Genomic DNA, 53,891 nt, shown 5'->3' on the forward strand with positions numbered 1-53,891 from the left:
CCCTGCACTGCCTCGCGAAGCACCTCGGCGCGGCGGGTACGCTACGGGGAATTCCGCGCCCGGGCGGGAACTCGGCGGGCTCGGCGATCGTCCTGAACGTCTGAAGTCCGGCCCCGAGTCCGTGGGGCCAGAAGCCCGTGGGCCCAAAGCCCGTGGGACCGAAGCCCGAGGGCCGCGAAGTCCGTGCAGCCCCGAGTCCGTCACGCCGAAGGAGGAGCAGCGCATGACCGTCGTCGCGATGCTGCTCGGGCTGCTCCGGGTGCTGACCGGGGAGCTGGTGACCGAGGGCGGGACGGTCGCGTCGGTGGCGGCGGTCGCCGCCGTGGCGCTGCTGGCCGGTGCGGTCGCGGGCACGCTGGCGGGGGCGCGGCTGCTGGGGGCGCGGGCGCCCACGGCGGTGCGCAGCGGGGTGTTGCGGCGGCGCGCGTTCCGTACGGCCTTCCTGCCGCAGCGCGATCCCGATGCCCGGGGCAGGCGACGCCCGAGGGCACCGGGTGCGGCCCCGGCGGCCGCGTAGCTTCGTCATCTTCCGCCGTTCCACGCGGCCGTCCTCCGTCGACCACTCGTTTTCCGAGACCCCCGGAGGGCTCGCTCCACCATGTCCGTTCTCGCTGTTCTCGACCCGGCCGTCGCCGTCGCCCATGCCGCCGTCGCCGCGCTGGCCCAGGTACTGCCGACCGCGCTGGCGATCGTCCTGTTCACCGTCGCCGTCCGGCTGGCGTTGCATCCCTTCGCGCGCGCGGCGGCGCGGGGGGAGAAGTCGCGGGCGCGGCTGGCGCCGAAGGTCGCCGAGGTGAACCGGCGGTTCAAGGACCGCCCGGAGAAGCTGCGGGAGGCGCTCGCCGAGCTGTACCGGGAGGAGCGGGCCTCGCCGTTCGCGGGGTGCCTGCCGATGCTGGTGCAGATTCCGTTCTTCTCGGTGATGTACCGCCTGTTCACCACCCCGAACGGCCTGCTGGACCACACCCTGTTCGGTGTGCCGCTCGGCCTGCACGTCGGGAGCGCGCACGGTGCCGGGCAGTTGGCGGTGTTCGGCCTGCTGTACGCCGGGCTGGCGGCGGTCGGGTACGTCAACTTCCGCCGGGCCAGGCGGGCGGCGGCCGCGCAGCCGACCCCTCAGCCGGGGGCGGGGCTGCTGCCTTACCTGTCCTTCGGGTCGGTGCTGTTCGCGATGCTGGTGCCGGTGGCCGCCGCGCTCCACCTGGTGACGACGAGCACGTGGACGGCCGCGGAGCGGGCCTGGTTGCACCGGGGCGGCGCACCGGCGCCGGCGACGGCGCTCGCGCTGTGAGCGCCGCCGCCGATCCCGCTGACCCCGGCGACCCCGGCGATCCTGCCGACCCCGCCGGTCCGTGTCAGAAGTGCCGCAGCAGCTCGGAGAAGGCCGCCAGTCGCAGGGTCGCCTCGTCGGGGCCGAGGTCCTGGTGTTCCAGGACCCAGGTGTGCTCGTGCGGGATGAAGACCGTGCGCAGGCCGGCCTGGCGGGCCGGGGCGATGTCGGACTTGGGCGAGTTGCCGATCATCCAGGTCCGGTCGGGGTCGAGGCCGAGCTCGGCACTGAGCCGCCGGTAGGTGTCCGCCGACTTCTCGGCCACGATGTGGACGCCGCGGAAGTGGTGGTCGATCGTGGAGGCCGTCACCTTGCGCTGCTGCTCCTCGAGGTCGCCCTTGGTGAGCAGCAGCAGGTGGTGGCGTCCGGCGAGGTCGGCGAGGGTGTCGGCGACGCCGGGGATCAGCTCGATCTCGCGGCTGCTGAGCGGAGTGAGGAGGCCGTCGATCCGGGCTTCTTCGGCCGGGGTGGGGGTGCGGTCGCCGTTCAGCCGCCGCAGGCAGTCGGTGAGGCTCTGCCGGAACACGGCGGCACCGTAGCCGAGGGCGGCGGAGTTGGCGGCTTCGATCTCGTCGAGGACGGCCCTGGCGGGCTCGCGGTCGGCCGGGGTGGCGGCCCAGTCCAGGAAGCCGTCGATGACGCGCTCGAAGAGGACGTTGTTCTCCCAGAGCGTGTCGTCGGCGTCGAAGATGAGGGTCTGGTCGGTGTGCATCCGGGTGTGCTCCAGCGGGGTTCGAAAGGTCAGGCGGGGGCGTCGAGCAGGCGGCCGGCCCGGTCGAGCGTTTCGCGGAGGTTCTCCTCGGTGGTCCGCTGCCGGGCCTCGGCGATGGTGAGCCACTCCAGCGGGGCGGCGGGGTTCTCCGGCCGCGCCCGCTCCGGGGTGGCGGTGGCCAGCAGGAAGCGCAGGTCGGCGTGTTCGTGGGCCGGTTCGACGGGCGAGGCCGGGACGGGCACGACGGCGAGGTGGACGAGGGCGGCGTCGGGCCACGGGGTGAGGTCGGCGAGTCCGGTCTCCTCCAGGCCTTCGCGCAGCGCGATGTCCAGCGGCAGGGTCTCCCCCGGGTCGCCGTGGCCGCCGACCTGGAGCCAGGCCTGCTGGCGCACGTGCCAGCGCAGGAGGACGCGCCGGGTCGGCGGGTGGACGATCAGCGCGGAGGCGGTGAAGTGCAGCGGCGTCCCGCGGTCCCAGGCGTCGGCGGCCCCGGTGAGGTGGCGGACGCGCTCGTGGTCGGCGGTCTCCGTCGGGCCCTGCGGCCGGTGCTCGGCCAGCAGTTCGGCCAGGCCCGGGCTATGCGCCGCGCCGCCTGTGGTCGCCATGATCAGCACTCCTCGTTGCGCTCCGGACCACGTCAACCGGCTTGCGGGGGCGGGTGATCGGGGCCGGGGCTTCCGGTTCCGACGAACCCGCGAAGCCTAGCCCGGGGCCTTCCGGCGGCCCAGCGGTTTTCCTCCCGGGGCGGCCCGGCAGGCGGCTCCCCCGCCTCCGGACGGCGACGAGGGACCGGTCGGGGCGGGGTCCGGGAGGCCGTAGCCTGTGGTGATCGTTTCGGGACAGGTGGAGGGATGTCGTCATGGTGGCTGCTCCGGCGCTCGCGGACTTGCGCGAGGTGTGCCAGCCGCAGGCCAAGCTGCAGAGCCGCAACGGTGAGCACTGGGCGGGACGGCTGTACATGCGCCGCATCTCGCTGCGCACGACCCGGCAGTTGGTACGCACCTCGGTGTCGCCGAACACCCTCACCTGGGTGATGGTGGTCTGCGGGGTCGGCGGCGGGGCGGCCCTGCTGATCCCCGGCCTGACCGGCGCCGTGCTGGCGGCGGTGCTGTTCCAGCTGTTCCTGCTCTTCGACTGCGTCGACGGCGAAGTGGCGCGCTGGAAGCGCCAGTTCAGCATGGCCGGGGTCTACGTGGACCGGCTCGGCGCCTATCTGGCGGACGCGGCGCTGATGATCGGCGCGGGCGTGCGGGCGGCCCGGGGCGGGTCGGAGCTGTGGGTGTCGGTGGGCCTGGCGGCCGCGCTGGGCGTGGTGCTGCTCAAGGCCTCGACGGACCTGGTGGACGTGGCCCGGGCCCGCAGCGGGCAGGCCCCGGCGGACGAGGAGTCCACCCAGCCGCGCTCGCAGGGCATCGCTACCGCGCGCCGGCTCGCCTCGGTGTTCAAGATCCACCGGGTGACGAACGGCATCGAGGCCTCCCTGGTGCTGCTGGCGGCGGCCGTGGTGGACGCGGCGCTCGGCAACCTGGACGCGACGCGGGCGGCGGTCGCGGGGATCGCGGTGATCACCTGGGGCATGGTGGTGGCGCACCTGGCGTCGATCCTGTCCTCCTCGCGCCTGCGCTGACGGGCGGCGGCGCCGCGCGCGGGCGGCTGCCTACGTGCGGGCTTCGGCCCGCGCGTGGGGCTCGGCCTGCACGTCAGCTTCGGCCTGTGCGTCGGCTTCGGCCCGTGTGTGGGCGGCGAGGATGGTGTCGAGGAGGCCGGGGAAGCGCTGCTCCAGGTCGACGGCGCGCAGGGCGGAGAACTTGCGGTTGGCCTCCTCGCGCTGGCGGATCAGGCCGGACTCGCGCAGCACCTTGAAGTGGTGGCTGAGGGTGGAGGGGGCGACGTCCACCGGGAAGGTGCCGCAGGCCCGCTCGGGTTCGGCGCGCAGGATGCGCACGATGGTCATCCGGGTGGGGTCGGAGAGCGCGTGCAGGACGTCGAGCAGGTCGATCTCCCCGGTCGCGGGGTGGGCGAGCGCCGGTCGGCGCCGGGTACTGCGGGGCATGATCCGACCTCCCTGATCTGCGGTTGATTCAAGCGCTTGATCTGCGCTTGATCTGCGATGTTCGACAATCATCGAAACTACGTGGTACCACTACCCCACGTCAATTTCGCCGTTCGTCGAAAATCGTAGTCGAGGGGGACCGACATGCGCGCATTGGTGATGACCGCACCCGGTGGGGCCGAGCACACGGAGATCCGGGAGGTCGAGGCCCCGAACCCCGGCCCCGGCCAGGTGGCGGTCGACGTCGCCTACGCCGGGCTGAACTTCGTCGACGTGATGGGCCGCCGGGGCGACGCCGGCTACGTCACCGCCTGGCCGTACCGGCCGGGCAAGGAGGTGGCCGGCACCGTCCGGGCGGTCGGCGAGGGCGTCACCGGACTGGCGGTGGGCGACCGGGTGGCGGCCGCGCCCGTCGGCGGCGGCCTGGCCGAGGTGGTGCTCGCCGAGGCCGCGCTCACCGTGCCCGTCCCGGACGGGCTGGCGCTGCGCGAGGCCGCCGCCGCCCCGCTGGGCCTGGCCACCGCCGTGCTGCTGCTCACCGACGCCGGCCGGCTCACCGCCGGGGACACCGTCCTGGTGCACTCGGCCGGCGGCGGGATCGGCCACGCCGTCGCCCAACTGGTCCCGCTGATCGGGGGCGGCGGTCGGCTGATCGGCACGGTGGGCCGCCCGGAGAAGGCGGCGTCCGCCGTCGCCTCCGGCTACCACCACGCCTTCGCCCGCGACGAGGCACTGCCCGAGGCCGTCCGGGCCGCGACCGGGGGCCGGGGCGTCGACCTCGTGCTGGACCCGCTGGGCACCGAGGCCCTGGAGCTCGACCTCGAACTCACCGCACCCGGCGGCCGGATCGTCCTCTTCGGCAACGCGGGCGGCGGCGCCGTCGCCGACCTGCCGCCGCTCGGCCGCCTGATGGCCGGGAACCTCACCATCACCGGCTTCAGCCACCGCGCCCTGGCCGCCACCGCCCCCGAACGGCTCGCCCGCGCCATCCGCACGGTCCTCGACCTGCTCGCCGCCGGTGACCTCACGCTGCCGGTCACCGAAGTCCCCGGCCTGGCCTCCGTCCCCGCCGCCCACGACGCCATGGCGGAGGGGCGGGCCACCGGCAAGTACGTGGTGCGCGTGGCTGGTTGAGGCCTGCTCGGGGCGGCGCCCCTTGCGCAGGAAGTCGGGTGGGCCGACTTCCTGCGCGGAGCGCGGAGCATTGGAGGCCGGGCGGGTCAGGGGTTGTAGAGACCGCCGGCCTCGCCGGGGTCGCCGGCGTAGTTGTGGTTCTGAGGACGGCCCTGGTTCCGCGTCCCGGGCCTGTTGGTCTCGACGAAGCGGCAGGCCGCGAAGTGCACGTCGCCCATGCCGGGCCGCAGGATGTCGCTCAGCAGCACGTCGCCGTCGAAGACGATCGAGCGGCCCGCGAGTTGGGGGTCGATCAGCGTGGCGACGTTGATGACGGTTGCGGCCGGCGTCCCCGGATCGAGTTCGACGTCGTACCCGCCGCCAACCGGGCTGGCGATCGCCGGGTTTCCCCGGATGGTGAGGCCGCTGGGGTAGGAGATGGTGTAGTTCTGCAGGCTCCGCCCGCCCACCACGGTGCGCGCGGCGCCACGCTCTTGCCCCTGTTCCACGCTGCCGCCCCGGTTGGCGCCGTTCTCCACCTGCCCGCCCAGGTCGTCGGGGAGGACCATCCCGTGCTGCGTGTAGAAGTGCACCCGCGTCCCCGCGGGCACCCGGAAGCTGCCGTTCGCGGCCTCCCAGGCGCCGTGACCGCTGAGGACGAGACCGTCCGTACGCGCGGGCGCGGTGTTGTCGGCCTCCCAGTCGTCGTCCGGGTTCTGGTGATTGATCATGGGCCGGTTCTGGTCGGACGCGCGCTGGATCCCGGTCGCGCGGAGCATCTGCACGACGGCCGCGTTGCCGTGGGTGCTCTGGAGACCGAGCAGCGACTGGGCGGCGGCCTGCGCCCGGTTCGGGTTCCTGGTCGTCGGCTCCGAAGTACGGGCCGGCGTGCGGGCCTTGCCGGCGGCGGCAGCCTTGGTCCTGTCGTGGGCGTGCATCGTCCCCCTCTCGACTCGAAAGCTCACTCTCCTGGATATCGGTGACGTCGACCCGGGCGCCAGGTCCCTACGGGCAGTGCCCGCTGCCTGAAGGCGCACCGCGCGGTGCCCCGGCGGCGCGACACCCCGGGCGGAGGTCAGGCCGCCGGTATGCCCGCCGCGTAGAGGCCGGCCCGGCTGCCGCGGTAGGCGACGCCGCCGAAGGCCGTCAGCGAGAGCCCGGTGTACTCGGTGCCGAACTTGGCCGGATCGTCCTGCCATTGAAGCCGGCCGGTGGCGAGGTCGAGGGCGTGCAGCCGACCGTCGTTCAGCGCCACGTAGACCCGGCCGTCGGCGACGGCCATGGTGCTCATGCCCCGGCCCAGGCCGTCCGGCACCGAGGACGTCCACCGGCTGCGGCCCGTACCCGCCTCGACGGCGATGACCCGGTCGTTGTCGAGGAGGCAGAGCGTCCCGTCGGCGACCGGGGCGGGCTGGACAACGGGGTGGCCGAGGTCGTCACGCTGCCAGAGCACCCGACCGGTCGCCGCGTCCAGGGCGGAGACGGTCGAGGCCGAGACGGTCGAGGCGGCGCCGGCGGAAGCCGACAGGTAGAGGACGCCCTCGTGGACCACGGGCCGGTCGACGAGCTTGCCGACGGCGGGTTGCTCCCAGCGCCGCTCACAGGTCTTCGCGTCGAGGGCGGAGACCCCACCGGCGGGGGCGGCGAGGTACACGGTGCCGCCCGCGACCGCCGGTACGCAGGCGGCCTCCAGCGGGCTGCTCCACCGGGCTTCGCCGGTGGCCGCGTCGTAGGAGTGGACGCGGCCGTCGTAGCTCGCGAACACGTCCCCGCCGACGATGGGGCCGTCCGTCCATCCGGACAGGTAGCCCACCGGCGCGGGCACGGCCCACCGGACGGCCCCGGACGCGGCGTCCAGGGCGTGGACGTGGGAGTCGGTGGTCACGCAGACCAGTCCGTCACCTGCGGCGATCGGCCAGCCGAAGTTACTGTCGGCGGGGTTGCGCGAGGCGACCTCGGCACTCCAGCGCGGGGTGCCGGTCCGCACGTCGAGGGCCCTGACCGTGCCGTCGAAGTCCGCGACGTAGAGGTCGGGCTGCGGGGTGGCCGACAGGGCGACCCGGCTGCCGGTACCGGTCCTGCTCCAGACGCGGTGGCCGGTGTCGGCGTCCCGCCGCGCCCACCAGCCGACGCCCCCCACGGTGGCGGCGGCCGCCGCCACGCCGGCGACGCCCAGCAGCATGCGCCTACGGCTGACGTGGGGGCGGACGGGATCGGTCTGCGATTCGTTCGAGGTCACACCGAAGGTGACCGTCTGCGCCTGCCGCCGGTTCCACCGCGCGGGCGAGCTTCCCAGAAGGCGCCGACAAGGGCGGCCAGGATGCGGCCGGGATTCTGAAGGTCGTGCGCAGGAAGTCGGCCGGGCCGACTTCCTGCGCGGGGGCTCAGGTCAGGTGCCTGGGGGTTCGCGGCTGGGTCATCCGATCAGGTTGCCGGGCTCGTCGAGCCACACGTGCTGTTCGCCGGTCGGCGTCATCGTCACGCCGAAGCGGGTGAGGTCCGGTTCGCCGTCGGCGAGCCATCGTCGGCGGGCGCGGACGATCTCGTCCCACAGGCGGCGGGGCCCGGCCTGCTGGACTGCGTCGGCGGCGCCCCAGTCGTGGTGGCGGACGGACGCCCAGGAGCCGGCGCCGTCGGAGAGTCGCATGCGATAGGTGCCGCCGGGGTCCGTGTCGTCCCAGGTGTGTTGATACCGAACGCCGGGCACCCGGAGGCCGATGGCGAACGCCACGTCCACGTTCTCCAGCGCCAGCTCCGGGTCGATCGGCGACGAGCCCCGGTGGATCGGCCGGTCGGTCGGTTCGGCCACCGGGTGGGGGCGCTGGCTGCGAACCCACATGAAGCTCACGTTGTCCACGAACCTGCCGTGGGAGGGCGCCCCCGGGGCACCGACCACCACGCGCAGGAGTCCCGCGTTGGCGTAGGGCGTGCCCCAGGGGGTGACGATCACGCCGCCGGGGCGGGTCTGTGCGAGCCAGGCACGCGGCAGTCGGCGAACCGCCGCCGTGGAATGGATGCGATCGTAAGGCGCCCGGAGGGGCTGGCCTTCGAGGCCGTCGCCGGTCGAGCAACTGGGGTGGAAGCCTGCTGCGGCGAGTCGTCGGGCCGCTGCGGCAGCGACCGCTCGATCGACCTCGACGGTGGTCACGTGGGCGTCGCCGAGCCTGGCGGAGAGGAGCGCGCTCGTCCATCCGGTGCCGGTGCCGATGTCGAGCACGGTGTTCCCGTCGACCACGTCCAGATGCCGGAGCATCCTCGCGACGAGGGACGGCATGGAGGCCGAGGAGGTGGCGATGCCCGGCCCGGTATCGAGGCCGTCATCGATCTGGGTGACCACCACCTCGTCGGCGTTCACCAGCGCCCACCAGGTGTCCGGGTGGTCGGCCCGGGTGATCCGGCCGTAGCCGGTCGGGCTGTCGCCGTCCGGCGCCCAGACGGAGTCCGGCACGAAGGAAGAGCGCGGGGCACGCTCGAACGCGCCCCGCCACCCCTCGCCCAGCGCCCCCGCCGATTCCAGCCGGGTCAGCAACTGTGCGTAGTCGTCCATCAGTTGGCGCTCACTTCTTCGGCGGCTTCACGGGCTTGGTCCACTGACCGTCGGACTCCTTCGGGGACTGCTTCTTGTCCCCGTCCTCGCCACCCTTGCCGTCTCCGTGCTCGCCCATTCCGGCTCCTCTCGATCGGTGCCGGTCATTCGGGTGCCGGCAAGGTCCTGTCCAGCACGGTAGAGGCCCAACCAAGCTGGCGTGAGCCGCATTTCTCCGCATTTCTCCTGTGCGCGGCGAGGCTTCCGCAGGTTTCTCAGGTGGCTGCCAGTGCCAGCGTCGAGCGCGCGCGGGCGATCAGCCGGTGTGCCGTAGGGCCGTACACCGCAGCTTCGTGCAGCTTTCCCCAGACCTTCCGGTACAGCGCGATGTCGGCGGGTTCGTCGAGCCGCAGCTCGGCGTTCCACGTCTCGACGATCGCGAGCCTGTCGTCGTAGATCCAGAAACCGTGCTTGGGAATGACTGCCACCGGAGCCCCGAGCGGAACGATCCCCAACTCAACCGTGTCGAGCCCCAGCAGGCCGCCCAGCCGGTCGAGTTGAGCAGCCAGGATGTCAGGCGAACAGATCTGCACGTACAGTGCGGCCTCGGACATGATGAAGCGGAAGCGCTTCCCTCGCTGGTAGAGGGACTCCTGACGCTTCAGCCGGGCACATACTCCTTCCTCGATGTCACGTGGCCCGTCATCCAGATCGGTTGCGTGAGTCAGGACGTGGCGGGCGTATTCGGCGATCTGGAAAATGTCCGGGATGATGGCAGGTTCGTAGCCGATGGTCACCGCCGTCCCCCGGCCGTGCCTGACTCCGGCTTCCTCGCGCACCCGGTGCCCGCCGGCCAGCACCCGCTTCCATCCCCGATAGCGGGACTCCAGGCCTTGCAGCCTGCCTTTCAAATCGACAGCGGCCTCCGGACGCCCCAACGCTTCGGCCCACGCCTGAAGATCCGCGGGAGTGGCCGTCTGCTTGCCGTTCTCCAGCTTCGAAATCTTCGACGCCGACCAGCCCAGTCGTCCGGCGAGGTCGCGGCCGTTCACGCCCGCCTCGGTGCGCAACTCCCGTAGCCGAACACCGAGGGACAGCCGGGCCTGCTGAAAATCGGTACTCACCACCCGGAGGCTACCTGCCGACTGAACTCGCACATCGGAACCGCGAAGTGCCTTGCGGCATCGCAGGCTTGGCATGAGGAAAGCACTGCGCGGGTGTCCTCGCGGCCCTGGAGGTGACGGGCGCGGGTTTCACAGAGGGCGCCGAGGAGGGAGGCCAGGAGGTTGAAGGTCAGGAGGCCTAGCATCGGCGGCGGTCCCGCTCGCGCTTGTACTCGCGGAGGAGGGCGAGGAGGTTGATGAGGGTGCTGGCCGGGATGTTGCCGAGGGAGACGAGGGCGCGGCCGTCGAGGTTGGTCTCGCCGGGCTGGGCGGAGGGCCAGAGGAGCCCGAATTCGCGGCCCTCGATCCGGAGTTCGACGATGAGTCCGGTGATCTGGCGGGCCGTGAGGTGGCGCAGCGCCGGATCGGCCGGGTGGATGGGGTGGTGGGCGATCACGCGACACCGTCCAGCTCGAACCAAACGATTTTGCCCAGCTTCAGGGGGTCGACGCCCCAGCGGTGGGTGAGGCCGGCGACCAGCTGGAGGCCCCGGCCGGACTCGGCGAGCGGGCACGGCGTTCGCTGCTCGGGGAGGGTGGAGGAGCGGTCCGCGACGGTGACGCGGAGGGTGTTGGAGAGGAAGTGGATGAGGACGACGGGGGAGGTCGTCTCGCCGTGACGCCAGGCGTTGACGATCAGTTCGACGAGGGCGAGCTCGGCGTCCGCGATGGCGGAGGGCGACCAGCCGACGCGGGTCATGCCGTCGCGGAGGGTGTCGCGAGCGAGGGTGAGGGAGGGGGAGTTGAGGTTACGCACAGGGATCTCCCGGAGAGGTGAAGGGGAAATGCCGAGCGGGACAATGACGCCCATCTCGGTGATCGGTGCGTCACCGACTGTAGGGCATCGGTGGTACATGTCCGGGTACTTCTACCCCAACCTTCACTCGATCGATGGATTGCTGGACCCTTCCCGGGATCGCGATGGATGCTTGAGGGCATGCCACCACGAACCACCCCGTCAGCCAGGCAGGAACGAGTAGGCACCGAGCTGCGGAAGATGCGCGACTGCGCGGGCCGCACAACTGCCGAAGCCGCCGCGTTGTTCGGATTCGCCCGACCGAAGATCACTCAGATCGAGAAGGGGCAGTACCCGATCAGCGCCGAGCGGGTACGCATGCTCGCTTGCGACTATGAGGAGAGCGATCGCGCCTTCGTGGAAGCGCTCGCGGCCATGGCCGAGGAACGCCACAAGGGTTGGTGGGAGGACTACCGAGGGTCCGTGCCGCCTGGCTTCCTCAACATCGCCGAGATGGAGTACTTCGCCAGGGGAATGCTCACCTATCAGATCTCGCACATTCCCGGCGCTATGCAGACAGAGGAGTACGGGAGAGCGATCTTCAAAGACGTCTACCCGACGCTTCCGCCTCGGCTCCTCGAAGCACGTGTCGAGCACCGACTTCAGCGCTCGGCACTACTGATGAGCGAAGGTGCTCAACCGTACTCGGCGCTGGTTCACGAAGCCGCCCTGCGCATGCTGTTCGGTGGCCGCGATGCCGCAAAGAATCAGCTGGACAAGCTGCTTGAGTACTCGGAACTTCCCCACGTGGCACTTCGAGTGATCACCTTCAGCACCAATGGGTTCATTGGTGCGGGCCAAGGCATCTTCTACGCGAAGGGGCCAGTTCCCCGCTTGGACACCGTCCAGCTCGACGCAGTAGGCGGCCCGGCGTTCCTACATGAGCAGAAGCACTTGAAGAACTACCGCCACATCATTGACACGATGGCCGAGCGGTCTCTCACCGAGAGCCAGTCTCGTGATGCCATCAGGCTTATCAAGAAAGAGATCTAAGCCATGAAGACCCTCCACTGGAAGCGCCCCAAGGCCTGCGCAGACGGCAACTCCTGCCCCGAGGTGGCCATAGGTCCCGATGTCGTATACATCCGCAGCACTCTTCTACCCGACGCCATCGCCCAACTCACCCCCACCGAATGGCGCGACCTCGTCTCCGCCATCCGCTCCGGAGAGCTTGACCTGTAGCGCGCCGAACAGAGGCGATCCGCACGATGAAAGACCTGATCTGGAAACGCCCCACGGCTCGTGGAGACGGCAACAACTGTCCCGAGGTGGCCGTTACCTCCGATGCCATCTATGTCCGCAGCAACCTCCGGCCCGACGCCATCGCCCAACTCACCACCGACGAATGGCCCAACCTCCTCTCCGCCATCCGCGCCGGCAATTTCGACCGGCAGGCCCGAACCTAGGAAGGCCAGCACAATGAAGGATCTGACCTGGCAGCGTCCTGAGTCTTGCGGCGACGCCGCGAGCTGCCCGGAGGTGGCCGTCACCTCCGACGCCGTCTATGTCCGCAGCAGCCTCCGGCCCGACGCGATCGCCCAACTCGATGTCACCGAATGGCGCGACCTCGTCTCCGCCATCCGCGCCGGCGAGTTCGACGTCTGACCCACCGCATCGGGCGGGCCGTTCGACGAACGGCCCGCCCTCCGCACACCCGGTCCTGGCCGTCCCCTTGAGACTCTTTCGCCCCTGCTGACCCAGCCGTCCGATAACCCCATATTCACAAGACGGCCTGATCCTGCCGCTCCCCAACCACCCCCGAACCGACGCCGGTTTGCCGCCGACGAGGGCCGGGGTAGTGCCGAGGAGTTCGCACTCCCACGGACTCCAAGTCCGTTGCGGGCACTGATGCTTAGACATTGCGAAGGGATCGATATCCATGAACAGGACCCTCCGGAACGCCCTCGTGGCAGTCGCCGCCGCCGGCGCCCTCGGCGCCGCCGCTGCCGCTCCCGCCATGGCCGCAGACACCGCGCCGGCCCAGCCGACGGCCCGGGTGCAGGCCCAGCTCAGCAACCCGAAGACGGTCAAGGCCGACGACTTCAACAAGGCCCGCGACATCCTGATCAAGGCGGGCAGCAAGACGGCCGAGAAGACCCACCCGTCCCACGGTGTCAAGGACGTCCCCGTCTCCTACGGCACGAGCCTGCTCGCCGAGGCCCGCGACGAGTTCCGCGCGGCGGACAAGAACCTGCCCGAGAAGGACAAGCAGTCCGGCATGTCGCACGCCCACTACAAGGCCGTCCACGACGCGGCCAAGAAGATGGGCATCGACACCTGGTAACCCGGCCCGGGCCCTCGCACGGCCTCCCCGCCGCGCGAGGGCCTGCCGCCCCCCAGCTCTACCGCCCCCCAGCTCTACCGGCCTCCCGGTCTCCCGGCCTACCGGGGCGTCAGACCCTGCCTGATCGGCCGGCCGTCCGGGTCGAGGGTGAACACCGCGGTCTCGGTCCCCTTCACCCCGGTCACAGCGATCCGGTCCGGCCCGGACCAGTCGATCCTGCCGAACTCGCCGCCACGGATGTCCCATTCGCCCAGTTCCCAGTGGCGGGCGGACCAACCGCTGCCGGTCAACAGCTCGACCCGGTAGATCGGGTCGATCGAGAAGGCGACGTCGGTCACGGTCAGCACGCGGTCCGGGTGCTCCGGGTGGCTCTTCCGGCTGACGGGCTGCCCGTCGCGGTCGAGCAGCAACGACAGGAGCACGGCCACCCCAGCGAGGAAGACGAGCGACACCAGGGCGGCCGCGCAGCCGACCTGCGACCACCAGGTGCGGAACTCGAACTGGATCACCAGCGAGACCACGGCCAGCACGACGGTGGCGCCGAGCAGCGGCAGCGGATGGTTGAGCCAGCGCTCGACCTCCACCAGCCCGCCTGAGAACGAGGCCTGATAGCCCGGCAGATAGACCAGGAACGCCGCCAGCGCCACACCTCTGAGCCACCACACGATCCGCTTGCGACGTGCCGCCGTCATGCGCCCCTCCCCAGGGTGAGCCTTTGCCCGGACTTTACTACCGGATGTCCGGCGGTTGGGGCTCCGATCGGCTCCGGCCCAGGCCCTGGGCGTCCACCACCACCGGCCGCGACTCGGTACCGGCCAAGACTCAGGACCGGCCACGACGCCGGGAGGCCCGGGCGGACATCGCTGTCCTCCCGGGCCTCCCGCTACCGGCCGCACCCCCGTCACCGCCGGTAGAAGACGCTCCTCGACCAGAAGTAGCCGATCAGCGTCAGCCCGGTGCACCACGCCAGCGCGCTCCAGGCGCTGTTGCCGATCGGGGTGCCCATCAGCAGCCCCCGCAGGGTCTCGATGATCGGCGTGAACGGCTGGTACTCGGCGAACCACCGCAGGGCGGTCGGCATCGAGTCGGGCGGGACGATCGCGCTGCCGATGAAGGGCAGGAACTGTATCGGCATCGGCAGGTTGCTGGCGCTCTCCACCGTCTTGGCGACCAACCCGATGCCCGCCGATATCCAGGTCAGCGCGACAGTGACGAACAGCAGCAGTCCGACGGCCGCCAGCCATTCCACCAGCCCGGCGTTGGGCCGGAAGCCCATCGCGAGCGCCGCGCCGACCACCAGGACCAGGCCGAGCATGGTCTGTATCACGCTGCCGACCACGTGCCCGGCCAGGAAGGCCGAGCGTGAGATCGCCATCGTGCGGAAGCGGTTGACGATGCCTTCCGTCATGTCGACGCAGACCCCGATCGCCGTGACCAGCGACCCCGAGGCGGCCGCCATCAGCAGGATTCCGGGCGTCACGTAGTCGATGTAGCTGCCGCCGCCGATGCCCGCGCCGAGCGCGCCGCCGTAGGCGTAGTTGAACAGCAGCAGCATCATCACCGGCATGATCACGACCGCGAAGGTCAGCGACGGGTACCTCAGCGCGTGCTTGAGGTTGCGCCGCAGCATGGTCAGCGAGTCACTGACCGCGTAGCTCACCGAAGCGCTCATCGGGCGCCCTCCCCGGTCAGAGTGAGGAACACGTCGTCCAGATCGGCCGTCTCCACGACCAGCGACTCGGCCTGGACCGAGGCGTTGTCGAGCGCGTCCAGCACCGCCTTCACGGTGACCACGGAGTTGTCCCCCGGGATGTCCAGCCGCAGCGCCTCGGTGTCGACCGCCGCGTAGTCGAACAGCCCGGCGGCAGCCCCCAGTTGGGCGGCGTCCGCGAACTGGAGCCGGATCCGCCCGCCGGGGACGATCCGCTTCAGCTCGTCCGCCGTGCCCTCGGCGACGATCCGCCCACCGTCCAGGACGGCGATCCGATCGGCGAGTTCGTCGGCCTCCTCCAGGTACTGGGTGGTGAGAAAGATCGTCACCCCGTGGTCGGCGACCAGCCCCCGGATGATCTCCCACATCGTCCGCCGGCTGCGCGGGTCCAGCCCGGTGGTCGGCTCGTCGAGGAAGATCACCCGCGGATCGCCGACCAGCGTCATCGCCAGGTCGAGCTTGCGCCGCATACCGCCGGAGAAGGTGACGACCGGCTTGCGCGCCGCCTCCGTGAGGTCGAACCGCCGCAGCAGATCCTCGGCCCGCCTCCGCCCCTCCCGACGGGGGAGGTGGTTGAGGTCCGCCATCAGCAGCAGGTTCTCCTCGGCGGTGAGCAGGTTGTCCACCGCCGAGAACTGGCCGGTGACACCGATCGCCGCCCGCACCCCGGAGGCCTGCTCGACCACGTCGTGCCCGGCCACCCGGGCCACCCCGCCGTCGGCCGGGACCAGGGTGGAGAGGATCTGCACGGTGGTGGTCTTGCCGGCGCCGTTCGGCCCGAGCAGAGCGAACACGCTGCCCGCCGGGATCTCCAGGTCGATGCCTTTCAGCACGGCCTTGTCGCCGTAGGACTTGGTCAGTCCGACTGCCGAGATCGCCGCCATCACGCCCTCCGGATCACGACGTCGCCGAGCTGGGTGCGGCCGCGGACCTCGACGGTCTCCCGGGCGTCGCCCGGGCCCTGCGCCGCGCCGAGGGCGTTGCGCACGGTGCCGACCTTGCTGTGCACGTCGAGCCAGGCCGCCGTGCCCTCCGCGATGCCGACCTCCAAGTCCCCCAGGGAGGTCTGCATGGTGACCTGGCCGCGCACCACCCGGCCGATCCGGATCGGGCCGTGCGCCGTCTTGGCGTCCACCCCGGCGTGGGCGGTGCCGACCTCGATCCGGCCGAAGGAGGAGCTGGCCTTGAGCGCCCCGTGGACCTCGCGGACCTCCGTGTCGCCGTTGCTGTTCTTGACCGTCAGCGCGCCCCCGACCGTGCCGACCGCGACCCGGCCGAGCCCGGAGACCTCCGCGTCCCCGTCGACCGAGTCGACCCGGACCTCCCCGTGGTCGGTCTTGAGCCGCGCGCTCGCGGCCTGCTCGACCTGGATCCGGCCGAGCGAGGTCTTCAGCCGGCAGTCGCCGAGCGGGCCCTCGGCGACGAAGGTGGCCATCGGGGCGTCGGCGTTGATCTCCGAGCCCGCCGGCAGCTCGATCAGGATGTCGATCGAGCCGATCCGGCCGAACGGCGAGCGCTTCTTCGGGCCCTTGAGGGTGAACCGGCCGCCGGCGTAGTCGACCTGGGTCTGCTGGGCGGCCTTGACGTCCGCCTCCTCGGCGGGGTTGGCGGGCTTGACCTCGACCACGGTGTCGGTGCGCTTGCTCGCGCTGATCCGCACCGAGCCGATCTCGAATTCGAGGGTGGCGGAGATCGGTCCGTCGGTCTCGTACGTAGGCATGGCTGTCCCGTCCTCTTGACTCTGATGGGTGTTCCCGCTGGTCGGAGCGGGGGTGACGTCGTTGCGGATGGAGCGCGGATGGAGCGGATGGAGCGGGTCTAGCAGGCGGAGCGGGTCGAGCGGGCGGAACGGATGGAGCGGGTAGAGCGGGCGGAAGCGTCAGTGGACCCAGCCGGTGAAGCCCTGGCCGCCGCGGCGCGGGCGGACCGCGGGCTGGGGGGCCGGTGCGGCGGCCGGGCGGGCGGCCGGCTCGCCGGCCTCCAGCGCGCCGGCGACGGCCCGGACCAGCCAGGCGTTGAGGGAGAGGCCCTCCTGCCCGGCGGCCTCCTCAGCCCGGGCCTTGAGGTGGGCGGGCAGGCGCAGGTTGATCCGGGCCGTGCCCGTCTCGTCCGACTCCGGCACCACGGGCGGCGCCACTGGCGCCACCGACGCCACCATCGGCGCCATCGGTGGCACCACGGGCGGCGCATCGCCGTGGAAGGTGTCGGCGCCGGGCGGTACGGTGACGACGAACTCGGGATCGAGCCCGCGCAGCCGCACGTCCACCGAGCCGGGGGCGAGCTCGCGGGTCACTTCGCCCATCGCGGCCGAGAGCGCGTTGAGCAGGGTGAGCCGCACGGCCGAATCCAGCGGCAGCGTCAGCCGCTCGGCCAGCGCACGGGCTTCGTCCCCGCCCGTGCCCGCGGCCACCGCGAGCTCGTTCCGAAGGTTTTCGACGTACGGCGTGAGGTCCATGGCTTCAGCATGGCACAGCAGTGGTGCCATGTCGAGCCATTAGTGGCGCCACTTTGGCACCACCTCCGGGCGGGAACAGAGAACCGCCCCGCCGGCAGGTGCCGGCGGGGCGGTTCACGGGGCTCACGGGGCGTCCACCAGGGCGGACGCCGGGAATCAGGCCTTCCAGCCCGCCAGGTACGCGTCGATCTCGCCGGCCAGCCGCGCCTTGCCCGCCACGTCCAGGAAGGACGCCTCGACCGCGTTGCGCGCCAGCGCCGCCACCCCGGACTCGTCCAGGCCCAGCAGCCGCGCCGCGACGGCGTACTCGGTGTTGAGGTCGGTGCCGAACATCGGCGGGTCGTCGCTGTTGATCGTGACCAGCAGCCCGGCGTCCACCATCCGCTTGATCGGGTGCTCCTCGATCCGCTCCACCGCCCGGGTGGCGATGTTGGAGGTCGGGCAGACCTCCAGCGGGATCCGGTGCTCACCCAGGTGGTCCAGCAGCGCCGGGTCCTTCACCGACTGCGTGCCGTGCCCGATGCGCTCGGCGCCGAGCACCCGGATCGCGTCCCAGACCGTCTCCGGCCCGGTGGTCTCGCCCGCGTGCGGGACGCTGCGCAGGCCGGCCGCCCGCGCCCGGTCGAAGTAGGGCTTGAACTGCGGGCGCGGCACACCGATCTCCGGGCCGCCGAGGCCGAAGCTGACCAGGCCCTCGGGGGCCAGGTCGACGGCGAGTCGGGCGGTCTCCTCGGCGGCCTCCAGACCGGCCTCGCCGGGGATGTCGAAGCACCAGCGCAGTACGACCCCGAGCTCCTTCTCGGCGCGCAGCCGGGCGTCCTCGATCGCCTCCATGAAGGCGACGTCCGGGATGCCCCGCTTGACCGAGGAGTACGGGGTGATGGTCAGTTCGGCGTACCGGATGTTCTGGCGCGCCATGTCCTCGGCCACGCCGTAGGTGAGCGCGCGGACGTCCTCGGCGTCGCGGATCAGGTCCACGACGCTCAGGTAGACGTCGATGAAGTGCGCGAAGTCGGTGAAGGTGAAGTACTCGGCGAGCGCCGCCGGGTCGACCGGCACCTTCGACCGGCCGCGGTGGCGGGCCGCCAGCTCGGCGACGACGCGCGGCGAGGCCGAACCCACGTGGTGGACGTGCAGCTCCGCCTTGGGCATCCCGGCGATGAACGCCTCGATGCCCCCCTGGCCACTGGGGTTTCCGATCCGACTTCCGTCCGGCTGGACCACGGTGGTTCCCTACTTCCTCTACGCGCGTACCGACAGGTGCTGGCAAGGATAGGCCGCCCCGGGGTCAGCCTCCGAGGGCGGTCGCGACGGTGTGGATGAGCAGCCCGGCCATGGCGCCGACCACGGTGCCGTTGATCCGGATGAACTGCAGGTCGCGGCCCACGTTGGCCTCGATCTTGCGGGAGGCGTCGTCGGCGTCCCAGCCCGCCACCGTCTCGGAGATCAGCGAGGTGATCTCGGCGCGGTAGGTGTCGACCAGGTACTGGGCGGCGTCCTGGAGCCAGCCGTCCACCTTGGCCTGGAGCTTGGCGTCGGTGGCCAGGCGTGCACCGAAGCTGCCCACGCCCTCGCGGATGCGCCGGCGCAGTTCGCTGTCCTCGTCTCCGGCCGCGTTCACCACCAGGGTGCGGACGGCCGCCCAGGTGGAGGCGATCAGGTCCTGCACCTCGGGCCGGGCCAGCAGTTCCACCTTGGCCCGCTCCACCCGGGCGATGGTCTCCGGGTCGGTCTGCAGTTCGGTCGCGAAGTCGGCGAGGAAGTTGTCGATGGCACCGCGGGCCGGGTGGTCCGGGTCGTCCCGGATGTCGGTGACGAACCGCATCAGCTCCTTGTAGACCCGCTCGCCGACCTGGTGGTCGAGGAACTTGGGCGTCCAGCCCGGGGTCTTCTGGGTGACCCGCTGGACCACCTCCTCGTGGTTGGCGGTCAGCCAGCCGTGCGCCCGGACGGCCACCAGGTCGACCACGCCGTGGTGCCCGCCGTCCGCGACCACCTTGCCCAGCATCCGGCCCATCGGCTCGGCCACCGAGGTGGCCGCCGCACGCCTGGTCACCGCCTCGGCGACGACCGCCTGCACGTCGTCGTCCCGGAGCACCGCGAGCACCCCGCGCAGCGCCGCCGAGGCCTCCTTGGTGACCCGCTCGGCGCTGCCCGGCGCGGCCAGCCACTCCCCCAGCCGCCGGGCGATGCCCAGCGCCGCGAGGCGCCCGCGCACCACGTGGCCGGAGAGGAAGTTGTCGCCGACGAAGTCGCCGAGCGAGCGCCCGAAGGCGTCCTTCTTGGTCGGGATGATCGCGGTGTGCGGGATCGGCAGGCCGAACGGGCGGCGGAACAGCGCCGTCACCGCGAACCAGTCGGCCAGCGCGCCGACCATGCCCGCCTCGGCGGCCGCCGCCACGTACCCGGCCCAGGCGCCGGCGCCGGCCGCCTTGGCCCAGGTGGCGAGGGCGAAGACCAGGCTCGCGAAGGCCAGCAGGCCGGTCGCGATGGTCTTCATCCGGCGGACGCCATGTCTCTTCTGCTCGTCGGCGGCGGTGAACCGGACCCCGGGGCCCGTACCGCTGAAGGCTTCGTCACTCACCCCGCCAGTCTGCCCGCTGCCCGGCGCGGGCGAGGGCGCGCCCCGCGATCACGCGCCTGGTTGCGCGCCCGGGCACGCCTCGCGCGCAGCTGGGCGCACGCCCCGTACCCGCCCCCTCACACCGTGTGCGGTCCACCGTGCCCGCCGACGCGGCGCCCCGCACGCCCGTCAGAGCCTGAAACCGCACCCCCTCGGGCTCCGCCCAGCACGATCACGCCCCGCCCAGCACGATCCGCCGCACCCCCTCGACCGCCCACGCCGCCGGATCCGTGCACCGCCTCCCGTCCAGCAGCACCCGCACCCCCGGCAGGTCCTCCGGTGCCAGCTCCCGGTACTCCGGGTGGTCCGCCTGGAGCACCGCCGCCACCACCGGCTCCCCGTCGTACGGGGGCAGCCCGAGCGCCGCCAGTTCCCCGCCCCGGTACAGCGGATCGCTGACGTACGGCCGCGCCCCCGCCGCCCGAACCGCCTCGACCAGCGGGAACACCCCGGAGTACGCCGTCTCCTTGACCCCGCCCCGGTACGCCGCCCCGAGCACCAGCACGCCCTGCCCGGCGATCCCGCCCGCCAACGCGCCGTCCAGCACCCCGACCGCGTACCCGGGCATCTCCAGGTTGGCCTCCCGGGCGGCCCGCACGACCGTCGCGCCCGGGTCGTTCCACAGGTACAGCCGCGGGTACACCGGGATGCAGTGCCCGCCGACCGCGATGCCGGGCCGGTGCAGGTGGCTGTACGGCTGCGAGTTGCACGCGTCGGCGATCTCCGCGAAGTCCACCCCGACCCGGTCGGCGTACCGGGCGAACTGGTTGGCCAGCGCGATGTTGACGTCCCGGTAGGTGGTCTCGGCGAGCTTGGCGAACTCCGCCGCCTCCACCGAGGCCAGCTCCCAGACGCCGTTGGGCCGGGGCAGGTCGGGACGCGGGTCGAAGTCCAGCGCGGCCCGGTAGAACTCGGCGCCGCGCCGGGTCGAGGCCGCGTCCACGCCGCCGACCAGCTTGGGGTAGCGCCGCAGGTCGGCGAAGACCCGCCCGGTGCGGACCCGCTCCGGGCTGAACACCAGCGCGAAGTCCGCCCCGGCGGCCAGCCCGGAGCCGGCCGCCAGCCGGGGCGCCCAGCGGCCCCGGGTGACGCCGACCGGCAGGGTGGTCTCGTAGCTGACCAGGGTGCCACGGCGCAGCCCGGCGGCGACGGCGTCGGTGGCCGCGTCGAGCAGGCCGAAGTCCGGGGTGCCGTCGGCGGCGGTGACCAGCGGGACGACCAGCACCACGGCCTCGGCGGCGGCGACGGCGGCCGTGGTGTCGGTGGTGGCCCGCAGCCGCCCCTCGGCGACCACCTGCTTCAGGGCCTCGTCCAAACCCGCCTCCCGGGGGAACGGCGGCACGCCCTGGTTGACGCTGCGGACGACCCCGGGAGCGATGTCCGCCCCCGTCACCCGGTGACCCTTCAGCGCGAACTGCACGGCCAGCGGCAGGCCCAGCTTGCCCAGCCCGACCACGCACACGTCCATCGTCCGGCTCATCCCCGCACCCCGTTCATCCCCGCACCCCGTTCATCCCCGCACCCCGTTCATCCTCGTGTCCCCTTTCCTCCGGGGCCCCCAGCCTCCGGCGGCCCCGGCCTCCGGGGCCCCCGCTCACCCCCGGCCCCCGTTCACCGTGTTGGCGAGCCGGCGCCACACCGGGTAGCGCCGCAGCCCGCGCCGCAGCTGGGCCGGCACGGCGCCGCGCCACAGCTGCTGGGCCAGGTTGAGCGGCGGGACCTCCGGTGGCAGCCGCACCGGCTCCTCGCCCAGCAGGAACAGCTCGTCCGGCAGCCCCAGCCGGGCGTCCCGGAACGCCGGGTAGCCCGCGTAGTGCCGCCGCCCGTCGACGACCACCGGCGGGTCGCCGTGCGCGGCCTCGTACCGGATCAGGTCCCGCAGCGCCTCCGGCCGGACGGCGGCGGCGAGTTCGAGCCGCAGCCGCTCGGCGACGGGCAGCCGCGGGTAGACCGCGCGGGCGTCGAAGCGCTCGATCAGCCGGCCGACCTCGGCGCAGACCTGCTCCTGGACGGCGTCGTCGAGCAGCAGGAAGTCGTCCTGGAGCAGCCGCGGCACGTCCCAGGCGAAGCTGCGGGCCCGGATCGCGTCCAACTCCCCTCCGGGCGCGGCCAGATCGGCGGCGACCTGCTGCAACGCCGCGATCCCGCGCAGCCGGTCCAGCACCCCGGCCCGCTGGGTGACGTTGCCCAAGTCCTCGCGCAGCACCAGGAAGTAGCAGTCGTAGTCGGCGAGGACGGACACCCGGGCCGCCCGCAGGCAGGCCTCCAGGGTGAACGGCTGGTCCGAGAAGACCTTCAGCTCCTCGTCGCGGCGCAGCCCGTGGCGCCGGACGAGGTCCATCCGGAACAGCTTGGTGTCGGACAGCGCCCAGGCCAGCGCCGAGTCGGTGAAACCGACGGACTCGGCGTTGGCGTGGAAGATCCCCTGCGGCACCAGCCGCCCGTTCACCCCGACCTGCTTGGGCACCAGCACGTCCGAACCCCAGGCGTCGGCCGCCGTGACCAGCCGCTCCAGCGCCTCGGCGCCGAGCCAGTCGTCCGCGCCGAGGAACAGCACGTAGCGGCCGCGGGCCAGCGCCAGGCCCCGGTTCGTGGGGGCCGCCGGGCCGCCCGAGTTGGGCTGGTGCACCACCCGGAACAGCCCGGGGTGGCGGGCGGCGTAGTCGTCCAGGACGGCCTCGCCGCCGTCCGTGGAGCCGTCGTCGACGACCACCACCTCCAGCCGCCCGGGCGCCAGGGTCTGCCCGACCAGCGAGTCCAGGCAGGCGGTGAGGTAGGGCATGGTGTTGTAGACCGCGACCACCACGGTCACATCGGGTCCGGTCATCGAGAAGCGCTGCCCTCCGGTGTGCTGTTCGCCGAGCGATGCAACGTCAACTCGGCTGCCCGCCGGGGAGTCACGTGCCCTCCCCGGACGGGTGACAGCGCCCGAACGGACGTTTCAGGGCGTCCAAGGCGTCCAAGGCGTCCAGGCCGTCCCGGCCGTCCAGGAGGCTCAGCCGATCGCCGCCTCCGTGTACATCCGCGCGATCACGTCCTCGATCGCCGGCTCGCGCACCGACAGGTCCACCAGCGGATAGCGCGCGGCCACCGCCGCCACGATCGGCGCGGCGCTCTGCTGCGCCGGGAAGGCCAGCCACTGCCGGGGCCCCTCGACCTTCACCACCCGGGCCCCGTCCACCTCGATCTCGGGCCTGGCCTCGGCCAGGTCGACCACCAGGGTGCGCTCGCTGCGCCCGGTGGCGTGCAGGCCGTCCAGCCCGCCGTCGTAGACGACCCGGCCGTGGTCGATCACCATCACCCGGCCGCAGAGCTGCTCGATGTCGGTCAGGTCGTGCGTGGTGAGCAGCACGGTGGTGCCCCGGTCCCGGTTCACCTCGCGCAGGAACTCGCGCACCTTCCCCTTGCTGACCACGTCCAGGCCGATGGTCGGCTCGTCCAGGTAGAGCACCTGCGGGTCGTGCAGCAGTGCCGCCGCGAGGTCGCCGCGCATCCGCTGGCCGAGCGAGAGCTGGCGGACGGGGGTGTCCAGCAGTCCTTCCAGGTCGAGCAGTTCGACGCAGCGGGCGAGGTTCTCGCGATATCGGCGGTCGGGGATGCGGTAGATCCGGCGGGCGAGTTCGAAGGAGTCGCGGAGCGGGAGGTCCCACCAGAGCGTGGTGCGCTGGCCGAAGACGACGCCGATCCGGCGGGCCAGCGCGACGCGTTCGCGGGCCGGGTCCGCTCCGGCGACGCGCAGCCGCCCGCCGCTGGGCACGAGGATGCCGGTGAGCATCTTGATGGTGGTCGACTTGCCGGCGCCGTTGGGGCCGATGTAGCCGACGCACTCGCCGGCCTCGACGGTGAAGCTCAGCCCGTCCACCGCGCGCACCTCGCGCCTGACCCGGCTGAAGCGGCCGGTGCGGACCCGCACGGTGAAGGTGCGGCGGACGTCCTCGAGTTCGATCAGTGCCATGGGGGTTCCTTGCGTAGGAGGGGGGTTCGGCTGCCGGTGCCTCGGTAGCTTCAGCTGCCGGTGCCGCGGTAGGCGCGCAGCCCGGCCCGCCAGGCGAGCCCGGCGGCGGCGACGCAGAGCGCGGCGGCGAGCGGGGAGGCGTACTGGAAGGCGGTGGGCAGGCCGAGCGGGTCGGGCCGGCCGAGGACGTGCAGGGCGGGCAGCCAGTTGACGAAGGCCAGCGGGACGCCGAAGACGACGCCGGCCACCAGTTCCTTGGCGAAGATGGTCGGCGGGTAGTGCAGCAGGGTCGCGCCGCCGTAGGTGAAGGAGTTCTGGATCTCCTTGGACTCGCCCCACCAGAACTGCACGGTCGCGCCGCCGACGTAGATCGCACCGAAGATGACGCTGCCGCAGACCAGCAGGGCGGGCACCAGCAGCACGCGGTCCCAGGTCCAGTGGACGTCCAGGGTGGCCAGTGACCAGGCGAGCACCGCCAGGGCCTGGATGGGGCGGCCGAGCCGGCGCAGCGAGAAGCGTTCGGCGCACAGTTGGGCGAGCGCGGGCGCGGGCCGGATCAGCATGGTGTCCAGCGACCCGTTGACGATCCGCACGCCGAGGCCCTCGACCGAGCCGACCAGCAGGTTGGCCACGCCGAGGGCGAAGGTCGCGGTGCCGTAGAGGAAGGCGATCTCCGGCAGTCGCCAGCCGCCCAGCTGGTCGGTGTGCCGGAACATCAGCACCAGGACGACGAAGTCCAGCGAGTGCGTGGCCAGGCTGGCCACCAGGTTCAGGGCGAAGGAGGCCCGGTAGGCCATCATCGAGCGCATCCACATCCGGGCGCACAGCCACCAGGAGCGGACCGCCCACGCGGTGCGGGGCACGATCGGCTCAGCCACCCTGCACCACCACCTTGCGGGTCGCCAGCCACTGGGCGCCCCGGCCCGCGGCGAGCAGGGCGACGGCCCAGGCGAGTTGGAAGCCGAGCGCGCCGAGCAGGCCGGTGCCGGTCGAGCGCTCCAGGAAGACGTCGGTCGGCACCTTCACCAGCGCCGCCCAGGGCAGCACCGCGGCGAGGTCGCCGAGCAGGCCGGGGAAGAGCACGATCGGCAGCAGCATCCCGGAGAAGAACATCGAGACCACCAGCATCACCGAGCGCACCCCGTCCGAGTCGTGCAGCCAGAAGCCGGTGATCGAGACCAGGAAGCGCAGCCCGAAGCTGACCACCAGCGCGAGCAGCACCGAGAGCAGGAAGACCGCCCAGGTCAGCGGCTGCTCGGGCATCCGGGTGCGGAACACCAGGGCGCCGACCAGCAGCGGCACGGTGCCGCGGACCAGCAGTTGGAAGGCGGCCCGGCCGAGGTCGGTGGCCAGCCACCAGCCCTGGAAGTCGACCGGGCGGTAGAGGTCGACGGCGATGTCCCCGCTGCGGAAGCGGTCCTGGAGGTCGTCCTGGAAGCCGCCGCCCCACACCGCGACGGTGACCAGCAGGGCCTGGCTGACCCAGATGTAGGTGACGGCCTGGCTCTGGTCGTAGCCGCCGAGGCTGGGGCGGGCCTGCCAGAGGGCGAGGAAGGAGGAGGCCAGGATGATGCCGAAGACGGTGTTGGTGAAGGTGCCGGCCACGGTGGCGGCCCGGTAGGTGGAGTAGCGGCGGAAGGCGCCGCGGGCGACGGCCGCGTAGAGCCCGAGGACGGGGAGCGGCCCGGTGGGATCAGGAGGGCGTGCGGTCCGCGTCTCCGGGGGCGCGAGATTCAGCATATTGTCTCCTTGTCGACAAATACGGGCAGGTGGATGCCCGCCGACGTCCGCGCACACCCCAGCGGCTCCGACCGGCCGCACCCGGGGGTACCGGGCCGAACGCGCGGAGCTGACGGAACTGGGTGCGCTATGCGAGTGCGCCACGTGAGGCGCTACCTGGTTTGCACCTTTCACCGTAGCGCCGAGGACCAGCCGCCGCACCCGGTTTCCCCGAGCACGCCAACCCCCCGACCAACCCCTGATCGGCCATCAAATAGCACATAATCGCGGCATGACCTTGAGCACCCGACGCCAGGCCAAACGAGCCGCCCGCCGCGCGGCCCGCCGAGCCCTCCCCCGCTGGCGCCGGCTCCTGCCCACCTGGCGCATCACGCTCGGCGCCCTCACCGCCGCGCTCCTGCTCACCGTCGGCGCCTTCGCCGTGCTCTACGTCATCGTCCCGGTGCCCGATCCCAACGCCCACGCCGTCGCCCAGAACAACATCTACCTCTACGCCGACGACACCACCGAGATCGCCCGCACCGGCGCCGTCAACCGCACCGACGTCACCATCGACCAGATCCCCCCGCAGACCCAGCACGCCGTCGTCTCCGCCGAGGACCGCACCTTCTACCGCAACCGCGGCATCGACCTCAAAGGCATGCTCCGGGCCGGCTGGAACACCCTCACCGGCAAGGGCACGCAGGGCGGCTCCACCATCACCCAGCAGTACGTCAAGAACTACTACCTGACGCAGGACAAGACCATCGAACGCAAGGGCCGCGAACTCTTCATCGCCCTCAAGGTCGACCAACAGCGCGACAAGCCCGAGATCCTCGCCGGCTACCTCAACAGCAGCTACTTCGGCCGCGGCGCCTACGGCATCCAGAGCGCCGCCCACGCCTACTACGGCGTCGACGTCTCCGCCCTCACCCTCGCCCAGGGCGCCTACCTCGCCTCCCTCCTCCAGGCGCCCAGCAGCTACGACGTCAAGACCGCCACCCCCGCCAACCGCGAGAAGGCCATCGCCCGCTGGCACTACACCCTCGACGGCATGGTCCAACTCGGCTTCCTCACCGATGCCGAACGCACCGCCACCACCTTCCCCGAACCGATCGACCCCCAGCCCGCCACCGGCCTCTCCGGCCAGGCCGGCTACCTCGTCGGCGTCGCCGACGACTACCTCGTCTCCGCCGGCATCATCGACACCGCCACCCTCAAGGCCGGCGGCTGGCGCATCACCACCACCTTCGACAAGCCCAAGCAGGACGCCTTCCACAAGGCCGTCCAGGACGAACTCACCGACGAACTCGACCCCCAGCGCCGCCCCGCCACCGACACCGACGTCCGGGTCGCCGGCGCCTCCGTCGAAGCCGCCACCGGCCGCGTCGTCGCCATCTACGGCGGCCCCGACTACGCCAAACAGCCCTACAACGACGCCCTGCGCCAGGACAACCAGATCGGCTCCACCTTCAAACCCGTCGACCTCGCCGCCGGCCTCATCGCCCAGCACACCCTCGACGGCCGGCAGATCACCCCCGACACCCGCTACGACGGCACCAGCGAACGCCCCGTCACCGGCGGCCCCACCCCCTACGCGCCACCCAACGAGGACGACGTCGACTACGGCAACATCACCCTGCGCTACGCCATGGTGAAGTCCGTCAACTCCGTGTACGCGCAGGAGGGCGTCGACGCCGGCCTCGCCCGCGTCCGCGACACCGCCGTCAAACTCGGCATTCCCGACAGCGTCCGCGGCATGGACCCGGCCAACACCTCGATGACCCTCGGCACCGCCACCCCCAGCGCCCTCGACCTGGCCGGCGCCTACGCCACCCTCGCCAACCACGGCCAGGCGAACGCCCCGTGGTCCGTCCTCAAACTCGCACGCGTCCACACCGGCGGCGCCGTCGACGCCCCCAAGATGCCCGACCACACCCCCGTCGACGCCATCGACCGGCCCTACGCCGACACCGTCACCGACGTCCTGCGCGACGTCATCGGCCCCCGCGGCACCGGCGCCGCCGCCCTCGACCTCGGCCGCCCCGCCGCCGGCAAGACCGGCACCACCGACTCCAACCTCTCCGCCTGGTTCGCCGGCTACACCCCCGAACTCGCCACCACCGTCGGCCTGTTCCGCGAGAACCCGAAGACCCACGCCAAGGAACCACTGGCCGGCACCGCCGGACTCGCCCGGATCAACGGCGGCACCTTCCCCACCCGGATCTGGACCGCCTACATGAGCGCCGCCCTCGACGGCACCGCCACCCAGCAGTTCGACCTCCAGACCGGCCGCGACACCCCCGCCCCCGGCTTCAGCCCCAGCAACAGCGCCACCACCACCCCCAGCCCCACCGCCACCACCCCCACCACCGGCGGCGGCAGCAGCGAGGAACCCCCCAGCAGCACCCCCGTGCCCGACACCCCCACCCACGCCCCCAGCGCGCCCGCCCCGCAGCCCACCACCACCCAGGAACAGCCCAGCCCGCAGGCACCCCAGCCCACCGCCACCCAGGAGCAGTCCAGCCCCACCCCCCGACCCACCCAGACCCGGCCCACCCACCCGACCACGCCACCCAGCACCACCGGCGCCGCCACCAACCCGGCGACGAGCGCGACACCACCGGCCCAGCGAGCCACCCCGCCCGCCCAGTGAGCAACCCCCCGAGCGGTGAACCACCCCGCCGGCCGGTGAACTACCCCGCCACCAACTCCCGCTCCAACGGCGACCGGAACCGCGGCGTCACCCGCACCTCCCCCAACCAGCCCGCCAGACGCGCCGCCTCCGCCGCGATCGCCCCCTCGGCCTCCGCCCCCACATCACCGAACAGCCGCCACACCACCTCACCGTCCGGCCGCTGCGCCCAGCCGCCCACCACCCGGCCGCACCACCACACCGTCGGCCCGGCGTTGCCCGCCCGGTCGAACAGCGCCGGCACGTCCTCCGGCCGCAGGTACCAGTCCCGCCCCCGCCAGCCCATCACCGTCGGATCCAGCCCCGGCAGCAGCGCCGCCCACGGCTCCGGCTCCGCCACCGGCCCGGCGTCCCCCGGCAGCACCAGCGCCGCCGCCCCGCCCGCCAGCTCCACGTCCTCGGCGCCCACGTCCGCCAGCGCCCGGCGGGTGTCCCCCAGCGTCCAGCCCGTCCACCACTTCACGTCCTCGACGGTCGCCGGGCCGTACCCGGCCAGCCAGCGCCGCACCACCTCCGCCTTCGCCTCCCGCACCGGCGCCTCCGGCCACTGCGGCACCGGCGCCCACGGATAGACGTTGCTCAGCCACGACCCGCGCGGGCGGCCCCGCCGCACGTGCCCGTCCGCGGCCAGCAGCCGCAGCAGCCGACTGCCCACGCTCTGCCGGTTCTCGTACGGCTTGCCCTCCGACATCAGCATCGTCTCGCGCAACTCCGGCACGTCGTCGCCGAGTTCCTTCGTCGTCGCCTCGCCGCGCCGGGCCACGGCGGCCAGCACCGCGCGCTCCGCCCCGGCCAGCCGCGCCTCGTCCCAGCCGTCCGCGTGGTCCCGCAGGTGCTTGAGCAGCGTCGCGCGCTCCCTCGCCGCGATCGCCCGCGCCGTCGACGAACTCACGTGCGGCGCGAAGCCCTCCGTCACCGCGAACAGCGTCCGCCGCATCGACAGCAGCTTCACCAGCGTGACGTCCTCGTACAGCGCCCGGTCCACCTCCGCCACCGACGGCTCCACCAGCCGCGCGCACGCCGACAGGTACACCGTCGCCGGGTCCGACGCGTGCAGCCCCACCAGCGCGTCCGCCACCTGCTCCACCCGCGCCACCCGCACCGACGGCGCCAGCAACTGCCGCCGCCCCACCCGGGCCCGCCGCTCACCCTCGCCGATCACCGGCACACGCCTCGTCATGCCCGGACCCTAGCCCCCACCACCGACAGGCCCGGACGCAAGGAGCCGGCCGGGGCACCGCCCCGACCGGCTCACGCCACGTCCGTGCTCAGAGGTTCAGAGGTAGAGCCCGGTCGAGCCCTCCGTGTCGCCGAAGCGGGTCGCCGCCACCGCGTGCAGGTCACGCTCGCGCAGCAGCACGTAGGTGGCGCCGCGGACCTCGACCTCCAGCTTGTCCTCCGGGTCGTACAGCACCCGGTCGCCCGGCTCCACCGAGCGGACGCTCTGGCCCACCGCGACGGCCTCCGCCCAGGTGCAGCGCTTGGACAGCTCCGCGGTCGCGGGGATCAGGATGCCGCCGGTCGAGCGGCGCTCGCCCTCGCTGCCCTCGATCCGCACCAGCACGCGGTCGTGCAGCATCCGGATCGGCAGCTTCTCGCCCAGCCGGTCGTGCCGCGCCGCCTCGTACTCGGGTGCGGCGGAGGAGGCCTGCGGGGTCGGTTCGTCGTTCGTACTCACGGTCCCGAAGGTACCGCCCCCGGGCGCGCGGCGTGACGCTGGCCCGGCATGCGGGAAGCCGCGGCGCCCGCGGGGCCGGACACACACCCGGGCCCGGGCACACCGAAGGCCGGACGCCTCCCGCGCCCGGCCCCCACCCCGTGCCCGTTCAGCCCTTGCGGCGCTTCCGGGCGGAAGCCACCAGCAGCAGCACGCCCACGCCGACCAGCGCGGCCGGGACGATCCGCTCCGTGCGCGGCTGCCCCTTCTCGTCCACGAACTGCGCCCGCACCTTCTCCACCACGCCGTTGGCGGCCACGTACGCCCGGCCGGCCTTCTCCTCGACGGCGGCCACGGCCTTCGCCTTCACCTGGGCGCTGATCGTGCTCGGGTGGACGCGCACGGCCAGCTCGTCCAGGGTGGCCGCCAGCTGGGTGCGGGTCCGGGAGATGTCCGCCTCGATCTGGGCGGTCGTCCGCGCCGACTTGTCCTTCGTGCTCGCCTCGCCCACTCGGGCCACCCCATTCACTTGCTGATGTTGTCCTGTGCGACTGACCCAGTCTGTCAGTTGCCGAGCAGGGCCGCGCGACCCCACCCACCATCGGGGGTAAGTTTGCCGTGCTATGACCGCCCGCCCCAGCAACAGGAGATTTACCCGTGAGTGAGCGTCTCCAGCCCGGCGACACCGCGCCCGCCTTCAGCCTGTCCGACGCCGACGGCAACCAGGTGTCCCTCGCCGACCACCTGGGCCGCAAGGTCATCGTCTACTTCTACCCGGCCGCGCTCACCCCCGGCTGCACCAAGCAGGCCTGCGACTTCACCGACAACCTGGAGGTCCTCGCCGGCGCCGGCTACGACGTCATCGGCGTCTCCCCGGACAAGCCGGAGAAGCTCGGCAAGTTCCGCGAGGCCGAGAACCTCAAGGTCACCCTGGTGTCCGACCCGGATCACCAGGTGCTGGAGGCCTACGGCGCCTACGGCGAGAAGCAGAACTACGGCCGCACCTACGTCGGCGTGATCCGCTCCACCGTGATCGTGGACGAGCAGGGCAAGGTCGAGCGCGCACTGTACAACGTGAAGGCCACCGGGCACGTCGCCAAGCTGCTGCGCGACCTCAAGGTCGAGACGGCCTGACGCTCGAAGGCCTGGCGCTCGACGGCCCGGCACCTCGCTCGCCCGGCACCTCGCTCGCCCGGTGCCTCGCTCGCCCGGCACCTCGCTCTCCCGGCACCTCGCTGAACGAAGCGGTGGCGGCACACCCCCCGACCGGGTGCACCGCCACCGCCGTCTCTCACCTCAGGGCGCCGTCAGCAGGCCCCGAGGTCGCTCCAGACGCCCCACGAGCCGCTGGCCGCGGGGTCGTCGCCCTTGGTCCACCACTTGTTCTGGTAGTAGTGGCCCTTCCACGACACCTTGGTGGTGGCCGCGTAGGTGGTGCCCGCGTCCCAGCTCGGGGCGGCCGTGCAGGCCCCCGTCGTCGGGGTGGCGGTCGCGGTGGCCGTCGCGGTCGGCGAGGCCGTGGCGGTGGGCGAGGCGGTCGCCGTCGGCGAGGCGGTCGCGGTCGGCGAAGCGGTGACGGTCGCGGTCGGCGTCGGGGTCGGGGTCGGCGTGCCGCCGTCCACCGTGCCCCGGGTCAGGTCGCCCTTGAGCCCGTACAGCGTGCCGTTCACGTTGACCGTCCAGTTCGACGGGGTCGAGACCGGCAGGTAGTAGACGAAGTCCAGGTCCACCGAGGCGCCCGGAGCCAGCGACTGCCAGCCCGGCAGCTTGACCGACACCCGGTTGTAGGTGCCCTTCAGGCCGCCCACGTTGCCCGGACCGGGGTTGTCCTGCCGGATGACCTGGAGGCCGAAACCTGACTGGTCCTTGGCGTTGCCCGGAGCCGAGTTGCTGTAGTCGAACTGGAACTCGGTGCCGCCCGGCAGGGTCGTCGTCGAGTTGTTGACGATGTGGATCTTCGGGTTGATCGGGTAGTTCGAGTCACCCAGCGCGAAGTTGGTGAACGACACGTCGATCGGCAGGGTCTGCTGCGGCAGCGAGACCGTCGAACGGGTCGCGCCGTACGGCGTGGCCGCCTTGAACTTGTCGTACATCAGCGAGGTCAGCGTCGAACCCGGCACGTACTCGCCCTTGCCGCCGTTGGCGCTCGCGTCCCACTTGTAGTCGCCCGCGAGCTCCCAGATCATCGCGCCGCCGGCGCCCTGGTTGACGATGTAGTCCGCCTTGGCACCCACCGACTGCTCGTCCTCGGTGGAGAGGAACACCTTCTTGGTGTCGTTCCACAGCCACGGCGCCACCAGGCTGCTGCTGTAGTTGCGGGCGTAGGTGCCCTGCAGCGCGGTGTCCTTCACGCCGTACTTGGCCAGGTAGTCGGGCAGGATGCCCTTCTCCAGGTTCTTCGCGTGCCACATCGGGTTCGACCCGGCCGGGGACTCCTTGCCCGCGTCGTCCTTGTCGTTCCAGATGTTGTCGATGCCGACCGCGCCGTCACCGCAGGAGGTCAGGCCGGAACCGACCGGGCAGGTGGTCGCCGCCGCGGTGCCCCACAGGCCGCTGGTGCCGCCCGTGACGTTCTTGAAGCCCCGGGTGTAGTACGGCAGGCCGACGTTGATCCGGCCGCCCGGCATCGCACCGCGGAAGTAGTGGTACGACCAGTCGGCGTTCAGGTAGCCGATGCCGCCGTACTGGCCGGTGCCGTACACGTTGGCCGCCGCCAGCTCGCCGTCCTTGCCGTCGTCGAACAACGAGGCGTTCGGGCCGACGTACTTGTTCCAGGCGCCGTGCAGGTCGTACGACATGATGTTGACGTAGTCCAGGTACTGCGCCACCTGGAAGGTCTCCATGCCGCGCAGCAGGTAGCCGGACGACGGGGCCGCGACCGACAGCAGGTAGTGCCTGCCGTCGGCGGCGCCGGCCCGGTCCAGGTTCTCGCGCAGCGTCTTCATCAGCGCCGCGTAGCCCTTCGCCAGCGAGCCGCGCTTGGAGTTGGCGAGCTGCCAGTCCAGCGGGTTGCCGGCGTCCTTCATCGAGGTCGGGTACTCGTAGTCGACGTCGACGCCGTTGAAACCGTACTTGCGGATGAAGTCGACGGACGAGGCGGCGAAGGTGTCGATGCCGGCCTGGTTGACGCTGCCGTCCGGGTTGACGGTCATCGAGTAGAAGCCGCCGGAGTTGACGCGCTTGCCGTCGTCCCCGAAGTAGCCGCCGGTCTCGGTCCAACCGCCCACCGAGATCAGGGTCTTGACGTTCGGGTACTGCTTCTTGAACTTCGTCAGCAGATTGAAGTGGCCCTTGTAGGGCAGCGTCGGGTCCAGCTCGGCGCCGGGCACGCCCGGGAAGGAGATCCCGGTGGCCTCGTTGGTCGGGCCGTCGGTGCCGACGGAGAGCTTGTTGTCACCGCCGACGTGGCCGAACGCGTAGTTGAGGTGGGTGACCTTGTCCCAGGGGATGTCGTTCACCAGGTAGGGCTGGTCGCCGTTCTTGCCGGTGCGCCAGCCGGTGAAGTAGCCGATGATGCGGCGCTGGTGGTCCGCGCCCATCTTCTCGCGGCCGCCGGTGTCGTAGACCGAGCAGTACGGGACGTCCACCCCGGGCGTCTGGTATAGGCCGTCGGGGCGACAGGCCCCGTTGTCGACGGTCGCGGACGCCTGCGAGGGCACCGCGCCCAGCGTCGACAGCAGCAGACCGGCCAGACCGGCCGCCGCCAGCGCGACCGCGCCCGCCCGGGCAGCCGGGCTCTTGCGGCGGAGTGCGGCGGTGGGACGCCGCTCCGCCGTGTTTCGGATCAACACTCGGTCCTCCGGGAGAGAGTGTCGGCGCGTGCCTGTGGGGGAGCACGCACGTGGGGGGATTGCAATTGGCGCCGAAGCTATGTGGTCTGAACCACATAGGTCAATAGGTCTGTACCAATTGGTAATCAAATCCCCAACCCCGCCGGTCACTCCACCGACGGCAACAAGTCACCCCTTGGCCGAAACCCCGTCACCCCGCGACCGAACGCCCCCACTGAACCCGCCGCCGAACCCGCCGCCGACCCCCTCGACACCACCGCCCGCCCGCGTCCGGGACGGTGCCGCACCGGAAAGGACGGTGCCCCGGCACGGGCGAAGCCCTAGACTAGAGGCCATGCGGCCTTGGCGGAATCGGCAGACGCCCGGGTTTTAGGTGCCCGTGGGAGAAATCCCGTGAGGGTTCAAGTCCCTCAGGCCGCACTAGCCTTAGATTCGAAGGCCCGCCCCGGAATGATCCGCGGCGGGCCTTCGGCGCTCTCCGACCGGCCGTCAGCCCAGGAGGTCCTTGACGACCGGGGCGAGGCCGCGGAAGGCCAGGCCGCGATGGCTGATGGCGTTCTTCTCGGCGGGGGTGAGTTCGGCGCAGGTGCGGGTCTCGCCGAGGGGCTGGAGGATCGGGTCGTAGCCGAAGCCGCCGTCGCCGGAGGGGGCGGTGCGCAGGGTGCCGAGGAGGCGGCCCTCGACGACGCGCTCAGTGCCGTCGGGGAGGGCGAGGGCGGCGGCGCAGAAGAAGTGGGCGCCGCGGTGCGGGTCGGAGATGTCGGAGAGCTGGGCGAGCAGCAGGTCGAGGTTGGCACGGTCGTCGCCGTGCTTGCCGGCCCAGCGGGCGGAGAAGATGCCGGGGGCGCCGTTCAGGACGTCGACGCAGAGGCCGGAGTCGTCGGCGACGGCGGGCAGGCCGGTGGCGCGGGCGAGGGCGTGAGCCTTGAGGAGCGCGTTCTCGGCGAAGGTGACGCCGGTCTCCGGGACGTCCGGGATCTCGGGGTAGGCGTCGGCGCCGACGAGTTCGACGTCCAGGCCGGCCTCGCCGAGGATGGCGCGGAGTTCGGCGACCTTGTGCTGGTTACGGGTGGCGAGGATCAATCGGGTGGACATATCGCCCACCCTATCGGCAGCCGTCCCGGCGTCAGCCGGTGCAGACCGAGGTGAGGTTGCCGGCCGCGTCGCCGAGCGGCTTGAGGTCGGGGACCTCCTTCTTGTCGACGGCCTGCTGGACCTTGTCGGCCTGCTTCTGCAGGTCGGCGACGGCCTTGGCGACGTCGGTGTTCTTGGAGTTCTTGCCGACCTGGTTGAGGTCGGTCCTGAGCTTCTCCAGCGCCTTCCCGGCGGCCGCCGAGTCGTTGCTCGCGTTGCCGTAGGCGCTGGTGACGTCGGCGAGGTCGCCGGTGATCCTGACCGCGGTGTTGCCGCAGTCGATCGCCTTCTGGGCTGCGGAGCAACTGACCATGCTGAGCGGGAGGATGGCGATCAGGCCGGCCACGGCGAGGGCGGCGGGGCGGGCGATGCTGGACGGCATCCGGTCCTCCTGTGGGGCGCGCGGGTTCCGTGGGACGGGACGCGCGCCGGGGGGTGCGCGGTTCCCGCAGCAGGGGTGCTGCGGGAACCGTACGGGCTTCGGGCCCGGCGTGTACAGCGGCCCGTACGGCTGCGGGTACATCCGGGTCCACGGCGCCGTGGGCCGAACCGGTTCAGGCCTCCAGGGCCTTGCGCTGGATCTCGTCGAGCTCGGCGCAGCCCAGGGTGCCGAGGTCGAGCAGGCGGTCGAGCAGGGCGCGGTCGAAGGGGGCGCCCTCGGCGGTGCCCTGCACCTCGACGAAGCGGCCGTCGGAGGTGCAGACGATGTTCATGTCGGTCTCGGCGCGGACGTCCTCCTCGTACTGGAGGTCGAGCATCGGGACGCCGTCGATGATGCCGACGCTGACGGCGCTGACGCCGCCGGTGATGGGCTGGCCCTTGGCGCGCAGGAGCTTGCGGTCGCGGGCCCAGGCGACCGCGTCGGCGAGGGCGACGTAGGCGCCGGTGATGGCGGCGGTGCGGGTGCCGCCGTCGGCCTGGAGGACGTCGCAGTCGAGGACGATGGTGTTCTCGGCGAGGGCGCGGTGGTCGACGACGGCGCGCAGCGAGCGGCCGATGAGCCGGCTGATCTCGTGGGTGCGGCCGCCGATGCGGCCCTTGACGGCCTCGCGGTCGCCGCGGGTGTTGGTGGCGCGCGGGAGCATGGAGTACTCGGCGGTGACCCAGCCTTCGCCGCTGCCCTTGCGCCAGCGGGGGACGCCCTCGGTGACGCTGGCGGTGCACAGCACCTTGGTGTCGCCGTAGGAGATGAGGACGGATCCTTCGGCGTGCTTGCTCCAGCCCCGTTCGATGGTGATGGGGCGGAGCTGGTCGGGGGTGCGGCCGTCGATGCGTGACATAGGCACTGAGCGTAGTCGCTCGGAGCGGGTGTTCCGGGTGCGCCTCGGCCCGCCGGGGTGCGGCTGGGCGCCGCTCCCCGGCTGCGCTCGGCGCCGTCCCCGGGTGCGCCTCGGCCCGCCGTTCCCGGGTGGGGCGGCGGGCCGGGGGTGGGGTGAGCCCGGTGGCTCAGCTCACATCATGTCCTCGATGTCAGCGGCGATCGGGTCGGCGTCGGTGCCGATGACGACCTGGATGGCGGTGCCCATCTTGACGACGCCGTGGGCGCCGGCGGCCTTGAGGGCGGCCTCATTGACCAGGGAGGCGTCCTTGACCTCGGTGCGAAGGCGGGTGATGCAGCCCTCGACCTCTTCGATGTTGTCGATGCCGCCCAGACCGGCGACGATCTTCTCAGCCTTGCTGGCCATCTGATTTCTCCCTCTGTCTCGGCCCGCCGGCCGCTCTGCCGGGTGCCGTCCTGCGCTGTACTGGGGTGTCCGCCGACCCGTGGCCGGCGTGGTCGGTACCGGTGCTGACGCGGGTTCAGCCGCGGTCGCGCCGCCGGGCAGCGCGACCAGCATCACCTGCTCCGGTCCGATCTGCCACGTTAGTCCACTTTTGGCCCATTCCGGCGCGCACGGTCCCGACCGCCACCAGAGGATGACGAGCAGCGGGCTCGTGCCCGGAGTGCGGCCTGCGTCCCAAAGTGGTCTACACCAATATATGTGTACTCCGATGAACGCAGAAAGGACCCCGGGTGTTCCGGATCCCCGCCCGGGGGTCCCGCCGGGGGCCACCGGCCGGCAACTGCTCTCGGAGGGCGAAGGATGAGTTCGGCAGGCGCCACGGCCCCGCAGCGCGTGTGGTGGCACACCTTCTACGGCGGCCTCCAGAAGATGGGCCGCTCCCTGCAGCTCCCGGTGGCGGTGCTCCCCGCGGCCGGCATCCTCAACCGGCTCGGCCAGCCCGACGTCTTCGGCAAGGACGGCCTCGGCTGGACCGACGTCGCCAAGGTCTTCGCCTCGGCCGGCGGCGCCCTGCTGGACTCCTCGTTCGGCCTGCCGATGCTGTTCTGCGTCGGTGTGGCGATCGGCATGGCGAAGAAGGCGGACGGTTCCACCGCGCTGGCCGCCGTGGTGGGCTTCCTCGTCTACTACAAGGTCCTGCACGCGTTCCCGGAGAGCTGCAAGAACGGGACGGTCCTGGTCACCGACGCCTGGACCGGCCAGTGCGTGGACTACAGCTCGGCCAAGGCGGCGGCCGCGACGTACCAGAACCCGGGCGTCCTGGGCGGCATCCTGATCGGCCTGATGTCGGCCTGGCTCTGGGTCCGCTTCCACCGCACCAGGCTGGTTGACTGGCTGGGCTTCTTCAACGGCCGCCGCCTGGTGCCGATGATCACCGCGGTGGTGGGCCTGGCCACCGCCTGCGTGGCGCTCTGGGTCTGGCCGCCGATCGGCCGCGGGCTCAACGACTTCAGCCAGACCCTGGCCGACCTGGGCGCGGGCGGCGCCGGCATCTTCGGCCTGTTCAACCGCGCGCTGCTGCTGATCGGCATGCACCAGCTGCTGAACACATTCGTCTGGTTCCAGTTCGGCGAGTTCATCAAGCCGGACGGCACCATCGCGCACGGCGACATCCCGCGCTTCCTGGCGGGTGACCCGACGGCCGGCCAGTTCCAGTCCGGATTCTTCCCGATCATGATGTTCGCGCTGCCCGCCGCCGCACTGGCGATCGCGCACTCGGCGAAACCGCACCGCCGCAAGGAGATCTACGGCCTGATGCTCTCGGTCGGCCTGACCTCCTTCGTGACGGGCGTCACCGAACCGCTCGAGTACTCCTTCGCCTACGTCGCCCCGGCCCTGTACGGCGTGCACGCGCTGCTGACCGGCGCCTCGATGGCCGTCACCTGGGGGCTCGGGGTGCACGACGGCTTCAGCTTCTCGGCCGGCCTGATCGACTACGTCATCAACTGGGGGCTGGCCACCAAGCCGTGGCTGATCATCCCGATCGGGCTCTGCTTCGCCGCCGTGTACTACGCGCTCTTCCGGTTCATCATCGTCAAATTCAATCTGAAAACACCCGGGCGGGAGGACGAGAGCGAGGTCGAGGACGTCACCAAGGTCTGAAACCGAGCGTCACCGGGCAGCACCCGCAATGGCCTCCGGACCCGACGGTCCGGAGGCCTTCGACATTTCCGGAAAGGACCAAATGCCCGGGCGGTAAAACAATTCCGATATGCGCCCCGGGGATTCCCCGGCGGGCCGTCAGCCGTGCCGGGCGGGGCCGGGGCGACCCGCACCGCCCGGCCGCCGGGCCACCGGCCGGGGGCACCGCGGGGGTGGGGAAAGTCCGCCGCCGCCCGGCCCGGGCGGTGGCCGGCAATCGGCCGCCACCGTTTCCCCGCCGGCCCCGACCATGCGCCGCGGGGGTCGGAAAGCCGCGGATTGGCCGAAGCCGGACGGGGTGGGGCCCGGACTTCTCCCGACCGCCGGCCGTCCGTGATGTCCGACACCCCGGTGGGCCCCTTCCCCACCGCCCGCCGCACCCGGCCCGGACCCCGGCAGCGGACACCGGAGCTCCGGAGGCCGCCTCCGCCCGGACACCGTCGCGTCCGCCCGTGAACCCCGCCGACCCGACCCCCGTCCGCGCACCGCCGGGCCCGCGGCGGACCCCTGACGAGGCCTCGGCGAGGCCTCCGGACGGGGCCGGGTCTTTTTGTTGCGCAAATAGCCAAAATCCCAATCACGGCGGGTAATCATGATCGTCGTTCCGCAACTAGGTTTCGATTTCATAGCGCTTCCCGGCAGGGGCGCTTTCCGGGGTTCCCCCCCTTCTCCACCCGTGCTACAAAACTGGTCTACACCACACGTGGTGTAGACCAGTTCGCGGTTCGGCCCCCTGTGCCCCTCCCCCGACCGCCATGCCGTTAGGAACCCACCCCAATGAGTCAGTCAGCGCAGGCACCGGCGCCCGCCACGGCTCCGGCCACGCCCAGCCCCGCCAAGAAATTCGGCCAGAACCTGCTCCAGGGCCTGCAGAAGATCGGCCGCAGCCTCCAGCTGCCCATCGCCGTGCTCCCCGCCGCCGGTCTGCTGATGCGCCTCGGCCAGGACGACGTGTTCGGCAAGGACGGCCTCGGCTGGGACAAGGTCGCCGCGGTGTTCAACACCGCCGGTAGCGGGGTCTTCGACAACCTGCCGCTGCTGTTCGCGGTGGGTATCGCGATCGGCTTCGCCAAGAAGGCGGACGGCTCCACCGCCCTCGCCGCCCTGGTCGGCTTCCTGGTCTACAAGAACGTGCTGACCGCGTTCCCGATCACCAAGGGCCACATCGCCGACGGCAAGTGGGTCGACCCGACCTACCAGAACCCGGGTGTGCTCGGCGGCATCGTGATCGGCCTGCTGGCCGCCGTGCTGTGGCAGAAGTACCACCGCACCAAGCTGGTCGACTGGCTCGGCTTCTTCAACGGCCGCCGTCTGGTGCCGATCCTGATGGCCTTCGTCGGCACCGGCATCGGTGTCCTGTTCGCCCTGACCTGGGGCCCGGTCGGCGACGCCATCAAGAGCCTGAACGACACCCTGATCGGTGCCGGCGCGCTCGGCGCGGGCGCCTTCGGCCTGGTCAACCGCGGTCTGCTGCCGGTCGGCATGCACCAGTTCGTGAACTCCTACGCCTGGTTCCAGACCGGTGACTTCACCAAGGCCGACGGCACCATCGTGCACGGCGACATCCCGCGCTTCTTCGCCGGCGACCCGACCGCCGGCCAGTTCATGTCCGGCTTCTTCCCGATCATGATGTTCGCGCTGCCCGCCGCCGCACTGGCCATCGCCCACGCCGCCAAGCCGCACCGCCGCAAGGCCATCACCGGCATGATGGTCTCGCTGGCGCTGACCTCCTTCGTCACCGGTGTCACCGAGCCGATCGAGTTCGCCTTCGTCTTCATCGCCCCGGCCCTGTACGTCATCCACGCGGTGCTCACCGCCGTCTCGATGACCGTCACCTGGGCGCTCGGCGTGCACGACGGCTTCACCTTCTCCGGCGGCCTGATCGACTACGCGCTGGCCTGGAGCAAGGCCACCGACCCGTGGCTGATCATCCCGATCGGCCTGGTCTTCGCCGCGCTGTACTACTTCCTCTTCCGCTTCGCGATCACCAAGTTCGACCTCAAGACCCCCGGTCGCGAGGACGACGACGAGATCGAGGACGTGACCAAGGCCTGAGGCCCCGCCCGTCCGCACTCCACGACCCCGCCCCGCCGCTGCTCCCCCAGCGGCGGGGCGGGGTCGTCGTGCGTCCCGCCCCGGGGCGGCGGGAACGGCGGTTGACGAACCGGCGCAGGCACTGGTCAACTGAAGCCGTGAACGCGTCCTGCCCGCTGGTGACCCGCAGCCACATCGACTTCGGTCGCGTGTGGTCCGCGGCGTGTCGCGGCTGAGCCGACCGTTCCCCCCGCCGCCCGGCTGACCTCCCGCCCGGCGCCGTTCCTCCCCTCCCGCCCGCACGGGCCCCGCCCGCCTCCGGGCCGCCACCGCGCACCCGCGCGCGGCCGTACGCACCCGCACACCCCCTGTGCGCGTTCGCCGGCGTCGCCCGCACGCGTCCGCACGAGGAAAGTCAGGCCTCAGCATGCCCCGCCAACTGCACCTCTCCGCCGCCCTGGACAGCCCCGGCCACGTCGACGCCGGGCACTACGCCGCCCTCGCCCGCCTCGCCGAGCGGGCCACCCTCGACTTCGTCACCCTCGACGACTCCTTCACCCCCGAACCGCGCCGCCCCGACGCCCTCGCCACCCTCGCCCGGATCGCCCCGCTGACCGAGCGGGTCGGACTGGTGCCCACCGTCACCACCACCCACACCGAGCCGTTCCACACCTCGATCGCGGTCAACACGCTGGACTGGGTGAGCCGGGGCCGGGCCGGCTGGCTGGTCGGCGTCTCCGCCACCGAGGCCGAGGCCAAGGCCTTCGGCCGCCGCCCGACCGCCCCCGCGGACGCGCTCTGGGCGGAGGCCGCCGACGCCGTCGAGGTCGCCGCCCGGCTCTGGGACAGCTGGGAGGACGACGCGGAGATCCGCGACACCGCCACCGGGCGGTTCATCGACCGCGACAAGCTGCACTACGTCGACTTCGAGGGCCCGCACTTCTCCGTCCGCGGGCCGTCGATCACCCCGCGCCCACCGCAGGGCCGCCCGGTCGTCGCCGTCCCGATGTCCGCCGTCGACCTCGCCCCGTACGCCTCCCCCGGCGGTCGCGCCCGGGTCGCGGCGGCGATCCGGTACGCCGACGTCGTCCTGCTGGACGCCCCCGACCACGCCGCCCGGCTGGCCGCCGCCACCGAACTGCGGCTGCGCGCCGGCGAGCACCTGCGCATCCTCGCCCGGACCGACGCCGCCCTGCCCGACGACGCCGCGGCCGACCGCCTGCTCGCCGACCTCGCCGCGATCGGCACCGGCGTCGACGGCTTCCACCTCGTCCCCGCCGAGCCCGAACGGGACCTGGCCGCCCTCGCCGAACGGGTCGTCCCGGTGCTGCGCGCCCAGGGGCTGTTCCGCGCCGGGTACGCGGCCGGCCGCACCCTGCGCGACCACCTCGGCCTGGCCCGCCCGGCCAGCCGCTACGCCACCGACGCCGCCACCAACACCGCCGCCACCGCCGCCCCGTCCGCCGCCGCTCTCGCCGAGGTGACCCGATGACGGACCGCCCGCTCAAGCAGATCCACCTCGCCGCGCACTTCCCCGGCGTCAACAACACCACGGTGTGGAGCGACCCGGACTCCGGCAGCCACATCGAGTTCGACTCCTTCCGCCACCTCGCCGAGACCGCCGAGCGCGGGAAGTTCGACTTCTTCTTCCTCGCCGAGGGCCTGCGGCTGCGCGAGAACAAGGGCCGCATCCACGACCTGGACGTGGTCGGCCGCCCCGAGTCGATCACCGTGCTGAACGCGCTGGCCGCCGTCACCACCCGTCTCGGGCTGGCCGGCACCGTCAACGCCACCTTCAACGAACCGTACGAACTGGCCCGTCGGTTCGCCTCGTTGGACCACCTCTCCGGCGGGCGCGCGGCCTGGAACGTGGTCACCTCCTCGGACGCCTTCACCGGGGAGAACTTCCGCCGCGGCGGCTACCTCGACCGCGCCGACCGCTACACCCGGGCCGCCGAATTCGTGCAGCTCGCCCGGGAGTTCTGGGACGGCGGAGCGGAGACCGTCCGGCACAGCGGCCCGCAGTTCGAGGTCGAGGGCCGGCTCTCGCTGCCCCGCCCGCCGCAGGGCCACCCGGTGGTCATCCAGGCCGGGGACTCCGACGAGGGCCGGGAGTTCGCCGCCGCGACCGCCGACGTCGTCTTCAGCCGGCACTCCACCCTCGCCGACGGCCAGGCCTTCCACGCGGACGTCAAGCGCCGGCTCGCCGCGTACGGCCGCAAGCCGGACGAGCTGAAGATCATGCCCGGCGTCACCTTCGCCCTCGGCGACACCGACGCCGAGGCCGCCGAACTCGCCGCCGAGGTCCGCCGGGCCCAGGTCGGGCCGCAGACCACGATCGCCTTCCTGGAACAGGTCTGGGGCATCGACCTGTCCGACCACGACCCGGACGGTCCGCTGCCCGCCGCCGACCCCGACCCGGACAGCGCCCTGGCCCAGGGCCGGGTCCGGATCGGCGACCCGTCGGCCGTCGCCGCCCGCTGGCGGGCGCTGGCCGCCGAGAAGAAGCTCACCAGCCGCGAGCTGGTGATCGAGGTGACCGGCCGGCAGTCCTTCATCGGCTCCCCCGCGACGGTCGCCGAGCGGATCGACTTCTTCGTGCAGAACGACGCGGCCGACGGCTTCATCCTCGTCCCCCACCTGACCCCGGGCGGCCTGGACGCGTTCGTCGACCGCGTGGTGCCGCTGCTCCAGGAGCGCGGGGTGTTCCGCACCGACTACAGCGGGACGACCCTGCGCGACCACCTCGGCCTGCCGCTCCCCGGCCGACGCTGAGACGGCCGACGCCGAGCCGACCGGCCCGCCCGCCCGCCCGCCCGCTCAGATCCGGTACACCGCACCCGCCCGGGCGACCTCGACGGGGCCCGGGTACGCGGCGGCGGCGTCGCGGCGGTTGTGCTCGGCGTCGGTCCACGGGGGGATGTGGGTGAGGACGAGCCGGCGGACGTGGGCGGCGGCGGCGTGCTCGCCGGCCTCCCGGCCGTTGAGGTGGACGGCCTGGTAGGTGTCCCGGCCGTCGATGTAGGCGGCCTCGCAGAGGAAGAGGTCGGCGTCGCGGGCGAGTTCGACGAGTTCGGCGCTCTCGCCGGTGTCGCCGGAGTAGACGAGCGCGCGGCCGTCGTGTTCGAGGCGGAAGGCGAAGGCGTCGACGGGGTGGTTGACCTGGGCGACCTCGATCCGGAACGGGCCGAGGTCGAAGGCCCCGGGGGTGAGGGTGTGGAAGTCGAAGACCTCCTTCATCCCCGGGTTCTCCGGCATGTCGTAGGCGCGGGCGAGCCGTTCGGCGGTGCCGGCCGGGCCGTAGACGGGCATCGGGTCGGGGCAGCCCTCGGCGCGGTAGTTGCGGGCGACCCAGTAGGCGCACAGGTCGACGCAGTGGTCGGCGTGCAGGTGGCTGAGCAGGACGGCGTCGACCTCGTAGATGTCCACGTACTTCTGCAGGGCGCCGAGGGCGCCGTTGCCGAGGTCGAGCACGACGCGGTAGCCGTCGGCCTCGACGAGGTAGCTGGAGCAGGGCGATTCGGCGGACGGGAAGCTCCCCGAGCACCCCACCACGGTCAGTTTCATCCGAGCCCCTCCGCCCCGACACGTCCTGGCTGCTGCTGGAAAACGGCAGGCCGGGCCGGTGGAACCGGCCGGTAGCACTGCTTCGCGTGTCGAGAGTAAGGGCGGAGCGGCACTTTGCCCCCGTCCCCGTGCCGGGCTGTGGCTGGAATCACCAGAACGCCGGGGCGGGGGCGGTGCCGTCCGTTCGGGTGCCGTCGGGTCAGCGGTGGCGGGGGCGGTTGCGGGCCCAGGCCTTGATCGTGTCGGGGTACCAGCGGGGGTGGCCGCCGGCGTCGAGGACGTCCGGGTCGGGCAGCAGCCCGTGCCGCCGGTAGTTGCGGACGCTCTCGGCCTGCACGTTGATGTGGCGGGCGATCTCGGCGTAGGACCACAGCTCGGAGCTTCTCCCCACGAGGCACCTCCGGAGGGGCGGGGCGGGCGTACGTGAGGCAGCCTGTCCGGGCGTCGGCGACTCTTCACCACGGAACGGGCACCGTGGTCATTCCGTGACGAACCGGGAGCCTGGTGCGGACAAATGCCCGGCCGTCCGGGCACTCACGGTGGTGGGGGCCGCCATGGGCCCGGTACGGTTCGCGCCATGAACAGTTCGACCGGGGTCTGGGTGGTCCTGGCGGTGGCGGGCGTCGCGCTGCTGGCCGCCGTCGTGGGGGCGCTGGTCCGGCGCACCCGCCCGGCGCCGCGACCGGCCGGTCCGACGGCTCCGCGCCCGCGCCAGGCGGCCAAGGGCCGTCCGGGGCCGCAGCCGCAGGAGATCTGGTGGGCGGAGGTCCCGTTCGAGGACGGCCCGGGGTCGAAGGACCGCCCGTGCCTGGTGCTGCGGGTGCACGGCCGCACCGCGACCGTCGCGAAGATCACCAGCAAGCACCACGCCGAACGCCCGGGCGTGCTGCCGCTGCCGCCCGCCTTGGTGGGCGACCGGCAGGGCCGCACCAGCTGGCTGGAGACCGACGAGCTGCGCGAGGTGCCGCTGTCGGCCTTCCGCCGCCGGGCCGGCACGGTGGACCGGCAGGTCTGGTCCCGCGCGCAGCAGGCCCTGCAACGCGGCTAGGCCCGGAGCTGGCCCTCCAGCACCGCTGGGGCTCTCAGGCCCAGAGCTGCCCCTGCAGCGCCTCGACGGCCGCCTCGGTGGTCTCCGCGGTGTAGATGCCGGTGGACAGGTACTTCCAGCCGCCGTCGGCGACCACGAACACGATGTCGGCGCGCTCCCCGGCCGCCGCGGCCTTGCGGCCGACGCCGATCGCGGCGTGCAGGATCGCGCCGGTCGAGACGCCCGCGAAGATGCCCTCCTGCTGGAGGAGTTCGCGAGTGCGGCGGACGGCGTCCGCGGAGCCGACCGAGAAACGGGTGGTGAGCACCGCGGCGTCGTACAGCTCGGGGACGAAGCCCTCGTCGAGGTTCCGCAGCCCGTACACCAGGTCGTCGTAGCGGGGTTCGGCGGCGACGATCCGCACGCCGGGGACCTTCTCGCGCAGGTAGCGCCCGACGCCCATCAGGGTGCCGGTGGTGCCGAGTCCGGCCACGAAGTGGGTGACGGTCGGCAGGTCGGCGAGGATCTCGGGGCCGGTGGTGGCGTAGTGGGCGCCCGCGTTGTCGGGGTTGCCGTACTGGTAGAGCATGACCCAGTCCGGGTGCTCGGCGGCGATCTCCTTGGCGATCCGGACGGCGGTGTTGGAGCCGCCGGCGGCCGGCGAGGGGATGATCTCGGCGCCCCACATGCGGAGCAGTTCGCGCCGTTCCTCGCTGGTGTTCTCGGGCATCACGCAGACCATCCGGTAGCCCTTGAGCTTGGCGGCCATGGCGAGCGAGATGCCGGTGTTGCCGCTGGTGGGTTCCAGGATGGTGCAGCCGGGGGTGAGCCGGCCGGCGGCCTCGGCGCGCTCGATCATGTGCAGCGCCGGGCGGTCCTTGATCGAGCCGGTGGGGTTGCGGTCCTCCAGCTTGGCCCAGAGCGTCACCTGCCCGTCGGTGTTGCCGGGGACGGCGGCGGACAGCCGCGGCAGGCGGACCAGCGGGGTGTTGCCGACGGCTTCGAGCGGGCTGTCGTAACGCAAGGGAGGCCTCCGGCCACGGCGGTGGGGGTGCGGAAGGGCGCCCTCCCGCCCGCCGCTGGGCGGACGGGAGGGCGGGAGGTCAGCGGGCTCCGCCGGCCACGGCGGGCAGGATGGTGACGCTGTCACCGTCGGCGAGGGCGGTGGAGATGCCCTCCAGGAAGCGGACGTCCTCGTCGTTCAGGTAGACGTTGACGAAGCGGCGCAGCTCACCGCCCTCGACCAGGCGGGCGGCGATGCCCGGGTGGCGGGCGTCGAGGTCGGCGAAGAGCTCCCCGAGGTTGCTGCCGGTGCCCTCGACGGCCTTGGCGCCGTCGGTGTAGGTGCGGAGGATGGTCGGGATGCGGACCTCGATGGCCATGGGTGCGCTCCTGTGCGAGTCGTGAGGTGGGTGGGCCGCGGCGGGCACGGCGGGGAGGGTGGTCCCGGGGCTCGGCGTCGCCGGCAGGCGGTGGGCACCGGGTGGGGCGGGCGGCTCAGCGCGAACGCGCGGGCGTGCCGGGACAGATCGCACTGGCGAGCCGGCACAGGTCGACGTGCAGGCGTGCCACGAGGCGGGTGCCCGGGGCCTGGTTGCTCACATCGACGGAACGCATGGGCTCATCGTATAGATTCCCCGGCCCGCTCCTCCATGCCCGTCTCGGGATCCGGATGTTCCCGTTTCTCGGGCTGAGACGACACGGGCCCGCCGCCCGCTCGCGGGCGGTCGGCGGGCCGCGCCCAGGTGGGTGCTGGTCAGGCCGGGTGGGCCTCGACGACCTGGACGTCTTCCTCTGTGATCTCGCCGTCCACGATGCGGAACGAGCGGAACTGGAACGGGTCGTCCTCGCCGTTGCCGTCGGCGGTGGAGACCAGGACGTAGTGGGCGAACGGCTCGGAGGCGTAGCTCACGTCGGTGCGCGAGGGGTAGGCCTCGGTGGCGGTGTGCGAGTGGTAGACGATCACCGGCTCCTCGTCGCGGTCGTCCATCTCGCGGTAGAGCTTGAGCAGGTCGCCCGAGTCGAACTCGTAGAAGGTGGGCGAGCGGGCCGCGTTGAGCATCGGGACGAACCGCTCGGGCCGTCCGCTGCCGGCCGGTCCGGCGACCACGCCGCAGGCCTCGTCCGGGTGGTCGGCGCGGGCGTGGGCCACGATCCGGTCGCGGAGTTCTCGGGTGATGGTCAGCATGCGGTCAGGATAGCCACGCCCCGGCGGGTGTCCGCCGGGGCGTCCGGAGCGCGGTCACCGGGTGTCCGCCACCTGGGCGCGGCGGCCAGGTCCCGGCGGTTCAGCCGCCGTTGCGCACGTGCAGGTGGTCGTGGGCGACGCCGTGGGCGGCCCTCGGGTTGCGGCGCTTGAGCACCTGGTAGCCGATCACCAGCAGGACGGCCCAGCCCGGGAAGACGTACAGCGAGATCCGGTTGTCCGCGTCGAACGCGATCAGCACCACGACCAGGGCGAGGAAGGCGAGCGCGGTCCAGCTGGTCCAGGCGCCGCCGGGCGCCTTGAAGGTGGGCGGCGGCAGGTGGCCGGCCCGCCAGGCCTTGCGGTAGCGGATCTGGCAGATCAGGATCATCGCCCAGGTCCACAGGCCGCAGACGGTGGCGACGGAGGTGATGTACTCGAACGCCTTGGCCGGGACGAGGTAGTTGAGCACCACGCCGACGCCCATCAGCAGGCAGGAGAGGGTGATCGCGAAGGCCGGGGTGCGGTGGGTGTTGAGCTTGGTGAGCTGCCCCGGGGCCTGGCCGCGCAGGGCGAGGTCGCGCAGCATCCGGCCGGTGGAGTACATGCCGGAGTTGCAGGAGGAGAGCGCGGCGGTGAGCACCACGAAGTTGATGATGCCGGCCGCGGCCGGGATGCCGATCTTGCCGAAGGCGGCCACGAACGGGCTGACGCCGGGCTGGAACTCGGTCCACGGCACGAGCGAGAGGATGATCACCAGCGCGCCGATGTAGAACAGCATGATGCGCCAGGGCAGGGTGTTGATGGCCCGCGGCAGGGTCTTCTCGGGGTTCTCGCTCTCCCCGGCGGTGACGCCGACGAGTTCGACGCCCAGGTAGGCGAACATGACGATCTGCAGCGTCATCACGGTGGCGCCGATGCCCTTGGGGAAGAAGCCGCCGTCCTGCCACAGGTGGGTGATCGACGCGGTGTCACCGGCCTTGCTGAAGCCGAGGGTGAGCACCCCGATGCCGATCAGGATCATGCCGATGATGGCGGTGACCTTGACCATCGAGAACCAGAACTCGATCTCGCCGAACAGCTTCACCGAGATCAGGTTGGCCGCGTAGAGGATCACCAGGAAGGTCAGCGCACTGGCCCACTGCGGGATGTCGGGCGCCCAGAACCTCACGTACACGGCGGCGGCGGTGGTCTCCGCCATGCCGGTGACCACCCAGAACAGCCAGTACGTCCAGCCGGTCACGTAGCCGGCGAAGGGGCCGAGGAACTCGCGTGCGTACTCGGCGAAGCTGCCGGAGACCGGGCGGTAGGTGAGGAGTTCGCCGAGGGCGCGCATGATCACGAAGATCGCCACGCCGGCGACGGCGTAGGAGAGGATCAGGCTCGGGCCGGACCGGGAGATCGCGGTGCCCGCGCCGAGGAAGAGGCCGGTGCCGATGGCACCGCCGATCGCGATCATCTGGATCTGGCGGCTTCCCAGCCCCCGGTGATAGCCCTCCTCGTCCGGTTTCGCGTCGACCACGTCGTCGTACAGCTGCTCGGCCATGGTGCACCGTCCTGGGTGGGTCTCGTGGGGTGGAGAAGTCGTACCACGCAGGGTTCGGATAGCGGTGTTCATCTGAGCGTTATTTGAGCATGACCTGCTATGTTTTGCCCGATTTAAAGAGAAATGCCCCGGCCGTCCGTCCACATATTGGACGAATCGACCGGGGCCTGCCCGGAAGCGGGCGCGATCAGTCCGCGATCGCCTCCAGGAGCGTCTCCTGGAGCGCCCCCAGCCAGACGTACGCCATCACCAGCGGCTTGCGGTCGTCCTCGTCCGGCAGCTCGTAGAGCTCCTCGTCGTCCTCGCTGACCTCCAGCTGGACACCCAGGGTCAGCCGCAGGTCGTTGAGCGCGCCCAGCCAGCGCAGGCCGTCGGCGGGGTCCAGCTTGACCACCCCGCCCTCACCGCCGAGCCGGTCGAGCATCCGGACGACGTGCAGGGCGTCCTCGCGCTTGCGGGTCCGCAGGTCCACCTCGGTGTAGCGGCGGAACTCGCCCGAGGCGGCCCGGCTCTCCTCGCTCTCCGGCCCGGCCGGGTCGCCGTAGGCGTCCGGGAAGAGCCGGGCGAGCATCGGGTTGGCCGGCGCCTCGGTCGGGCCCTCGGCGAACAGCGCGGCCAGCGGATCGCCGCCGTCCCCGCCCGGGCCGGGCCCGATCAGCTGCAGGATCCCCACCTCCAGGGAGCGCAGGATGGAGGCCTCCACCTCGTCCAGCGCGATCGCCGCGCTCCCGCCGCCGGCACTCTCGAACAACCCAGCCATGTCTATCGGTCAGCCCGTCTTCGTCGTCTCGGGTGGGGTACCGGCTCCGCGGCCGGTCGCGCCGCGGTCCGCACTGCGCCGGTCGCACTGCGGTCAGTCGTGCTGCGGTCAGTCGTGCTGCAGCGTCGCCCAGAGGCCGTAGCCGTGCATCGCCTGGACGTCGCGCTCCATCTCCTCGCGGGAGCCGCTGGAGACCACCGTCCGGCCCTTGGTGTGCACCTCCATCATCAGCTTCCTGGCCTTGTCCTTCGGGTAGCCGAAGTAGGCCTGGAAGACGTACTGGACGTAGCTCATCAGGTTCACCGGGTCGTTGTGCACGATGGTCACCCAGGGCGTGTCCGGCTCCACCACCGGTAGTCCTTCGACCTCCGGGCGCTCGATCTCCACGGGCGCGACACTCACCGCCGGATCCTCCTCGCTGCGCAGTCCGTCCACGCCTCTTCAGCCCCATGCTGCCATCCGGGGGACCCCCGGGCGATTCCGGCCCGGCTCGCAGCACGAGAAATCGTCACTCTGACGCTAAGTGGTAGTAGCATCATCCGCATGGACGCCACTTCAGTGCGCGCGGCCGGTTCGACCGCGCTCCTCACCGACCGCTACGAGCTCACCATGCTGCAGGCCGCCCTGCGCAGCGGGGCCGCGCACCGCCGCTCCGTGTTCGAGGTGTTCACCCGCCGCCTGCCCAGCGGCCGCCGCTACGGCGTCATGGCCGGCACCGGCCGGGTGCTCGACGCCATCGAGGACTTCCGCTTCACCACCCCGCAGCTCGACTGGCTGGCCGGCCAGGACGTGGTCGACGACGACACCCTGCGCTACCTCGCCGACTACCGCTTCGCCGGCGACATCCACGGCTACCCCGAGGGCGAGGTCTACTTCCCCGGCTCGCCGCTGCTCACCGTCGAGGGCAGCTTCGCCGAGGCGGTGATCCTGGAGACGGTGATCCTCTCGATCCTCAACCACGACTCCGCGATCGCGGCCGCCGCCTCCCGGATGACCGCCTCGGCCGGCGGCCGCCCGGTGATCGAGATGGGCGCCCGGCGCGCCCACGAGCAGGCCGCCGTCGCCGCCGCCCGGGCCGCGTACGTCGCCGGCTTCGCCGCCACCTCCGACCTGGAGGCCGGCTTCACCCACGGCATCCCGACCACCGGCACCGCCGCCCACGCCTTCACCCTCGTCCACGACAGCGAGCGGGACGCCTTCCGCGCGCAGATCGCCTCCATGGGCAAGGGCACCACGCTCCTGGTCGACACCTTCGACCTGCGCGAGGCCGTCCGCACCGCCGTCGAGGTGGCCGGCCCCGAACTGGGCGCCGTCCGGATCGACTCCGGCGACCTCACCCTGCTGGCCCACCGGGTCCGCCGCCAGCTGGACGACCTCGGCGCCACGAAGACCCGGATCATCGTCACCTCCGACCTCGACGAGTACGCCATCGCCGCGCTCGCCGCCGCCCCGGTGGACGGCTACGGCGTCGGCACCAGCCTGGTCACCGGCAGCGGCCACCCGACCTGCGCGATGGTCTACAAGCTGGTCGCCCGCGCCGAGAGCGCGGACGGGCCGCTGGTGCCGGTGGCCAAGCGCGCGGCCGGCGGCAAGACCAGCATCGGCGGCCGCAAGTGGGCCGCCCGCCGGCCCGACGCCGACGGCGTCGCCGAGGCCGAGGTGGTCGGCACCGGAGCGGTCCCCGCCGACCTGGAGCCGCACCTGATGCAGGTGCCGCTGGTGCGGGCCGGCCGGGCCGTCGGCCGCGAACCGCTCACCGCCGCGCGCGAACGGCACATCCGGGCCCGGGCCGCACTGCCGCTGTCGGCCACCCAGCTCTCCAAGGGCGACCCGGTGCTGCCGACCGAACTCGTGCTCTGACCCCGCCCCGGCCGACCCGCGCGGACCGGCGGACGACCCCGGGGCCGTCCGCCGGTTCCGGGCCGCCGGTCCGCCGCGGATCGCCGGTTCGCCGGTCCGCCGTGGTTCACCGGTTCACCGCGGTTCGCCGGTTCGCGCCGGGCGCCGGCCCGGGGTCCGCCCCAGGCCTTCCGCCCCCGCACGCCACTCCCTAGAGTCAGCCGTAGAGTTCCCCCGGAGCTCCCCGAGAACCCCCGAGCCCCGCCGCGGGCCGAGTACTCCCGAGGGCTCCCCCCACCAGGGCGCCACCACGGCCGCCCCCCACATCCGAGGATGCGAGCCATGCACCGGGCACTGATCGTCGTCGACGTGCAGAACGACTTCTGCGAGGGCGGCAGTCTGGCCGTCGCCGGCGGCGCCGAGGTGGCCGCCGCCATCACCGACCTGATCGCCGAGTCCTCCCCCGGCTACCAGCACATCCTCGCCACCCGCGACCACCACATCGACCCGGGCGACCACTTCTCCACCGAGCCCGACTACGTCACCAGCTGGCCGGTGCACTGCGTGGCCGGCACCGAAGGCGTGGGCTTCCACCCCAACTTCGCCCCGTCCGTCATCTCCGGTGCGGTCGAGGCGGTCTTCGACAAGGGCGCCTACTCGGCGGCGTACAGCGGTTTCGAGGGGCTGGACGAGAACAACCGCGGTCTGGTGGAGTGGCTGAGCGAACGGCAGGTCGACGAGATCGACGTGGTCGGCATCGCCACCGACCACTGCGTCCGGGCCACCGCCCTGGACGCCGCCCGGGCCGGCTTCACCACCCGCGTCCTGCTCGACCTCACCGCCGGGGTCGCGCCGGCGACCACCACCGCCGCGCTCGCCGAACTGCGGGCCGCCGGGGTCGAGTTGGTCGGCGCCCCGGTGGTTCGGGCGTAGCACCGGCTCCGGTTCGGGAGCGGCCCCGGGCGCGGCTCGGGCGCGGCCCCGGATCCGGGGGCGGACGGATCCGGCCCGGAGCTAACCGACCATCAACTCCACCACGTCCGAACCGCCCACCCGGTGGGCCTCGCGCAGTTCGGCGCCGACCGCGTCCCGGTCGGCCGCGAGCCGGGCGCCGGAGACGTACACCACCCGGATCCCCAGGTACTCCATCCGGTGCTGGCCGCCGCGCACCCAGGCGGCCTCGCCCTCGCTGACGCAGCGCAGGTCCGAGTCCACCTCCACGGCGACGCCCTGCTCCGGCCAGTAGAGGTCCGGGACGGCGATGTACGTGCCGCCGCGCATCCGCAGCTCGGGGCCGACCAGCGGGACGGGCAGCAGGCACTCGTCCACCAGTTCGCCGACCCGCTCCAGGACGAAGTCCCGCTCACCGGCCAGCAGTTCGTCCAGGGCCGCGCGCACCCGGGGCTCGCCGGTCAGCCCGGAATCGGTCAGCTCGGACGCCAACTCCCGTACGGTGCACGGGCCGTCGGGCCGCGAGACGGCCTCGCGCAGCAGCGCCCGCACCGGCACCGGGGCGCCGCCCTCCTCCGCGGTCCACTCGCACAGCGCGTCCGCGACCGCCCGGGCGACCGGCGCGCAGGCCAGGCCGTGCACCGAGCGGGCCACCAACTCCCTTTCGGTGCGCCGGATCCGCACCTCCCCGGCGTCCTTCAGCCGACGCTGGCGGGGCACCAGGACGTCCACCCCGGTCACCGCCGGCAGCCGGGGCACCGCGGCGAATCCGTACAACGCGAGCGCGGCCGCACCGGTGATCACCGCGCCCTCGCGGCGGCCCTCCTCACGACCGTTCTGCGCCGCGTACAGCAGGGCGGCCCACATCCGCTGCTCCGGGGTCGGCCCGTCGGACTGCAGCAGGTACACCCGGGGCAGCAGCCGCCGCCAGGGCCCGCCGCGACGACAGTGCTCGGTGATGACCCGGGCCGGCACGCCCCGGGCGCGCAACTGGCTCGCGGTGACGACGTTCTGTTGACGCTTCGCCAGCTCCTCCAGGGACGGCGGCGGCGTGGGAATCCGGTAGCTCATGCGGACACCATCCCCAACCGCTCCGACCCGCCACCGGCCACCTGACGCACTGTTACCCAACCGTCGCGAAACCGGGATCAGCTCGCACTAAAGTCCCCATACCCTCACTCAATCGGAGTAATTGACGGTCGTCAGGTTGTCATATCTGATCGAACCCGATCGCCCACCAGGCCGCCTGACCCAGAGTGATCAAAGGCATACGCCGGGAGACCCTTCAGGCGTCAAACCCGCCCCGGGAATTGCCTAGGCTTGCGTCATGTCACGTGACGAGACCGCCGGCCTCCGCGCGGCCCAGCTCCGCCTTGGCCGTCTGCCCGGATACGTCCGCCGCCCGGACCCGGCCCGCCGCAGCGGCGAACAGGGCCATACGTACAAGAAGGGCTGGGAGGTCCGCTTCACCGCCCGCAGCGAGGCCGAGATAGCCGAGATCCGCGACCTCGTGGTCGCCGCCGGGTTCGCCCCGGCCAGACCCTTCTTCAAAGGCCACCAGCTCATCCAGCCGGTCTACGGCATGGCCGCCGTCCAGGCCTACCTGGCCGCGAGACAGGCGGCCGAGGAACACGCCGCCCGCACCGCGCTCGGCCGCCGCCGACGAACCGCCGGCGGACACCCCGCCACCGGACACCCCAGCGGCACCGCACACCCCGCCACCGCCGGGCACCCCAGCGGCGCCGCGCACCGGTGCGAACGCGAGGAGGCTGCCACCGAGGCCGCTGCGGCGACTGCGGTCGCAGCCGCCACCGCCGCCCAACTCGCCCGGCGGCTGGCCA

The 53,891-nt window shown here is 72.3% G+C and carries 58 protein-coding genes and 1 tRNA gene (1 of these 59 running past the window's edge); 20 read left to right on the top strand and 39 right to left on the bottom strand.

Annotated elements, in window-relative coordinates:
• Positions 1–223 precede the first annotated feature (223 nt).
• A complete protein-coding gene (locus tag ACIOGZ_RS20295; protein ID WP_063349248.1) occupies positions 224–517 on the top strand; it encodes a DUF6412 domain-containing protein in 294 nt (97 codons plus the stop codon).
• Positions 518–598: 81 nt separating this feature from the next.
• Complete coding sequence (locus ACIOGZ_RS20300) at positions 599–1,291, top strand: YidC/Oxa1 family membrane protein insertase (protein WP_363583688.1); 693 nt, start codon at positions 599–601, stop codon at positions 1,289–1,291.
• A 64-nt stretch (positions 1,292–1,355) separates the two neighbouring features.
• Here the strand turns inward: ACIOGZ_RS20300 and ACIOGZ_RS20305 are convergent, their stop codons facing one another.
• Together ACIOGZ_RS20305 and ACIOGZ_RS20310 are read right to left on the bottom strand one after the other, a co-directional pair.
• Complete coding sequence (locus ACIOGZ_RS20305; protein ID WP_400986636.1) at positions 1,356–2,042, bottom strand: HAD family hydrolase; 687 nt, start codon at positions 2,040–2,042, stop codon at positions 1,356–1,358.
• Positions 2,043–2,071: 29 nt separating this feature from the next.
• Positions 2,072–2,647, bottom strand: coding sequence for an NUDIX hydrolase (locus ACIOGZ_RS20310; RefSeq protein WP_400810265.1), 576 nt, complete (start codon positions 2,645–2,647; stop codon positions 2,072–2,074).
• 254 nt (positions 2,648–2,901) lie between these two features.
• Between ACIOGZ_RS20310 and ACIOGZ_RS20315 the strand changes: the two genes are divergently transcribed.
• Positions 2,902–3,669, top strand: a complete 768-nt coding sequence (locus ACIOGZ_RS20315; RefSeq protein ID WP_063349245.1) for a CDP-alcohol phosphatidyltransferase family protein — start codon at positions 2,902–2,904, stop codon at positions 3,667–3,669.
• A gap of 30 nt (positions 3,670–3,699) precedes the next feature.
• Here the strand turns inward: ACIOGZ_RS20315 and ACIOGZ_RS20320 are convergent, their stop codons facing one another.
• Positions 3,700–4,095: an ArsR/SmtB family transcription factor gene (locus ACIOGZ_RS20320; RefSeq protein WP_400986638.1), complete on the bottom strand. Its 396-nt coding sequence runs from the start codon at positions 4,093–4,095 to the stop codon at positions 3,700–3,702.
• A gap of 144 nt (positions 4,096–4,239) precedes the next feature.
• Here ACIOGZ_RS20320 and ACIOGZ_RS20325 point away from each other — a divergent pair, with 144 nt between their 5' ends.
• The gene (locus tag ACIOGZ_RS20325) at positions 4,240–5,229 is read left to right on the top strand and encodes a zinc-binding dehydrogenase (protein ID WP_363583698.1); all 990 of its coding nucleotides are present in this window, start codon (positions 4,240–4,242) and stop codon (positions 5,227–5,229) included.
• An 86-nt stretch (positions 5,230–5,315) separates the two neighbouring features.
• On the opposite strand, the gene ACIOGZ_RS20330 is transcribed toward ACIOGZ_RS20325, so the two are convergent.
• The 6 genes from ACIOGZ_RS20330 to ACIOGZ_RS20355 all read right to left on the bottom strand — a co-directional run bounded on the left by ACIOGZ_RS20330 (position 5,316) and on the right by ACIOGZ_RS20355 (position 10,653).
• Positions 5,316–6,146 carry a putative adhesin gene (locus tag ACIOGZ_RS20330; RefSeq protein ID WP_363583700.1) on the bottom strand — a complete coding sequence of 277 codons (831 nt, stop codon included), beginning with the start codon at positions 6,144–6,146 and terminating at the stop codon, positions 5,316–5,318.
• A 137-nt stretch (positions 6,147–6,283) separates the two neighbouring features.
• Positions 6,284–7,447, bottom strand: coding sequence for a PQQ-binding-like beta-propeller repeat protein (locus tag ACIOGZ_RS20335; protein ID WP_400810268.1), 1,164 nt, complete (start codon positions 7,445–7,447; stop codon positions 6,284–6,286).
• 177 nt (positions 7,448–7,624) lie between these two features.
• Positions 7,625–8,755: a methyltransferase domain-containing protein gene (locus tag ACIOGZ_RS20340; protein WP_400986640.1), complete on the bottom strand. Its 1,131-nt coding sequence runs from the start codon at positions 8,753–8,755 to the stop codon at positions 7,625–7,627.
• A gap of 254 nt (positions 8,756–9,009) precedes the next feature.
• Positions 9,010–9,858, bottom strand: coding sequence for a helix-turn-helix domain-containing protein (locus ACIOGZ_RS20345; protein WP_400986642.1), 849 nt, complete (start codon positions 9,856–9,858; stop codon positions 9,010–9,012).
• Between the two features lie 178 nt (positions 9,859–10,036).
• A complete protein-coding gene (locus ACIOGZ_RS20350; RefSeq protein WP_400331555.1) occupies positions 10,037–10,294 on the bottom strand; it encodes a hypothetical protein in 258 nt (85 codons plus the stop codon).
• Entirely contained in the window at positions 10,291–10,653 is a 363-nt protein-coding gene (locus ACIOGZ_RS20355) for an ATP-binding protein (RefSeq protein ID WP_400986644.1), read from the bottom strand. The genes ACIOGZ_RS20350 and ACIOGZ_RS20355 overlap by 4 nt, the downstream gene beginning before the upstream one ends.
• 180 nt (positions 10,654–10,833) lie before the next feature.
• On the opposite strand from ACIOGZ_RS20355, the gene ACIOGZ_RS20360 reads away from it, so the two are divergent.
• From ACIOGZ_RS20360 to ACIOGZ_RS20380, 5 genes are all read left to right on the top strand, one after another.
• The gene (locus ACIOGZ_RS20360) at positions 10,834–11,685 is read left to right on the top strand and encodes a helix-turn-helix domain-containing protein (protein ID WP_400986646.1); all 852 of its coding nucleotides are present in this window, start codon (positions 10,834–10,836) and stop codon (positions 11,683–11,685) included.
• A 3-nt stretch (positions 11,686–11,688) separates the two neighbouring features.
• Positions 11,689–11,874, top strand: coding sequence for a DUF397 domain-containing protein (locus tag ACIOGZ_RS20365; RefSeq protein ID WP_400986647.1), 186 nt, complete (start codon positions 11,689–11,691; stop codon positions 11,872–11,874).
• A 26-nt stretch (positions 11,875–11,900) separates the two neighbouring features.
• Positions 11,901–12,098, top strand: coding sequence for a hypothetical protein (locus ACIOGZ_RS20370; protein ID WP_400986649.1), 198 nt, complete (start codon positions 11,901–11,903; stop codon positions 12,096–12,098).
• Positions 12,099–12,111: 13 nt separating this feature from the next.
• A complete protein-coding gene (locus ACIOGZ_RS20375; protein WP_400986651.1) occupies positions 12,112–12,297 on the top strand; it encodes a DUF397 domain-containing protein in 186 nt (61 codons plus the stop codon).
• 274 nt (positions 12,298–12,571) lie between these two features.
• Positions 12,572–12,976: a hypothetical protein gene (locus tag ACIOGZ_RS20380; protein WP_400986653.1), complete on the top strand. Its 405-nt coding sequence runs from the start codon at positions 12,572–12,574 to the stop codon at positions 12,974–12,976.
• Between the two features lie 98 nt (positions 12,977–13,074).
• Here ACIOGZ_RS20380 and ACIOGZ_RS20385 read toward each other — a convergent pair whose 3' ends face one another.
• From ACIOGZ_RS20385 to ACIOGZ_RS20440, 12 genes are all read right to left on the bottom strand, one after another.
• Entirely contained in the window at positions 13,075–13,668 is a 594-nt protein-coding gene (locus ACIOGZ_RS20385) for a hypothetical protein (RefSeq protein ID WP_400986655.1), read from the bottom strand.
• Between the two features lie 209 nt (positions 13,669–13,877).
• On the bottom strand, positions 13,878–14,648 hold the full coding sequence (locus tag ACIOGZ_RS20390) for an ABC transporter permease (RefSeq protein ID WP_063349237.1): 771 nt from the start codon (positions 14,646–14,648) through the stop codon (positions 13,878–13,880).
• A complete protein-coding gene (locus tag ACIOGZ_RS20395) occupies positions 14,645–15,571 on the bottom strand; it encodes an ATP-binding cassette domain-containing protein (protein WP_400986657.1) in 927 nt (308 codons plus the stop codon). Before ACIOGZ_RS20395 ends, ACIOGZ_RS20390 begins: the two co-directional genes overlap by 4 nt.
• Entirely contained in the window at positions 15,571–16,407 is an 837-nt protein-coding gene (locus ACIOGZ_RS20400) for a DUF4097 family beta strand repeat-containing protein (RefSeq protein WP_350881231.1), read from the bottom strand. The genes ACIOGZ_RS20395 and ACIOGZ_RS20400 overlap by 1 nt, the downstream gene beginning before the upstream one ends.
• A 159-nt stretch (positions 16,408–16,566) precedes the next feature.
• Entirely contained in the window at positions 16,567–17,142 is a 576-nt protein-coding gene (locus tag ACIOGZ_RS20405) for a YlcI/YnfO family protein (RefSeq protein ID WP_400986658.1), read from the bottom strand.
• 156 nt (positions 17,143–17,298) lie between these two features.
• Entirely contained in the window at positions 17,299–18,315 is a 1,017-nt protein-coding gene (locus ACIOGZ_RS20410) for an adenosine deaminase (RefSeq protein ID WP_363620169.1), read from the bottom strand.
• A gap of 115 nt (positions 18,316–18,430) precedes the next feature.
• Positions 18,431–19,726 carry a DUF445 domain-containing protein gene (locus ACIOGZ_RS20415; protein ID WP_363620046.1) on the bottom strand — a complete coding sequence of 432 codons (1,296 nt, stop codon included), beginning with the start codon at positions 19,724–19,726 and terminating at the stop codon, positions 18,431–18,433.
• Between the two features lie 211 nt (positions 19,727–19,937).
• Positions 19,938–21,233: a nucleotide sugar dehydrogenase gene (locus ACIOGZ_RS20420; RefSeq protein ID WP_363583767.1), complete on the bottom strand. Its 1,296-nt coding sequence runs from the start codon at positions 21,231–21,233 to the stop codon at positions 19,938–19,940.
• A 126-nt stretch (positions 21,234–21,359) separates the two neighbouring features.
• Entirely contained in the window at positions 21,360–22,592 is a 1,233-nt protein-coding gene (locus ACIOGZ_RS20425; RefSeq protein ID WP_363583728.1) for a glycosyltransferase, read from the bottom strand.
• A gap of 168 nt (positions 22,593–22,760) precedes the next feature.
• Positions 22,761–23,720: an ATP-binding cassette domain-containing protein gene (locus ACIOGZ_RS20430; protein WP_363583730.1), complete on the bottom strand. Its 960-nt coding sequence runs from the start codon at positions 23,718–23,720 to the stop codon at positions 22,761–22,763.
• 50 nt (positions 23,721–23,770) lie between these two features.
• Positions 23,771–24,598 (bottom strand): ABC-2 family transporter protein, encoded by an 828-nt coding sequence (locus tag ACIOGZ_RS20435; RefSeq protein WP_363583732.1) that lies wholly within the window; start codon positions 24,596–24,598, stop codon positions 23,771–23,773.
• The gene (locus ACIOGZ_RS20440) at positions 24,591–25,460 is read right to left on the bottom strand and encodes an ABC-2 family transporter protein (protein ID WP_363583734.1); all 870 of its coding nucleotides are present in this window, start codon (positions 25,458–25,460) and stop codon (positions 24,591–24,593) included. The genes ACIOGZ_RS20435 and ACIOGZ_RS20440 overlap by 8 nt, the downstream gene beginning before the upstream one ends.
• A gap of 271 nt (positions 25,461–25,731) precedes the next feature.
• On the opposite strand from ACIOGZ_RS20440, the gene ACIOGZ_RS20445 reads away from it, so the two are divergent.
• Positions 25,732–28,095: a transglycosylase domain-containing protein gene (locus ACIOGZ_RS20445; RefSeq protein ID WP_400986661.1), complete on the top strand. Its 2,364-nt coding sequence runs from the start codon at positions 25,732–25,734 to the stop codon at positions 28,093–28,095.
• 40 nt (positions 28,096–28,135) lie between these two features.
• Here the strand turns inward: ACIOGZ_RS20445 and ACIOGZ_RS20450 are convergent, their stop codons facing one another.
• The 3 genes from ACIOGZ_RS20450 to ACIOGZ_RS20460 all read right to left on the bottom strand — a co-directional run bounded on the left by ACIOGZ_RS20450 (position 28,136) and on the right by ACIOGZ_RS20460 (position 30,302).
• The gene (locus ACIOGZ_RS20450) at positions 28,136–29,314 is read right to left on the bottom strand and encodes a winged helix DNA-binding domain-containing protein (RefSeq protein ID WP_400986663.1); all 1,179 of its coding nucleotides are present in this window, start codon (positions 29,312–29,314) and stop codon (positions 28,136–28,138) included.
• A gap of 96 nt (positions 29,315–29,410) precedes the next feature.
• Positions 29,411–29,713, bottom strand: coding sequence for a co-chaperone GroES (locus ACIOGZ_RS20455; protein ID WP_079136310.1), 303 nt, complete (start codon positions 29,711–29,713; stop codon positions 29,411–29,413).
• A 247-nt stretch (positions 29,714–29,960) separates the two neighbouring features.
• Positions 29,961–30,302: a DUF3618 domain-containing protein gene (locus ACIOGZ_RS20460; RefSeq protein WP_063349226.1), complete on the bottom strand. Its 342-nt coding sequence runs from the start codon at positions 30,300–30,302 to the stop codon at positions 29,961–29,963.
• 146 nt (positions 30,303–30,448) lie between these two features.
• Here ACIOGZ_RS20460 and bcp point away from each other — a divergent pair, with 146 nt between their 5' ends.
• Entirely contained in the window at positions 30,449–30,925 is a 477-nt protein-coding gene (gene bcp / locus ACIOGZ_RS20465; RefSeq protein ID WP_063349225.1) for a thioredoxin-dependent thiol peroxidase, read from the top strand.
• Between the two features lie 173 nt (positions 30,926–31,098).
• Here bcp and ACIOGZ_RS20470 read toward each other — a convergent pair whose 3' ends face one another.
• Complete coding sequence (locus ACIOGZ_RS20470) at positions 31,099–33,576, bottom strand: chitinase C-terminal domain-containing protein (RefSeq protein ID WP_400986706.1); 2,478 nt, start codon at positions 33,574–33,576, stop codon at positions 31,099–31,101.
• A gap of 342 nt (positions 33,577–33,918) precedes the next feature.
• On the opposite strand from ACIOGZ_RS20470, the gene ACIOGZ_RS20475 reads away from it, so the two are divergent.
• Positions 33,919–34,002, top strand: a tRNA-Leu gene (locus ACIOGZ_RS20475).
• 69 nt (positions 34,003–34,071) lie between these two features.
• Here the strand turns inward: ACIOGZ_RS20475 and rdgB are convergent.
• The 4 genes from rdgB to ACIOGZ_RS20495 all read right to left on the bottom strand — a co-directional run bounded on the left by rdgB (position 34,072) and on the right by ACIOGZ_RS20495 (position 36,401).
• Positions 34,072–34,677 carry an RdgB/HAM1 family non-canonical purine NTP pyrophosphatase gene (gene rdgB / locus ACIOGZ_RS20480; RefSeq protein WP_350881208.1) on the bottom strand — a complete coding sequence of 202 codons (606 nt, stop codon included), beginning with the start codon at positions 34,675–34,677 and terminating at the stop codon, positions 34,072–34,074.
• 31 nt (positions 34,678–34,708) lie between these two features.
• Positions 34,709–35,098, bottom strand: a complete 390-nt coding sequence (locus ACIOGZ_RS20485) for a hypothetical protein (protein WP_363620061.1) — start codon at positions 35,096–35,098, stop codon at positions 34,709–34,711.
• Between the two features lie 172 nt (positions 35,099–35,270).
• Complete coding sequence (gene rph, locus ACIOGZ_RS20490) at positions 35,271–35,996, bottom strand: ribonuclease PH (RefSeq protein WP_350881205.1); 726 nt, start codon at positions 35,994–35,996, stop codon at positions 35,271–35,273.
• Between the two features lie 171 nt (positions 35,997–36,167).
• Positions 36,168–36,401, bottom strand: coding sequence for a glucose PTS transporter subunit EIIB (locus ACIOGZ_RS20495; RefSeq protein ID WP_063349220.1), 234 nt, complete (start codon positions 36,399–36,401; stop codon positions 36,168–36,170).
• Positions 36,402–36,800: 399 nt separating this feature from the next.
• Here ACIOGZ_RS20495 and ACIOGZ_RS20500 point away from each other — a divergent pair, with 399 nt between their 5' ends.
• The 4 genes from ACIOGZ_RS20500 (at position 36,801) to ACIOGZ_RS20515 (ending at position 42,950) form a co-directional block, all read left to right on the top strand.
• Positions 36,801–38,102, top strand: a complete 1,302-nt coding sequence (locus ACIOGZ_RS20500) for a PTS transporter subunit EIIC (RefSeq protein WP_400810283.1) — start codon at positions 36,801–36,803, stop codon at positions 38,100–38,102.
• 816 nt (positions 38,103–38,918) lie between these two features.
• Positions 38,919–40,196 (top strand): PTS transporter subunit EIIC, encoded by a 1,278-nt coding sequence (locus ACIOGZ_RS20505; RefSeq protein WP_363628120.1) that lies wholly within the window; start codon positions 38,919–38,921, stop codon positions 40,194–40,196.
• A 406-nt stretch (positions 40,197–40,602) separates the two neighbouring features.
• Positions 40,603–41,667 (top strand): LLM class flavin-dependent oxidoreductase, encoded by a 1,065-nt coding sequence (locus ACIOGZ_RS20510; RefSeq protein WP_400986668.1) that lies wholly within the window; start codon positions 40,603–40,605, stop codon positions 41,665–41,667.
• A complete protein-coding gene (locus tag ACIOGZ_RS20515) occupies positions 41,664–42,950 on the top strand; it encodes an LLM class flavin-dependent oxidoreductase (RefSeq protein ID WP_400986670.1) in 1,287 nt (428 codons plus the stop codon). The genes ACIOGZ_RS20510 and ACIOGZ_RS20515 overlap by 4 nt, the downstream gene beginning before the upstream one ends.
• A gap of 45 nt (positions 42,951–42,995) precedes the next feature.
• Here ACIOGZ_RS20515 and ACIOGZ_RS20520 read toward each other — a convergent pair whose 3' ends face one another.
• On the bottom strand, positions 42,996–43,742 hold the full coding sequence (locus ACIOGZ_RS20520) for an MBL fold metallo-hydrolase (RefSeq protein ID WP_350881195.1): 747 nt from the start codon (positions 43,740–43,742) through the stop codon (positions 42,996–42,998).
• A gap of 199 nt (positions 43,743–43,941) precedes the next feature.
• Positions 43,942–44,133 carry a MarR family transcriptional regulator gene (locus tag ACIOGZ_RS20525; protein WP_363583755.1) on the bottom strand — a complete coding sequence of 64 codons (192 nt, stop codon included), beginning with the start codon at positions 44,131–44,133 and terminating at the stop codon, positions 43,942–43,944.
• 186 nt (positions 44,134–44,319) lie between these two features.
• Here ACIOGZ_RS20525 and ACIOGZ_RS20530 point away from each other — a divergent pair, with 186 nt between their 5' ends.
• The gene (locus ACIOGZ_RS20530; protein WP_400986672.1) at positions 44,320–44,790 is read left to right on the top strand and encodes a type II toxin-antitoxin system PemK/MazF family toxin; all 471 of its coding nucleotides are present in this window, start codon (positions 44,320–44,322) and stop codon (positions 44,788–44,790) included.
• A 34-nt stretch (positions 44,791–44,824) separates the two neighbouring features.
• On the opposite strand, the gene ACIOGZ_RS20535 is transcribed toward ACIOGZ_RS20530, so the two are convergent.
• The 7 genes from ACIOGZ_RS20535 to clpS all read right to left on the bottom strand — a co-directional run bounded on the left by ACIOGZ_RS20535 (position 44,825) and on the right by clpS (position 49,662).
• Complete coding sequence (locus ACIOGZ_RS20535; RefSeq protein WP_363583759.1) at positions 44,825–45,793, bottom strand: cysteine synthase; 969 nt, start codon at positions 45,791–45,793, stop codon at positions 44,825–44,827.
• Positions 45,794–45,872: 79 nt separating this feature from the next.
• Complete coding sequence (locus tag ACIOGZ_RS20540) at positions 45,873–46,151, bottom strand: MoaD/ThiS family protein (RefSeq protein WP_363370276.1); 279 nt, start codon at positions 46,149–46,151, stop codon at positions 45,873–45,875.
• A 115-nt stretch (positions 46,152–46,266) separates the two neighbouring features.
• A complete protein-coding gene (locus ACIOGZ_RS20545; protein ID WP_347878546.1) occupies positions 46,267–46,386 on the bottom strand; it encodes a putative leader peptide in 120 nt (39 codons plus the stop codon).
• A 139-nt stretch (positions 46,387–46,525) separates the two neighbouring features.
• The gene (locus tag ACIOGZ_RS20550; protein ID WP_363587180.1) at positions 46,526–46,957 is read right to left on the bottom strand and encodes a M67 family metallopeptidase; all 432 of its coding nucleotides are present in this window, start codon (positions 46,955–46,957) and stop codon (positions 46,526–46,528) included.
• Positions 46,958–47,057: 100 nt separating this feature from the next.
• Positions 47,058–48,500: an amino acid permease gene (locus ACIOGZ_RS20555; RefSeq protein WP_363587181.1), complete on the bottom strand. Its 1,443-nt coding sequence runs from the start codon at positions 48,498–48,500 to the stop codon at positions 47,058–47,060.
• 187 nt (positions 48,501–48,687) lie between these two features.
• Positions 48,688–49,260 (bottom strand): DUF2017 domain-containing protein, encoded by a 573-nt coding sequence (locus ACIOGZ_RS20560; protein WP_363587182.1) that lies wholly within the window; start codon positions 49,258–49,260, stop codon positions 48,688–48,690.
• A gap of 108 nt (positions 49,261–49,368) precedes the next feature.
• Positions 49,369–49,662, bottom strand: coding sequence for an ATP-dependent Clp protease adapter ClpS (gene clpS, locus ACIOGZ_RS20565; RefSeq protein ID WP_063351371.1), 294 nt, complete (start codon positions 49,660–49,662; stop codon positions 49,369–49,371).
• Between the two features lie 141 nt (positions 49,663–49,803).
• On the opposite strand from clpS, the gene ACIOGZ_RS20570 reads away from it, so the two are divergent.
• A complete protein-coding gene (locus ACIOGZ_RS20570) occupies positions 49,804–51,120 on the top strand; it encodes a nicotinate phosphoribosyltransferase (RefSeq protein ID WP_400986674.1) in 1,317 nt (438 codons plus the stop codon).
• Positions 51,121–51,441: 321 nt separating this feature from the next.
• Positions 51,442–52,032 (top strand): isochorismatase family protein, encoded by a 591-nt coding sequence (locus ACIOGZ_RS20575; protein WP_363587184.1) that lies wholly within the window; start codon positions 51,442–51,444, stop codon positions 52,030–52,032.
• A gap of 81 nt (positions 52,033–52,113) precedes the next feature.
• On the opposite strand, the gene ACIOGZ_RS20580 is transcribed toward ACIOGZ_RS20575, so the two are convergent.
• Positions 52,114–53,121 (bottom strand): hypothetical protein, encoded by a 1,008-nt coding sequence (locus ACIOGZ_RS20580; protein WP_400810296.1) that lies wholly within the window; start codon positions 53,119–53,121, stop codon positions 52,114–52,116.
• A 256-nt stretch (positions 53,122–53,377) separates the two neighbouring features.
• On the opposite strand from ACIOGZ_RS20580, the gene ACIOGZ_RS20585 reads away from it, so the two are divergent.
• Positions 53,378–53,891: the 5' portion of a hypothetical protein gene (locus ACIOGZ_RS20585; protein WP_400986676.1), read on the top strand. Its footprint extends 83 nt past the window's final position; 514 of the gene's 597 nt are visible here — the first part of the coding sequence; it begins with the start codon at positions 53,378–53,380; the stop codon falls past the right edge of the window.

The sequence above is a fragment of the Kitasatospora sp. NPDC088160 genome (assembly GCF_044741445.1).
Taxonomy (GTDB): domain Bacteria; phylum Actinomycetota; class Actinomycetes; order Streptomycetales; family Streptomycetaceae; genus Kitasatospora.

Bases quoted from the DNA above. Each gene is read 5' to 3' on its own strand.
- ACIOGZ_RS20295 (WP_063349248.1), top strand. From the start codon at position 224: ATGACCGTCGTCGCGATGCTGCTCGGGCTGCTCCGGGTGCTGACCGGG.
- ACIOGZ_RS20300 (WP_363583688.1), top strand. From the start codon at position 599: ATGTCCGTTCTCGCTGTTCTCGACCCGGCCGTCGCCGTCGCCCATGCC.
- ACIOGZ_RS20305 (WP_400986636.1), bottom strand. From the start codon at position 2,042: ATGCACACCGACCAGACCCTCATCTTCGACGCCGACGACACGCTCTGG.
- ACIOGZ_RS20310 (WP_400810265.1), bottom strand. From the start codon at position 2,647: ATGGCGACCACAGGCGGCGCGGCGCATAGCCCGGGCCTGGCCGAACTG.
- ACIOGZ_RS20315 (WP_063349245.1), top strand. From the start codon at position 2,902: ATGGTGGCTGCTCCGGCGCTCGCGGACTTGCGCGAGGTGTGCCAGCCG.
- ACIOGZ_RS20320 (WP_400986638.1), bottom strand. From the start codon at position 4,095: ATGCCCCGCAGTACCCGGCGCCGACCGGCGCTCGCCCACCCCGCGACC.
- ACIOGZ_RS20325 (WP_363583698.1), top strand. From the start codon at position 4,240: ATGCGCGCATTGGTGATGACCGCACCCGGTGGGGCCGAGCACACGGAG.
- ACIOGZ_RS20330 (WP_363583700.1), bottom strand. From the start codon at position 6,146: ATGCACGCCCACGACAGGACCAAGGCTGCCGCCGCCGGCAAGGCCCGC.
- ACIOGZ_RS20340 (WP_400986640.1), bottom strand. From the start codon at position 8,755: ATGGACGACTACGCACAGTTGCTGACCCGGCTGGAATCGGCGGGGGCG.
- ACIOGZ_RS20360 (WP_400986646.1), top strand. From the start codon at position 10,834: ATGCCACCACGAACCACCCCGTCAGCCAGGCAGGAACGAGTAGGCACC.
- ACIOGZ_RS20365 (WP_400986647.1), top strand. From the start codon at position 11,689: ATGAAGACCCTCCACTGGAAGCGCCCCAAGGCCTGCGCAGACGGCAAC.
- ACIOGZ_RS20370 (WP_400986649.1), top strand. From the start codon at position 11,901: ATGAAAGACCTGATCTGGAAACGCCCCACGGCTCGTGGAGACGGCAAC.
- ACIOGZ_RS20375 (WP_400986651.1), top strand. From the start codon at position 12,112: ATGAAGGATCTGACCTGGCAGCGTCCTGAGTCTTGCGGCGACGCCGCG.
- ACIOGZ_RS20380 (WP_400986653.1), top strand. From the start codon at position 12,572: ATGAACAGGACCCTCCGGAACGCCCTCGTGGCAGTCGCCGCCGCCGGC.
- ACIOGZ_RS20385 (WP_400986655.1), bottom strand. From the start codon at position 13,668: ATGACGGCGGCACGTCGCAAGCGGATCGTGTGGTGGCTCAGAGGTGTG.
- ACIOGZ_RS20390 (WP_063349237.1), bottom strand. From the start codon at position 14,648: ATGAGCGCTTCGGTGAGCTACGCGGTCAGTGACTCGCTGACCATGCTG.
- ACIOGZ_RS20395 (WP_400986657.1), bottom strand. From the start codon at position 15,571: ATGGCGGCGATCTCGGCAGTCGGACTGACCAAGTCCTACGGCGACAAG.
- ACIOGZ_RS20400 (WP_350881231.1), bottom strand. From the start codon at position 16,407: ATGCCTACGTACGAGACCGACGGACCGATCTCCGCCACCCTCGAATTC.
- ACIOGZ_RS20405 (WP_400986658.1), bottom strand. From the start codon at position 17,142: ATGGACCTCACGCCGTACGTCGAAAACCTTCGGAACGAGCTCGCGGTG.
- ACIOGZ_RS20420 (WP_363583767.1), bottom strand. From the start codon at position 21,233: ATGGACGTGTGCGTGGTCGGGCTGGGCAAGCTGGGCCTGCCGCTGGCC.
- ACIOGZ_RS20425 (WP_363583728.1), bottom strand. From the start codon at position 22,592: ATGACCGGACCCGATGTGACCGTGGTGGTCGCGGTCTACAACACCATG.
- ACIOGZ_RS20430 (WP_363583730.1), bottom strand. From the start codon at position 23,720: ATGGCACTGATCGAACTCGAGGACGTCCGCCGCACCTTCACCGTGCGG.
- ACIOGZ_RS20440 (WP_363583734.1), bottom strand. From the start codon at position 25,460: ATGCTGAATCTCGCGCCCCCGGAGACGCGGACCGCACGCCCTCCTGAT.
- ACIOGZ_RS20445 (WP_400986661.1), top strand. From the start codon at position 25,732: ATGACCTTGAGCACCCGACGCCAGGCCAAACGAGCCGCCCGCCGCGCG.
- ACIOGZ_RS20450 (WP_400986663.1), bottom strand. From the start codon at position 29,314: ATGACGAGGCGTGTGCCGGTGATCGGCGAGGGTGAGCGGCGGGCCCGG.
- ACIOGZ_RS20455 (WP_079136310.1), bottom strand. From the start codon at position 29,713: ATGCTGCACGACCGCGTGCTGGTGCGGATCGAGGGCAGCGAGGGCGAG.
- rdgB (WP_350881208.1), bottom strand. From the start codon at position 34,677: ATGTCCACCCGATTGATCCTCGCCACCCGTAACCAGCACAAGGTCGCC.
- ACIOGZ_RS20485 (WP_363620061.1), bottom strand. From the start codon at position 35,098: ATGCCGTCCAGCATCGCCCGCCCCGCCGCCCTCGCCGTGGCCGGCCTG.
- rph (WP_350881205.1), bottom strand. From the start codon at position 35,996: ATGTCACGCATCGACGGCCGCACCCCCGACCAGCTCCGCCCCATCACC.
- ACIOGZ_RS20495 (WP_063349220.1), bottom strand. From the start codon at position 36,401: ATGGCCAGCAAGGCTGAGAAGATCGTCGCCGGTCTGGGCGGCATCGAC.
- ACIOGZ_RS20500 (WP_400810283.1), top strand. From the start codon at position 36,801: ATGAGTTCGGCAGGCGCCACGGCCCCGCAGCGCGTGTGGTGGCACACC.
- ACIOGZ_RS20505 (WP_363628120.1), top strand. From the start codon at position 38,919: ATGAGTCAGTCAGCGCAGGCACCGGCGCCCGCCACGGCTCCGGCCACG.
- ACIOGZ_RS20510 (WP_400986668.1), top strand. From the start codon at position 40,603: ATGCCCCGCCAACTGCACCTCTCCGCCGCCCTGGACAGCCCCGGCCAC.
- ACIOGZ_RS20515 (WP_400986670.1), top strand. From the start codon at position 41,664: ATGACGGACCGCCCGCTCAAGCAGATCCACCTCGCCGCGCACTTCCCC.
- ACIOGZ_RS20520 (WP_350881195.1), bottom strand. From the start codon at position 43,742: ATGAAACTGACCGTGGTGGGGTGCTCGGGGAGCTTCCCGTCCGCCGAA.
- ACIOGZ_RS20530 (WP_400986672.1), top strand. From the start codon at position 44,320: ATGAACAGTTCGACCGGGGTCTGGGTGGTCCTGGCGGTGGCGGGCGTC.
- ACIOGZ_RS20540 (WP_363370276.1), bottom strand. From the start codon at position 46,151: ATGGCCATCGAGGTCCGCATCCCGACCATCCTCCGCACCTACACCGAC.
- ACIOGZ_RS20545 (WP_347878546.1), bottom strand. From the start codon at position 46,386: ATGCGTTCCGTCGATGTGAGCAACCAGGCCCCGGGCACCCGCCTCGTG.
- ACIOGZ_RS20550 (WP_363587180.1), bottom strand. From the start codon at position 46,957: ATGCTGACCATCACCCGAGAACTCCGCGACCGGATCGTGGCCCACGCC.
- ACIOGZ_RS20555 (WP_363587181.1), bottom strand. From the start codon at position 48,500: ATGGCCGAGCAGCTGTACGACGACGTGGTCGACGCGAAACCGGACGAG.
- ACIOGZ_RS20560 (WP_363587182.1), bottom strand. From the start codon at position 49,260: ATGGCTGGGTTGTTCGAGAGTGCCGGCGGCGGGAGCGCGGCGATCGCG.
- ACIOGZ_RS20570 (WP_400986674.1), top strand. From the start codon at position 49,804: ATGGACGCCACTTCAGTGCGCGCGGCCGGTTCGACCGCGCTCCTCACC.
- ACIOGZ_RS20575 (WP_363587184.1), top strand. From the start codon at position 51,442: ATGCACCGGGCACTGATCGTCGTCGACGTGCAGAACGACTTCTGCGAG.
- ACIOGZ_RS20580 (WP_400810296.1), bottom strand. From the start codon at position 53,121: ATGAGCTACCGGATTCCCACGCCGCCGCCGTCCCTGGAGGAGCTGGCG.